This is a genomic window from Vibrio sp. 10N.261.55.A10, from assembly GCF_041470825.1.
Classification (GTDB): Bacteria; Pseudomonadota; Gammaproteobacteria; order Enterobacterales; family Vibrionaceae; genus Vibrio; species Vibrio crassostreae_C.
In genome coordinates this window covers 57,672-115,342 of sequence record NZ_JBFRNC010000007.1, presented here as the reverse complement: position 1 = coordinate 115,342, position 57,671 = coordinate 57,672, and the positions used below count along the sequence as shown (strand labels likewise).

Annotated in this window: 52 protein-coding genes, 4 tRNA genes and 1 other annotated feature (2 of these 57 cut by a window edge); of the genes, 30 read left to right on the top strand and 26 right to left on the bottom strand. The window is 44.8% G+C overall.

Annotated features, from left to right (window positions below):
• The 3 genes in view from AB4274_RS02140 to AB4274_RS02130 are tightly spaced (at most 11 nt apart) and all read left to right on the top strand, a layout consistent with a single transcriptional unit that may run on beyond the window.
• Positions 1-468, top strand: partial view of a DmsA/YnfE/YnfF family dimethyl sulfoxide reductase gene (locus AB4274_RS02140; RefSeq protein ID WP_372110769.1) — the 3' portion only. 1,971 nt of this gene lie to the left of the window's left edge; the window shows 468 of its 2,439 coding nt (coding positions 1,972-2,439); its start codon lies off the left edge, out of view; it ends in the stop codon at positions 466-468.
• A gap of 11 nt (positions 469-479) precedes the next feature.
• A complete protein-coding gene (locus AB4274_RS02135; RefSeq protein WP_004733360.1) occupies positions 480-1,100 on the top strand; it encodes a DMSO/selenate family reductase complex B subunit in 621 nt (206 codons plus the stop codon).
• 1 nt (position 1,101) lies between these two features.
• Positions 1,102-1,947, top strand: a complete 846-nt coding sequence (locus AB4274_RS02130; protein WP_017060997.1) for a DmsC/YnfH family molybdoenzyme membrane anchor subunit — start codon at positions 1,102-1,104, stop codon at positions 1,945-1,947.
• Between the two features lie 174 nt (positions 1,948-2,121).
• Here AB4274_RS02130 and AB4274_RS02125 read toward each other — a convergent pair whose 3' ends face one another.
• The gene (locus tag AB4274_RS02125; protein WP_017069172.1) at positions 2,122-3,360 is read right to left on the bottom strand and encodes a CinA family nicotinamide mononucleotide deamidase-related protein; all 1,239 of its coding nucleotides are present in this window, start codon (positions 3,358-3,360) and stop codon (positions 2,122-2,124) included.
• Between the two features lie 210 nt (positions 3,361-3,570).
• Between AB4274_RS02125 and AB4274_RS02120 the strand changes: the two genes are divergently transcribed.
• Together AB4274_RS02120 and AB4274_RS02115 are read left to right on the top strand one after the other, a co-directional pair.
• Positions 3,571-4,479 (top strand): DUF3943 domain-containing protein, encoded by a 909-nt coding sequence (locus AB4274_RS02120; protein ID WP_102393397.1) that lies wholly within the window; start codon positions 3,571-3,573, stop codon positions 4,477-4,479.
• 267 nt (positions 4,480-4,746) lie between these two features.
• Positions 4,747-5,259, top strand: a complete 513-nt coding sequence (locus AB4274_RS02115; RefSeq protein WP_017061000.1) for a glycine cleavage system protein R — start codon at positions 4,747-4,749, stop codon at positions 5,257-5,259.
• 84 nt (positions 5,260-5,343) lie between these two features.
• Here AB4274_RS02115 and nspC read toward each other — a convergent pair whose 3' ends face one another.
• The 10 genes from nspC to uvrY form a co-directional block, all read right to left on the bottom strand.
• Positions 5,344-6,483, bottom strand: coding sequence for a carboxynorspermidine decarboxylase (nspC, locus tag AB4274_RS02110; protein ID WP_102393396.1), 1,140 nt, complete (start codon positions 6,481-6,483; stop codon positions 5,344-5,346).
• 199 nt (positions 6,484-6,682) lie between these two features.
• Entirely contained in the window at positions 6,683-7,936 is a 1,254-nt protein-coding gene (locus AB4274_RS02105; protein WP_017069176.1) for a carboxynorspermidine synthase, read from the bottom strand.
• A gap of 8 nt (positions 7,937-7,944) precedes the next feature.
• On the bottom strand, positions 7,945-10,896 hold the full coding sequence (locus AB4274_RS02100; RefSeq protein WP_372110764.1) for a pyridoxal phosphate-dependent class III aminotransferase: 2,952 nt from the start codon (positions 10,894-10,896) through the stop codon (positions 7,945-7,947).
• Between the two features lie 1,287 nt (positions 10,897-12,183).
• A tRNA-Gly gene (locus tag AB4274_RS02095) sits at positions 12,184-12,259 on the bottom strand.
• Positions 12,260-12,291: 32 nt separating this feature from the next.
• A tRNA-Leu gene (locus AB4274_RS02090) sits at positions 12,292-12,378 on the bottom strand.
• Between the two features lie 80 nt (positions 12,379-12,458).
• Positions 12,459-12,534: transfer RNA gene (locus AB4274_RS02085), tRNA-Gly, on the bottom strand.
• Positions 12,535-12,570: 36 nt separating this feature from the next.
• Positions 12,571-12,644, bottom strand: a tRNA-Cys gene (locus AB4274_RS02080).
• 266 nt (positions 12,645-12,910) lie between these two features.
• Entirely contained in the window at positions 12,911-13,468 is a 558-nt protein-coding gene (pgsA, locus tag AB4274_RS02075) for a CDP-diacylglycerol--glycerol-3-phosphate 3-phosphatidyltransferase (protein ID WP_017061490.1), read from the bottom strand.
• A gap of 46 nt (positions 13,469-13,514) precedes the next feature.
• Positions 13,515-15,347, bottom strand: a complete 1,833-nt coding sequence (uvrC, locus tag AB4274_RS02070) for an excinuclease ABC subunit UvrC (RefSeq protein WP_372110762.1) — start codon at positions 15,345-15,347, stop codon at positions 13,515-13,517.
• A gap of 15 nt (positions 15,348-15,362) precedes the next feature.
• Positions 15,363-16,007: a UvrY/SirA/GacA family response regulator transcription factor gene (gene uvrY / locus AB4274_RS02065; RefSeq protein ID WP_004729778.1), complete on the bottom strand. Its 645-nt coding sequence runs from the start codon at positions 16,005-16,007 to the stop codon at positions 15,363-15,365.
• 426 nt (positions 16,008-16,433) lie between these two features.
• On the opposite strand from uvrY, the gene AB4274_RS02060 reads away from it, so the two are divergent.
• Positions 16,434-18,797, top strand: coding sequence for a DNA polymerase II (locus AB4274_RS02060; protein WP_372110760.1), 2,364 nt, complete (start codon positions 16,434-16,436; stop codon positions 18,795-18,797).
• 93 nt (positions 18,798-18,890) lie between these two features.
• Here the strand turns inward: AB4274_RS02060 and AB4274_RS02055 are convergent, their stop codons facing one another.
• A complete protein-coding gene (locus tag AB4274_RS02055) occupies positions 18,891-19,658 on the bottom strand; it encodes a hypothetical protein (RefSeq protein WP_017061494.1) in 768 nt (255 codons plus the stop codon).
• Positions 19,659-19,795: 137 nt separating this feature from the next.
• Between AB4274_RS02055 and yeiP the strand changes: the two genes are divergently transcribed.
• The 3 genes from yeiP to AB4274_RS02040 all read left to right on the top strand — a co-directional run bounded on the left by yeiP (position 19,796) and on the right by AB4274_RS02040 (position 21,335).
• Positions 19,796-20,365, top strand: coding sequence for an elongation factor P-like protein YeiP (yeiP, locus tag AB4274_RS02050; protein WP_017055115.1), 570 nt, complete (start codon positions 19,796-19,798; stop codon positions 20,363-20,365).
• 10 nt (positions 20,366-20,375) lie between these two features.
• Positions 20,376-20,705, top strand: a complete 330-nt coding sequence (locus AB4274_RS02045; RefSeq protein WP_004741258.1) for an HI1450 family dsDNA-mimic protein — start codon at positions 20,376-20,378, stop codon at positions 20,703-20,705.
• A gap of 147 nt (positions 20,706-20,852) precedes the next feature.
• Entirely contained in the window at positions 20,853-21,335 is a 483-nt protein-coding gene (locus AB4274_RS02040; protein WP_017061495.1) for an RNA methyltransferase, read from the top strand.
• 187 nt (positions 21,336-21,522) lie between these two features.
• Here AB4274_RS02040 and rluB read toward each other — a convergent pair whose 3' ends face one another.
• The 3 genes from rluB to rnm all read right to left on the bottom strand — a co-directional run bounded on the left by rluB (position 21,523) and on the right by rnm (position 24,254).
• A complete protein-coding gene (gene rluB, locus AB4274_RS02035) occupies positions 21,523-22,557 on the bottom strand; it encodes a 23S rRNA pseudouridine(2605) synthase RluB (protein WP_017055112.1) in 1,035 nt (344 codons plus the stop codon).
• A 159-nt stretch (positions 22,558-22,716) separates the two neighbouring features.
• Positions 22,717-23,337, bottom strand: coding sequence for an L-threonylcarbamoyladenylate synthase (locus tag AB4274_RS02030; RefSeq protein WP_009848751.1), 621 nt, complete (start codon positions 23,335-23,337; stop codon positions 22,717-22,719).
• 62 nt (positions 23,338-23,399) lie between these two features.
• Positions 23,400-24,254, bottom strand: coding sequence for an RNase RNM (rnm, locus tag AB4274_RS02025; protein WP_017061496.1), 855 nt, complete (start codon positions 24,252-24,254; stop codon positions 23,400-23,402).
• A 120-nt stretch (positions 24,255-24,374) separates the two neighbouring features.
• Between rnm and AB4274_RS02020 the strand changes: the two genes are divergently transcribed.
• The 8 genes from AB4274_RS02020 to AB4274_RS01985 all read left to right on the top strand — a co-directional run bounded on the left by AB4274_RS02020 (position 24,375) and on the right by AB4274_RS01985 (position 33,109).
• The gene (locus AB4274_RS02020; protein WP_009848753.1) at positions 24,375-24,500 is read left to right on the top strand and encodes a trp operon leader peptide; all 126 of its coding nucleotides are present in this window, start codon (positions 24,375-24,377) and stop codon (positions 24,498-24,500) included.
• Positions 24,447-24,561 (top strand) — a sequence feature (Trp leader region). (Overlaps the previous gene by 54 nt.)
• 125 nt (positions 24,562-24,686) lie before the next feature.
• Positions 24,687-26,276 (top strand): anthranilate synthase component 1, encoded by a 1,590-nt coding sequence (locus AB4274_RS02015; RefSeq protein ID WP_372110758.1) that lies wholly within the window; start codon positions 24,687-24,689, stop codon positions 26,274-26,276.
• Positions 26,277-26,278: 2 nt separating this feature from the next.
• A complete protein-coding gene (locus tag AB4274_RS02010; RefSeq protein WP_010438041.1) occupies positions 26,279-26,869 on the top strand; it encodes an aminodeoxychorismate/anthranilate synthase component II in 591 nt (196 codons plus the stop codon).
• Between the two features lie 9 nt (positions 26,870-26,878).
• Positions 26,879-27,874 (top strand): anthranilate phosphoribosyltransferase, encoded by a 996-nt coding sequence (gene trpD, locus AB4274_RS02005; protein ID WP_136977869.1) that lies wholly within the window; start codon positions 26,879-26,881, stop codon positions 27,872-27,874.
• Positions 27,875-27,899: 25 nt separating this feature from the next.
• On the top strand, positions 27,900-29,351 hold the full coding sequence (trpCF, locus tag AB4274_RS02000; protein ID WP_372110755.1) for a bifunctional indole-3-glycerol-phosphate synthase TrpC/phosphoribosylanthranilate isomerase TrpF: 1,452 nt from the start codon (positions 27,900-27,902) through the stop codon (positions 29,349-29,351).
• 131 nt (positions 29,352-29,482) lie between these two features.
• The gene (gene trpB / locus AB4274_RS01995) at positions 29,483-30,673 is read left to right on the top strand and encodes a tryptophan synthase subunit beta (protein WP_372110753.1); all 1,191 of its coding nucleotides are present in this window, start codon (positions 29,483-29,485) and stop codon (positions 30,671-30,673) included.
• Positions 30,673-31,479 (top strand): tryptophan synthase subunit alpha, encoded by an 807-nt coding sequence (trpA, locus tag AB4274_RS01990; RefSeq protein WP_017061501.1) that lies wholly within the window; start codon positions 30,673-30,675, stop codon positions 31,477-31,479. The genes trpB and trpA overlap by 1 nt, the downstream gene beginning before the upstream one ends.
• 310 nt (positions 31,480-31,789) lie before the next feature.
• Entirely contained in the window at positions 31,790-33,109 is a 1,320-nt protein-coding gene (locus AB4274_RS01985) for a dicarboxylate/amino acid:cation symporter (RefSeq protein ID WP_321163247.1), read from the top strand.
• A gap of 102 nt (positions 33,110-33,211) precedes the next feature.
• Here AB4274_RS01985 and AB4274_RS01980 read toward each other — a convergent pair whose 3' ends face one another.
• From AB4274_RS01980 to hisC, 5 genes are all read right to left on the bottom strand, one after another.
• Positions 33,212-34,519, bottom strand: coding sequence for a TRAP transporter large permease (locus tag AB4274_RS01980; RefSeq protein WP_010438025.1), 1,308 nt, complete (start codon positions 34,517-34,519; stop codon positions 33,212-33,214).
• A gap of 21 nt (positions 34,520-34,540) precedes the next feature.
• Positions 34,541-35,020, bottom strand: a complete 480-nt coding sequence (locus AB4274_RS01975; RefSeq protein ID WP_004736522.1) for a TRAP transporter small permease — start codon at positions 35,018-35,020, stop codon at positions 34,541-34,543.
• Between the two features lie 67 nt (positions 35,021-35,087).
• On the bottom strand, positions 35,088-36,047 hold the full coding sequence (locus AB4274_RS01970) for a TRAP transporter substrate-binding protein (protein WP_017061504.1): 960 nt from the start codon (positions 36,045-36,047) through the stop codon (positions 35,088-35,090).
• A gap of 581 nt (positions 36,048-36,628) precedes the next feature.
• On the bottom strand, positions 36,629-37,402 hold the full coding sequence (locus tag AB4274_RS01965) for an ABC transporter substrate-binding protein (RefSeq protein WP_102398228.1): 774 nt from the start codon (positions 37,400-37,402) through the stop codon (positions 36,629-36,631).
• A 10-nt stretch (positions 37,403-37,412) separates the two neighbouring features.
• Positions 37,413-38,555, bottom strand: a complete 1,143-nt coding sequence (hisC, locus tag AB4274_RS01960) for a histidinol-phosphate transaminase (RefSeq protein WP_372110751.1) — start codon at positions 38,553-38,555, stop codon at positions 37,413-37,415.
• A gap of 181 nt (positions 38,556-38,736) precedes the next feature.
• Here hisC and AB4274_RS01955 point away from each other — a divergent pair, with 181 nt between their 5' ends.
• From AB4274_RS01955 to AB4274_RS01930, 6 genes are all read left to right on the top strand, one after another.
• The gene (locus AB4274_RS01955) at positions 38,737-39,624 is read left to right on the top strand and encodes a LysR substrate-binding domain-containing protein (protein ID WP_017063534.1); all 888 of its coding nucleotides are present in this window, start codon (positions 38,737-38,739) and stop codon (positions 39,622-39,624) included.
• Between the two features lie 285 nt (positions 39,625-39,909).
• Entirely contained in the window at positions 39,910-40,158 is a 249-nt protein-coding gene (locus AB4274_RS01950; RefSeq protein ID WP_017069991.1) for a hypothetical protein, read from the top strand.
• Between the two features lie 133 nt (positions 40,159-40,291).
• A complete protein-coding gene (locus AB4274_RS01945; RefSeq protein WP_372110748.1) occupies positions 40,292-40,858 on the top strand; it encodes a septation protein A in 567 nt (188 codons plus the stop codon).
• Positions 40,859-41,046: 188 nt separating this feature from the next.
• Positions 41,047-41,445 carry an acyl-CoA thioester hydrolase YciA gene (gene yciA / locus AB4274_RS01940; RefSeq protein ID WP_010438001.1) on the top strand — a complete coding sequence of 133 codons (399 nt, stop codon included), beginning with the start codon at positions 41,047-41,049 and terminating at the stop codon, positions 41,443-41,445.
• 195 nt (positions 41,446-41,640) lie between these two features.
• A complete protein-coding gene (locus AB4274_RS01935; protein WP_004736512.1) occupies positions 41,641-41,937 on the top strand; it encodes a YciI family protein in 297 nt (98 codons plus the stop codon).
• Position 41,938: 1 nt separating this feature from the next.
• Positions 41,939-42,337 (top strand): GspS/AspS pilotin family protein, encoded by a 399-nt coding sequence (locus AB4274_RS01930; protein ID WP_004736511.1) that lies wholly within the window; start codon positions 41,939-41,941, stop codon positions 42,335-42,337.
• Positions 42,338-42,445: 108 nt separating this feature from the next.
• On the opposite strand, the gene metE is transcribed toward AB4274_RS01930, so the two are convergent.
• Complete coding sequence (gene metE / locus AB4274_RS01925) at positions 42,446-44,809, bottom strand: 5-methyltetrahydropteroyltriglutamate--homocysteine S-methyltransferase (RefSeq protein WP_372110744.1); 2,364 nt, start codon at positions 44,807-44,809, stop codon at positions 42,446-42,448.
• A 281-nt stretch (positions 44,810-45,090) separates the two neighbouring features.
• Here metE and AB4274_RS01920 point away from each other — a divergent pair, with 281 nt between their 5' ends.
• Positions 45,091-46,002, top strand: a complete 912-nt coding sequence (locus AB4274_RS01920) for a LysR substrate-binding domain-containing protein (protein WP_017063530.1) — start codon at positions 45,091-45,093, stop codon at positions 46,000-46,002.
• A gap of 139 nt (positions 46,003-46,141) precedes the next feature.
• Here AB4274_RS01920 and AB4274_RS01915 read toward each other — a convergent pair whose 3' ends face one another.
• On the bottom strand, positions 46,142-46,342 hold the full coding sequence (locus tag AB4274_RS01915; RefSeq protein WP_004736508.1) for a DUF4250 domain-containing protein: 201 nt from the start codon (positions 46,340-46,342) through the stop codon (positions 46,142-46,144).
• A 132-nt stretch (positions 46,343-46,474) separates the two neighbouring features.
• Positions 46,475-47,155 (bottom strand): hypothetical protein, encoded by a 681-nt coding sequence (locus AB4274_RS01910; RefSeq protein ID WP_017062029.1) that lies wholly within the window; start codon positions 47,153-47,155, stop codon positions 46,475-46,477.
• A gap of 237 nt (positions 47,156-47,392) precedes the next feature.
• Between AB4274_RS01910 and AB4274_RS01905 the strand changes: the two genes are divergently transcribed.
• Positions 47,393-49,783: a YgiQ family radical SAM protein gene (locus tag AB4274_RS01905; RefSeq protein ID WP_081324475.1), complete on the top strand. Its 2,391-nt coding sequence runs from the start codon at positions 47,393-47,395 to the stop codon at positions 49,781-49,783.
• Positions 49,784-49,868: 85 nt separating this feature from the next.
• On the opposite strand, the gene AB4274_RS01900 is transcribed toward AB4274_RS01905, so the two are convergent.
• The 3 genes from AB4274_RS01900 to AB4274_RS01890 are packed head-to-tail and all read right to left on the bottom strand — an operon-like array spanning position 49,869 to position 52,823.
• Positions 49,869-50,333 carry a GtrA family protein gene (locus tag AB4274_RS01900; RefSeq protein ID WP_017070766.1) on the bottom strand — a complete coding sequence of 155 codons (465 nt, stop codon included), beginning with the start codon at positions 50,331-50,333 and terminating at the stop codon, positions 49,869-49,871.
• A complete protein-coding gene (locus tag AB4274_RS01895; protein ID WP_372100500.1) occupies positions 50,320-51,807 on the bottom strand; it encodes an ArnT family glycosyltransferase in 1,488 nt (495 codons plus the stop codon). Before AB4274_RS01895 ends, AB4274_RS01900 begins: the two co-directional genes overlap by 14 nt.
• The gene (locus AB4274_RS01890) at positions 51,804-52,823 is read right to left on the bottom strand and encodes a glycosyltransferase family 2 protein (RefSeq protein WP_102398635.1); all 1,020 of its coding nucleotides are present in this window, start codon (positions 52,821-52,823) and stop codon (positions 51,804-51,806) included. The genes AB4274_RS01895 and AB4274_RS01890 overlap by 4 nt, the downstream gene beginning before the upstream one ends.
• Before the next feature lie 125 nt (positions 52,824-52,948).
• Here AB4274_RS01890 and AB4274_RS01885 point away from each other — a divergent pair, with 125 nt between their 5' ends.
• The 5 genes from AB4274_RS01885 to AB4274_RS01865 form a co-directional block, all read left to right on the top strand.
• Positions 52,949-53,626 carry a response regulator transcription factor gene (locus AB4274_RS01885; protein ID WP_372110741.1) on the top strand — a complete coding sequence of 226 codons (678 nt, stop codon included), beginning with the start codon at positions 52,949-52,951 and terminating at the stop codon, positions 53,624-53,626.
• Entirely contained in the window at positions 53,623-54,909 is a 1,287-nt protein-coding gene (locus AB4274_RS01880; protein WP_372110738.1) for a sensor histidine kinase, read from the top strand. The genes AB4274_RS01885 and AB4274_RS01880 overlap by 4 nt, the downstream gene beginning before the upstream one ends.
• 138 nt (positions 54,910-55,047) lie before the next feature.
• Positions 55,048-55,983, top strand: coding sequence for a 1-aminocyclopropane-1-carboxylate deaminase/D-cysteine desulfhydrase (locus AB4274_RS01875; protein ID WP_372110736.1), 936 nt, complete (start codon positions 55,048-55,050; stop codon positions 55,981-55,983).
• A gap of 222 nt (positions 55,984-56,205) precedes the next feature.
• Positions 56,206-56,943, top strand: a complete 738-nt coding sequence (locus AB4274_RS01870) for a dienelactone hydrolase family protein (protein ID WP_372110734.1) — start codon at positions 56,206-56,208, stop codon at positions 56,941-56,943.
• A 176-nt stretch (positions 56,944-57,119) separates the two neighbouring features.
• Positions 57,120-57,671: the 5' portion of a MalM family protein gene (locus tag AB4274_RS01865; protein ID WP_372110731.1), read on the top strand. It continues 354 nt past the right edge of the window; 552 of the gene's 906 nt are visible here — the first part of the coding sequence; the start codon lies at positions 57,120-57,122; the stop codon falls past the right edge of the window.

The following is a 57,671-nucleotide window of genomic DNA, read 5'->3' as shown; positions in this document are numbered from 1 at the left end:
ACTTGGAAACTGAAAGAAGACGAAGTGATTCACCCACTTCCGATTTACGCGGACTCTTTCGAAGGTCATAACGACCCACTAGCAGAGAAGTACCCACTTCAGCTAACCGGTTTCCACTACAAGGCTCGTACTCACTCGACTTACGGCAACGTTGCAGAAATCAAAGCAGCAGCACCGCAAGAGTTGTGGATCAACCCAATCGATGCAAAAGAACGTGGTATTGAAAGCGGCGACATGGTGAGTATTTTCAACGACCGTGGCGAAGTACATATTCCAGCGAAAGTGACACCTAGGATTCTTCCTCGAGTTGTCGCACTAGGCGAAGGTGCATGGTACGCACCAGATGGTCAGAAGATCGACCATGCAGGCTCTATCAACGTGCTGACGACTCAGCGCCCGAGCCCACTTGCTAAGGGTAACCCTCAGCATACAAACCTAGTTCAAATCAAAGCGCTAAACAAAGCATAAGGTAGGTTGGAATGAAACAATACGGCTTTTACATTGATTCAAGTAAATGCACGGGTTGTAAAACCTGTCAGCTTGCTTGTAAAGATTATAACGATCTAGACATCAAAACGAACTACCGTCGCGTATACGAATATGCCGGTGGTGGCTTCACTCAAGATGGTGATACCTGGGTTCAGAAAGATGTCTTTTCTTACTACCTATCTATCGCTTGTAACCACTGTACTAACCCAGCGTGTGTGAAAGTGTGTCCTTCGGGCGCAATGCACAAACGTGATGAAGACGGTTTGGTTGTGGTTGATGAGAGCGTATGTATTGGTTGTCAGCACTGTAGCAATGCGTGTCCTTACGGCGCACCACAATACAATGCTAAGAAAGGTCATATGACGAAATGCGATGGTTGTTACCAACGTGTTTCTGAAGGCAAACAGCCTATCTGTGTTGAGTCTTGCCCACTTCGTGCATTGGAGTTTGGTGAAATCAATACACTTCGTGAGAAGTACGGCTCTGGTGCGGATGTGGCTCCACTGCCATCTTCAACAGAAACGCTACCAAACATCGTGATTAAGCTGAACAAAAACGCGAAGCCGACTGGCGATACCAGCGGTCACCTAGCAAACCCGAAGGAGGTGTAAGATGATTTTTCATGAGTGGTCTTTAATCTTCTTTACGGTGCTGGCGCAAACTGCGGTTGGTGGTTACTTACTGATTGGCGCACGTGCACTGGTACTTGGTCATGACGAAGAGAAGCTGAACAGCTACAAGGTTCCAATGTTTATCCTATGGGTACTGATGGGTCTTGGCTTCATGTTCTCGACAACGCACCTTGGCTCTCCACTGCGCGCGTTTAACGCTTTTAATCAGCTAGGTTCGGCTTGGTTGTCTAACGAAGTGTTCTTCGGTGCGGCATTCTTCGCTGTCGGTGGCCTGCAATGGTTACTGTCGGTAGTCAAGAAAGGTGGCGTTGCTATCCAGAAAGCACTGATGGTTGGCGCGATGGTACTGGGTGTTATCTTCATGTACGCGATGATCAACGTATACATGATCAACACAGTACCGACGTGGGACAACATCTACACACCACTGAGCTTCATCATGACGATGGTTGTGGGTGGCTTGCTGTTATCTCAGTTCGTGATTGTATTCGCAAACGACAGCCGCTTTACGGTTGACCGTAACATCACCATGTTGGCTGTTATCGCTGTTGCTATCAGCTTGCTTGTGACAGTAGGAAAACTGAACCTAATCGGAGACATCCAAACTTCAGCGGCAAAAGCGTCTGAGTTAGTCGATGGTTTAGGTAGCTATGTGATTCTTCAAGTGGCACTGCTAATGGCAAGCTTGTTGATTTGGATTCTACCTATGCTGAACAAAGCAAAAGTGAACCCAGTTAACCTTGGCTTAGCACTAGTATTGTTCTTGGCTTCAGAGTTAATCGGCCGTGGTTTGTTCTACAGCCTACATATGACAAGCGGTTTGTAATCGAGTTCTTACAGACATGAGTTGCGTGTAAACATCGCTGCTTGTTTGGTTATCTAGAAGGCTAGATAAACAAAAGGCCCAACACCTATTTAGATGTTGGGCCTTTTTATTTCGTTTTTTCTAGCGTTTTTAATACAGACTTAGCGAGTTCGCTTACATCGTTAGCTTACATAGCTACTTAATGATAGCCGCTGGAATAAACATGTCTTTTAATCGCTTAACCGAAGAATAAGTACCAAACATCGGTTTGTTATCTAAATGCCTTCTCAGCATATCGGCGGCAACGGTCTTAATCACGTTGCGTTGGTCTTCACGCGAGTACTGACGATAAAACTCAAGTACCTGCCCCCACTCGCCTGCTTCAGTCGACAATGCAACGCTGAATGTGTTGCCTTCCAGCTTACCAGTCACCAAAGCCAATTCAGTTCCGCACTTATCTCTTGTTGCTCCAGCCAGCGCAAAGGTCGCGGCTAATGGATCGCTCTTTTCAAGTTCGCTCTCTTTTGGCTCAGCCATCACCCATGAGTGTCCGAAGCAATCTTCTATCTGCTCATTCAATTGCAGCCACGCTGACAGTGAACCTTTGGTCGACACTTCAGACACAGATAACGTCTTCTTTTTTTCCGCCATGATGTGTCCAATATGGTCAATCATCGGCTCATCAACACTAACGACATTACTCTCTAGCAGCTTGTAAACCATCTGCAGAAGCTTAACGCGAGTTTCTAAGTCTGCCTTAGGACCAAACAGTTTGACCTCAATGAACGGCAGATAAGAGCGATAACCAAGTTCATAACCTTCTGGCAGCTTTAGTTGATCCAAAACATCAGAGATACCGGACTCAGACAAACCAAACGTAAACAGTCGACTGCATTCAGAGGCAACCACTTGAGGGTAGGTACACGACAAGTCAGGAAGAATCTCAAACGTCACCATGCGCTTGAATTCACTTGGTACACCCGGCGTGAAATAGAAAGTCGCATCGTTAATTTTCAGTTTGAAGCCACAAGCCGTCCCCACAGGGTTATCGACAATCTCTGAACTCGCAGGTAACAAAGCTTGTTTAAGGTTGCTGTCTGGCATTGGCATGCCACGTCCAGAGAACATCTCTTCCATACGAGCAAGCCATTCAGGGAACATGACGAGTTTCTGCTCGGAAGCAGCTGCAGCGGCGGCAGCACTCATATCATCGGTTGTCGGGCCTAAACCACCATTAACGATAACCACATCATAGTTAAAGCTCAGCATCAGCAGTTCTTCAACAAGAGCATTCATTTGATCACCCACAGTTGAGCGCTTAGCAAGCGCAAAACCATGCTGATAAAACTCAGCAGACATCCAAGCTGCGTTTGTATCTACAATGTCTCCATGAAGAACTTCTTCACCTGTGCTTAACATTGCGATTTTCGTCATATTTCTATCCCTTGTTGTCATAAAAAGACACTGCATTATTTACAAACTGGTCTATGGTTGAATTTGGAGCAATTCGCCTTTTCACTAATATTAATAATGTTAAACCTAAGGTTTTCTTAGGAAAAGCTATAAATTATTAGTTCCCTAAATCAGGCATTTAATAGATAATTGTGATCCTGATCAATTCCAAACTTTCTCATGGAGACCCTTGTGGCCAAATCACCGTTACTAGCAAAGGTTACTGCCGCATTTTCAATGCTAATGTCAGTTAACTCGGTTGCAAGCCAATACGACTTCGACCAGCCAATCAACCTTTCTTACTCGGATGAATGTGCTCAAGATTACTGTTTTAATGACAACTTGTACACCTACAAGCCTAGTACCAATTACGCACTGAGCGAGTCGAGTGATGAGTACGACTTATCAATCCAACAACCAAAACACATGTTGGTGAGTCAGGAGAAAGATTGGGATTACCTAATGGGTCAAACCTACACCATTCTTGGCTTGAGTGTCGCGACAGTGGGTCTAATGACTCTGCTCCCTGAAAGTATTACTAAGTGGGATGATGACCAACGTGATATCAGCTCATTAGGTAAAAAGTGGAAAGATAACGTTTCTGCTGGTCCAACATGGGACCGTGACGAACACTTCCTAAACTACGTAATGCACCCATATTTCGGTGGTGTTTACTACACTGCAGCTCGACACGCAGGTTACGACGAGTTTGAGTCATTCTTATACTCTTGGACTATGTCGACGTTCTTCTGGGAATACGGCGTAGAAGCGTTTGCAGAAGTACCTTCATGGCAAGATCTCTTCATCACACCTTTCTTCGGTGCGGTTGTCGGTGAAATGATGCTAGAAGCAGAGCAGGATATCATTGCTTCAGGTGGCGAAGTGATGGGCTCTCAAACCATGGGTGATGTGTCGCTATTCTTCCTTAACCCTGTTGGACACATTCACTACTGGGTAAGTGACGCATGGGGCGGTGATGCAGAAGTTAACCTGAATACTAACCCTTGGTGGGATAACCAAGACGCTGCACGTTTTGCTTACGATGCTGGCGCACCATACGACTCTCAGTTTGTTGGTATGAACTTCAAAGTAACGTTCTAATTCGTCTCTAGTACTACTCAATATAAGTTATTGAATATAAGTTGCTGAATCATCAATCACAGTGACAACTCTTCTAAAAAGCGGCTCTCTAGCCGCTTTTTTTGTGCCCTACTCTTCATTCTCTTTTTTTGCATCGAAGCTTAGTTTCAAAAATTGACCTAGGTCAAACATTGTTCGATGTAACCTTCTACACTGAAATTAAAGAACTTTATCGCGTGATATCAAACATTTAATTAGCAAAGAATAATTGAAACCTTGGGGGCTGATATGAACAGTACATTTATCGTAAACTTTATCGGAAAAGCATCACCAGCAACAATCAAACAGCTTGCTGCGGTTACTCACGAAAACGACGGCAAATGGCTCATCAGTAAAGTGAACTTTATTGAAGACCAAGTCGCAGGCGTACTAAAGGTTCAACTTCCAGCCATCAACGAATCGATTGTAAAAGAAGCGTTCAGCGCCAATCCAGATCTCATCGTGCAGTTTGTCGATTCCGATCATACACACAATGTTCAAGACACGGTCCATCACTTGAGACTCGACTCTAACGACCGAGCAGGTATCGTCAACGAAGTGACTCATGTATTGGATAGACAAGGAATCAGTATTCTCGATATGGATTGTCACCGCGTCTTTATCGCTGGTGGCGGCGGTGTTAGCTCAAGTCTATTCACATCAAAAATCGCCGTTAAGCTGCCAATCGAAGTACAGATCGACGACGTAGTTAATGAACTCGAAACGCTCAGTGAAGATACTCGTGTGATGATTGAAAGCTAAATAAACAAAATTAAAGAACAAAAAAGAGCAGCTCATTAGCAGCTCATTAGCTGCTCTTTGTATTGCTCTGAACTTGTGATTCAGTTACTTAACTGACCATTGTGATAATGAGCGTTTGAAGTCTTCATAGCCGAATTCATTTAGCTTCTGAACTTCACCACTGCTACGTTCACAGTAGATTGAAGGCATTTTAAGGCCATTGAACCAGTTCAATTTCACCATTGTGTAACCCGCGCTGTCTAACAGATGCAGCTTTTGACCAATCTTAAGTGGCTCATCAAAGCTCGCTTCGCAGAACTGATCGCCCGCAAGACATGAACACGAACCAATCACGTAGTCATGGCTGCCTGTTTCTGATGCTTCTAATACTGATGCGGGCTCATTGTAGATAAGCGTGTCAAGGCGGTGCGCCTCAGTCGCTGAATCCACAATCGCTGTTTTCTTCACGTTCTCAACAATATCGACCACTGTCACAACTAGGTCGGTTGTTTTAGTGATGATCGCTTCACCCGGCTCAAGATACATCTGCACACCGTGCTTTTCAGAGAAGGCTTTCAGCGCAAGACCGAGTTTTTCGATGTCATAGCCAGGCCATGTGAAGAACACACCTCCGCCCATGCTCACCCAGTCCAACTTATCTAAGTGCTCACCAAACTGTTCTGAGATTGAATCAAGCAGGCCGATAAACGCATCGACGTCTTTGTTCTCACAGTTCATGTGGAACATCACACCATTAATCTCATCGAAAATTTCTGGTTTGATGTGGTCAGCTTGCACGCCCAAACGCGAGAATTGACGTGCAGGGTTTGCTAAGTCTTGTCCTGCGTAGCTTACGCCCGGATTTAGACGTAAACCCAGCGAGGCTTTACCTTCAACAATATGACGGTAAGCTTCGAATTGGCTTTGCGAGTTGAAGATCATCTTGTCGCAAATATCCGCAACTTCTCTCACGTCATCTTCACTGTAGCCCACACTGTAAGCATGAGTTTCACCGCCAAAAGTTTCGTGACCTAATTTCACTTCATAAGGGCCAGAACTAGTAGTACCGTCTAGGTACGGTTTGATGATGTCAAACACGCCCCAAGTCGAGAAGCACTTAAGCGCAAGTACCAATTTCACACCTGAAATCTCTTTCAGTTGCTTGGCTTTTTCTAAGTTCGCAATCAACTTGTCTTCGTTGATCATGAAATATGGGGTTTTTAGTTCTTCTTTCTTAAACGTCATTTTTGTAAACACTCAAGCAGCATCTATAGATGGAAAGGTAAATTAACAATTTTGGTGTGATTTATTTTGATTTTGTCCTGTCCGAGCGCAGTGAGTTACAAAATCAAAATAAATGATACCAAAGCTTCAAGGCTATCATCATCGAAAAGGGAACAATCCATGTCCCCTTTAATTAGCAATCAAAACAAGAAATCAGTTCTTATTTTTTCAGCTCATGAATCACTGGAAGACCTTGGCCTGCTTCAAGCTCTTGAACATGCCAATCTAGACCAATTTCCGGCATAGTTGCTAGGAACGGATCTGGATTTAGCTGTTCCATGTTGAACACGCCTTTATCAGCCCATTCGCCACGGAAGAACTGAAGTGCAGCGGTAATCGCTGGAACACCAGTTGTGTAAGAGATCGCTTGGTGCTCTACGTCTTCGTAAGCCACTTCGTGGTCTGCGTTATTGTAGATGAATACGCTACGCTCTTTACCATCTTTCTTACCTTGAACCCAAGTACCGATACACGTTAAACCCGTGTAACCCGGAGCTAGAGATGTTGGATCCGGTAGTAGTGCTTTAAGAACATGCAGAGGCTGAACCACAGTACCATCGTGCAGTGTTAGCGGATCTGGGCTAAGAAGACCGATATCACGCATGCAGTTGAAGTAGTTCAAGTATGCATCACCAAAGCCCATCCAAAATTCGATACGCTTAGCTGGGATGAACTCTTTCATTGAACGAACTTCATCGTGCGCCATTGAGTAAACTTTATGAGAACCACAGTTCGGGAATTCAAACTCAAGCATACGAGAGTGACAAGGTACTTGTTTCCACTCTTCATTTTCCCAGTAGAAAGAATCGCCTTGAATCTCAAGCATGTTGGTTTCTGGATCAAAGTTTGTCGCAAACTTCTTACCGTGGTCGCCAGCATTCACGTCCATTACGTCAATCGAGTCAATCTCATCAAACAAGTGCTTAACCGCGTACGCAGCAAAGATTGATACCACACCTGGATCGAAACCAGCACCAAGAATACCTGTGATGCCCGCTTCAGCGAACTTCTCACGGTAGCCCCACTGCCAATCGTAAGCTTGTGGTACTTGTTGGCCTTCAGAACATAGGTCAACCGCTACCGATGTATCTAAGTAAGAGACTTTAGTTTGGTAACACGCTTCCATGATTGCCATGTTTACCCAAGGAGGACCAGCGTTGATCACTAGATCCGGCTGAACTTCTTTAATCAAAGCAACAAGCGCATCAACATCATCAGCGTCCACTGAACGTGCTTCTAGTTTCTTAGTTGAATCTTTAAGGTTGTTTTTGCCCTTGATAGATTCGATGATTTTTTCACACTTCGCGATTGTGCGAGAAGCGATTGTGATATCACCCAGTACTTCGTTATTTTGTGCTGCTTTGTGTGCAACAACCCAACCAACGCCGCCTGCACCAATTTGTAGAATAGCCATAGTTTTAATTACCCTTGTTGTTCTGCTAGCTCAATAGCTAAAGTTTGAATTTTGTTAATTAGAGATTTGAAATCTGATGTCGTTAAGCACGGATTCAAGATTGTAAATTTCAGCGCGCTTTTACCGTCGACGACCGTTTCGCCAAGCACGGCAACACCACGAGTCAGAGCTTCCAGTCTTAACGTTTGATTCAGTTTGTCTAAATCTAGCTCACCGTTTGCTGATTGCCCATTGCGAGGCACCGATCGGAACAGCACAGTAGACAGTGACGGCTCAGCAAGCAGTTCAAAATCGTCATGCTTCTGAATCAGGTCTGCAACTTGAAGCGTCTGCTCTAGGAGATGATCGTACATATCACCCAACTGCTTTGGCCCAACGCTTTGCATGGTCATGAACACTTTCAATGCATCGAAACGCTTGGTAGTCGCGATAGACTTGTCGACTAAGTTCGGCAGCTCATCGTGTTCACGGTTTAGGTAATCTGCGTGATGCAGAAGGTACTTAAAGTTCGCTTTGTCTTTGAGCAACACCGCACCACAGCTGATTGTTTGATAGAACAATTTGTGGAAATCGACGCTCACTGAGTCTGCTTTTTCGATGCCTTGTAGACGAGCTTTATGGCTACTTAAAATAAGTGCGCCACCGTATGCACTGTCGACATGGAACCAAAGATCTTGCTGACTTGCGATTTCTGCAATCGCATCAAGGTCATCGATAGCACCATGATCGGTTGTGCCCGCAGTACCAACCACAGCAAAAGGAATCAGACCTTGTGCTTTCAGTGCTTTCACTTCTGCGTCTAGCAAGTCAGGCTTGATAGTGCCGTTTGCATTGGTATCAACACAGCACACTGCCGCTTCGCCTAGCCCTAGTAGAGAGGCTGACTTTTGAACCGTGAAGTGAGATTTCTTTGAACATAAGATACGCAGCTTGCTCGCGTATTCTGGTAAGCCAAGCTTTTGGATAGAATGACCATTGTGCTTATCCGCAACCCAGTCTCTCGCAAGCAGTAAACCCATTAGGTTACTTTGCGTGCCTCCGCTAGTGAAAACACCGTCAGCTTGTGCGCCAAGTTGGTACTTGTCACACATCCAATCAACCACGCGCTGCTCAACATAAGTTGCAGCCGATGCTTGGTCCCATGAATCCATTGATTGATTCAACGCCGCGATAATCGATTCCGCTGCTACCGAAGCCATAAGAGGAGGAGTGTGAAGGTGTGCAATGCAATCTGGGTGTTGCACGAAGATGGAGTTTGCAGCGACAAGGTCTGCAGTACTATCTACAACATCAACCAAAGCGTGTTGATTGTTATCAAGGTCGACAGCATTGATAGCTGCTTCTAGCACTTTTGGATCTAAACCCGAATAAGGGGTTTCAACCTGTTCAAAAACCGCTTTCATCGCTTGAGTGGTTTGGTTCATCACGTTAGCAAATTCGTCGCTACCGCCTAAACCTGTATGGATGAAATGCTTGTTCCATTCTTGGTTTGCTTGTTCGCTTGAAGTTGGGTCTTGTTGTAAGCCACCACCAGCTGCGATGATCGCTTCTTCCATTACGCGGAGTGCAAAGTCAATCTGCTCAAAAGAGATAATCATTGGCGGAAGGAAACGAATTACCGAGCCATCACGACCACCCTTTTCAACCATCAAGCCACGCTCTAACGCTGCTCGTTGAATCGCTAGGGTTAGTTCGCCGTCTGATTGTGGTTCGCCAAACTTGTTAAGCTCACCATTTGGTTGTTTGATCTCAGCACCGAGCATCAGGCCTTTACCACGAACTTCAGCAATACAGCTAACGCGTGATTGAATCTTCTCAAGCCCGTGACGTAAATATTGGCCTGCGATGTTCGCGTGCTCAACTAAGCCATCTCGTTCGATGATCTCCAACGCCTTAGCGCCAGAGACCATTGCTAATTGGTTACCACGGAATGTACCGGTGTGCTCACCCGCTTTCCATGTATCAATGCTCTTATCGAACACAAGCAGCGACATAGGCAGTCCGCCACCAATCGCTTTAGATAAACATAAGATATCTGGATTAACACCAGACTCTTCAAACGCAAATCGATGGCCAGTTTTGCCCACACCACACTGAATCTCATCAAAAATCAGTAGGATGCCGTGCTCATCACAGATGCGACGTAGGCCTTGTAACCAAGATGCTGGAGCAGGAATCACACCGCCCTCACCTTGCACAGGCTCAACGATCATCGCCGCCGGTTTCATGATGCCAGACTCGTCATCATTCAACATACGTTCGATGTAACGAATGCTCGCGTTAGCACCCGCTTCACCACCAATACCAAACGGGCAGCGTAGGTTGTATGGGAAAGGCATGAAGTGCACATCAGACATCAAGCCGCTACGACGCTCTTTAGTGCCGAGGTTACCCATCATACCCATGGTGCCGTTCGTCATACCATGGTAAGCACCACGGAAAGCAAACATGGTGTTGCGACCTGTGGTTTGCTTGGCGAGCTTGATCGCCGCTTCCACAGCGTCAGCGCCAGATGGGCCACAGAATTGAAGAACCGAGTTATTTGAAAAGTCTTGAGGAAGAAAAGCTTTAACTCGCTTGATAAACGTCTCTTTTGCTTGAGTCGTGATATCAAGTGTTTGGTATGGCAAACCAGAATCGAGTTGGTCTTTAAGTGCTTGGTTAATCTCAGGGTGGTTGTAACCCAGAGAAAGTGTACCTGCACCGGCTAAGCAATCGAGAAAGAGTTGGCCACGAGTATCTTCAACTAAAGCGCCACATGCTCGTTTAATAGCAATAGGCAGGCGTCTTGGGTAAGAGCGAACATCCGACTCATGCTGTTCTTGCTCTAGCAAAATAGCGTCAGGTGTTAGGTCGTACGTTCCCTCTAAGATAGGAACCATAGTTGAAAATGAATTTGCGATAGTATTGATATCGACTTCAAAGGCGGTAGTCATAAAAGTCCCCTTGAATGTGTTCATACTCACCTCCATCAGACGCAATTACCCACCAACTCTCGTTAAATTTGGAGAGAGTTCATAGTGAAGTACACGTATTGTCTAGAAATGAGATATAGCTGTACGCTCGCATAAGTCAAATGACGAATACGAAATTAAGCCGTCTTAAGACAGCGATAAATTGTTAGCGTGAGCTCAAGGTTCAGTAATGCTACTGTTTTGAAGAATTGGACATTTTTGCAGGATCGGGCAGCTATGAGGAGCTGGTCCCTTTGGAAATGCAGAGCTGATTAGCAATGTTGTAATTAGTGTGTTCAATGTTGGGTTTCCCATTAACATGACGAACTGCGCCATAAGTATCCCGTCTATCAGCTAAAGGACTAGCCAATACCTACCCTACGTAATGTCCCAATCAGCAAGAATGGTCACTACGCGTATCCCCCAGAAGCAATCGTTGCTTTTCTTGAACATTTTCATTCCGAGATTGCGCGGGAAAGTAACATAAAGTGAAATGAACGATCAATAGTTTTTAGTAATAGCTTGATAAATAGCAGCGGTGGCTAAGCAATTGCTGTAAATATCGTCACACTATCGTTTGGGAAAGAGATCCCCGGTTCATTCGTTCCTCATACCCGAGGATGACGACGTGGGGTTATAAACGTTGCTAGAGAAGCTTTTAGGTCATGGCGTCACTCCCTAGAGCGAGGTATGAATTCATAGAGAACCCCTTACAACATGTCATTGTATTGCTTTATTCAAGAAACTATCTGATGCAATAGATTAAACTGAAGTTAATCAGCAAGCGGCAAGAGATCCCCGGTTCATTCGTTCCTCACACCCGAGGATGACGACGTGGGTGTACAGGCGGTGTTAGTGATGGCTTTGAGGCTGTGGCGCCTTTCCGTCATTCCTTAGCCTGAAGAATGAGTTCATTGGGAGTCCCTTACAACATGTCGATGTATTGTTTTATTCAGAAACTATCTGATGCAATAGATTTAACTGAAGTTAATCAGCAAGCGGCAAGAGCTCCCCGGTTCGCTCGTTCCTCACGCCCGAGGATGACGACGTGGATTTATAAACGTTACTAGAGAGACTTTGAGGTCATACCGTCTTTCCGTCATTCCGTCATTCCCTAGCACGAGGAACAAGTTCATAAGGAATCTCGCTTTTAAAAACTAACTTGATTGCAAAATTTGAAACAGAGATAGAAATGAATGTTGAGTGCGGATTCGAACAAGAAGAGTTCTTAAACGTAAAAGCTAAACGTCAGAAACCAAAAAGCCCGAACATTTCTGTTCGGGCTTCTTAATTTGGAGCGATACATCGGGTTCGAACCGATGACCTCAACCTTGGCAAGGTTGCGCTCTACCAACTGAGCTAGTATCGCATTTGCTTTATCGAGATAAAGACTTTAATAGATGGTGCCCCGGGCCGGACTTGAACCGGCACAGCGCGAACGCCGAGGGATTTTAAATCCCTTGTGTCTACCAATTCCACCACCAGGGCACGCAATTCTTTATTGCGATGCCGATTACTGAAAAGTAAAACACCATCTTAATGCTGACGCCAATCAACATTACAAAATTTGGAGCGATACATCGGGTTCGAACCGATGACCTCAACCTTGGCAAGGTTGCGCTCTACCAACTGAGCTAGTATCGCATTTTCATTCAAATTCTTTCTAGAAGAAAGAGAGAATGGAGGCGCCTCCCGGAGTCGAACCGAGGTCCACGGATTTGCAATCCGCTGCATAGCCACTCTGCCAAGGCGCCTTAGTAACTCCAATCGAATCGCTCATTGCTATCCTCTTGGGTACGGGATGCATTCTACGGATTCAGACGATTGAGTCAATATTATTTTTGTATTTTTAATTCGTTTGAATAGATTTCATACGAAACAGGCCAAATAGCTGACTTTATGTTCAAAACACACTGTGAGCGGGTTATTCAAAGGAGATCTATATCACATTAGATATCCACTATTGATAACTTAACCTTAGGTTAAAGATCAAAAAAGCGAGCCTCAGCTCGCTTCTTCATCAATGATGTTTTTCGTCTAACAAATCGTCTTTGGCAGCCATCAAGTATTGTGCCATTGACCAGTAAGTAAGAACGGTGGCGACATACAGTGCAATGTAACCTACCCACACCATCCAGTCGTCGTATCTCCAGATAAGTACCCAAAGAGCGAACATCTGAGAAACCGTTTTGACTTTACCAACCCAAGATACCGCAACACTTGCGCGTTTACCGATTTCAGCCATCCATTCACGAAGCGCTGAAATGATGATCTCACGAGCAATCATGGTCACGGCTGGAATAGTTATCCAAATAGAGTGGTAATGCTCTGTAATCAGGATAAGAGCCGTAGCGACCAACACTTTGTCAGCCACAGGGTCAATGAAGGCACCGAAGCGAGACGTTTGCCCTAACTTACGAGCTAGCATGCCATCTAGCCAATCAGTGAAACCGGCTACCCAAAACACCATCGCAGCAGCGAAAGGAGCCCATTGATAAGGTAGATAGAAAACGACAACGAATACTGGGATCAAAAATAGTCTCAGTAAGGACAAAATGTTAGGTATATTCAAACGCATATTATTGGGCTCTTATTAATTGCGCTTTAATGGTGCGGGATTTTTACTATTGTTTCAATGCTTGATAAATGTTTTCTGCCAAAGAATGACTAATGCCCGGCACTTTGGCTATTTCTTCGACAGTTGCACGCTTAAGTTCTTGTAAGCCACCCATATATTTCAGCAAAGCTTGACGACGTTTAGGTCCTACCCCTTCAATTCCTTCCAAAGCACTGGTTCTGCGCGTTTTACCACGTTTCGCCCTGTGCCCTGCAATCGCATGATTATGGCTCTCATCACGAATGTGCTGGATAAGATGCAGCGCTGGTGCATCGCTAGGTAAATTAAACTCTTCACCTTCAAGGGTTACCAAAGTTTCTAAACCCGGTTTACGCGTCACGCCTTTCGCAATACCCATCATTCTTGGTCTAAACGGCCAATCACCCCAATATTGAGAAATGATCTCATGAGCGCGGTTTAGCTGACCTTTACCACCATCGATAAAGATGATGTCTGGGATCTTGTCGACATCGAGTTGCTTCGAATAACGTCTCTCAAGCGCCTGAGCCATCGCTGCATAATCATCGCCACCTGTAATGCCGGTGATGTTGTAACGACGGTACTCTGGTTTAACCGGGCCTTCTTGATTGAACACCACACACGACGCAATCGTGCTTTCACCCATGGTATGACTGATATCGAAACATTCCATGCGCTTGATAGCATCCATCGACAACACTTCTTGAAGCTCTTTGAAGCGCTGATTAATCGTCATCTTGTGATTAATCTTGGTGGTAATAGCCGTCAATGCATTGGTATTCGACAATTTAAGGTAACGACATCGGGTACCAGAAGGGTTGGTATTGAAGTGAATCTTACGACCCGCCACTTCACACAAGGCTTCTTGAATAGGTGTGACATCTTCCATCAAATCGGCATTGAGAATCAAACGAGTTGGGATGGTTCTTGCTTCATTATGCGCAAGATAGTATTGGCTTAAAAAGCTCGAAAAGACCTCTTCTCGCACCGTATTGTTTGGAATTTTAGGGAAATGACTTCTGCTGCCTAAAACCTTGCCTTGGCGAATCATCAAGATATGAATACACGCTACGCCATTCTCTTGAGCAAAGCCCAACACATCCATATCTTCCATGGAGTCGTCAGATACATACTGTTGTTCTTGCACGCGTCGAATCGCTTGGATTTGGTCACGGAAAGCGGCAGCTTGCTCAAAGCGAAGCTCACGGCTTGCCTTGTCCATTTTGTCGATGAGCGTCTCAAGGACTAATTTGTCTTTCCCTTGCAGGAACAGACGAACGTAGTCGATAAGTTCACTGTACTCTTCATCAGAGATGATTGAGCTAACACATGGCGCAGCACAACGACCAATCTGATACATCAAACACGGGCGCGTTCTATTGGCATAAACCGTATCTTCACACTGGCGGGCAGGGAAAATCTTTTGGATTAGGTGTAGCGTCTCACGCACAGCGCCGGAATCAGGGTAAGGACCAAAGTATTCGCCCTTTTTCTTCTTAGCACCACGGTGCATCGACAAACGAGGATGCTTGTGACCGCTAATAAAAATATAAGGGTACGACTTATCATCACGCAAAAGTACGTTGTATTTAGGCAAGTACTGCTTGATGTAGTTGTGCTCAAGAATGAGCGCTTCTGTTTCCGTGTGCGTTACAGTGACATCGATCTTGTCAATATTACTAACTAGAGCGCGTGTTTTTTCACTGTCGACTTTTTTACGGAAATAACTGGAAAGGCGTTTTTTGAGGTTCTTAGCTTTACCGACGTAAATAACGGCAGCCTCGGCGTTATACATTCGATAAACGCCGGGCTGCTCTGTTACTGTCTTGAGGAATGAGACTGAGTCAAACAAGTTGGTCACTATACGATCTCAGTGTTAAAGGGTCTCAGTGTCTAACATTCCATGTCTAATCGCTAAATGCGTCAGCTCTACATCGCCACTGATATCCAGCTTACTGAACAAGCGGTAGCGGTAACTGTTGACTGTTTTAGGACTTAGATTGAGTTGTTCTGAAATATCCGTCACTTTCTGACCTTTGGTAATCATCATCATGATTTGAAGTTCACGTTCAGATAAGTCTGCGAATGGATTTTCAGACGCAGGCGAGAATTGGCTCAAAGCCATCTGCTGCGCAATTTCTGGTGAAATGTATCGTTGGCCACTATTAACCACTCGAATTGCATTTACCATTTCATCCGGACCTGCCCCTTTAGTAAGGTAACCAGCAGCTCCAGCTTGCATCACTTTAGTTGGAAACGGATTTTCCGTATGAACAGTTAAAACGATGATTTTAACATCAGGGTTGAAACGCAAGATCTTCTTGGTTGCTTCTAAGCCACCAATACCAGGCATATTCATATCCATCAAAATAACGTCAGTATTGTTAGTACGACACCATTTTGCAGCATCTTCACCGCTTTCAGCTTCCCCTGCTACGTTCATTCCACGGACGTCTTCAATAATACGTCGTATCCCTGTGCGAACCAGCTCGTGATCATCTACAAGGAAAACATTTATCAAACTTGTATCTCCACACTATTAATTGGCTCTGCAACCACTGTGTCATTTCATCTGTTTGAAACAATTGAACAAAGGAACAGTGGATCGCAGCATTGAGTACATCTTAACTTAATTACTAAAAAAAAGCTCTGTTGAATATGTGCTGAAACACGAACTTTAGCAAGTACTTATTAACAAATAAGCTAACTAAAACAACAAGCTTTTTCTAAAAATCAACCAGTTAAAACAACACCCAATAAAATTACATAAGATAAAGATATTTTCAATACCATTGAATAACCATTCGCGACAATTTCACTTATTTGCTTATAGAGTCCCGTTATTTGCCTCTACTAACTAGAATTTAGTTAGTATTTTTACTGCCTTTTGTGCGCAGAGGGTCGCTAGATGGTAGTATTCGATTCCCCATTTCAATAGGTTACTACATTGGATATTCAGCAAGGCTTTGTACTCACAAGACAAGCAAGAGATTTTTCAGGGCGCACGCAAATCGACTTGTGGTTAAGCACCCCTCAAGGCCCTACTCTGCTGACCATTCCAAATGAAAAACCTGTATTTTTTGTCGCTCAATCTGATTTAGAAGCATGTCAGACAATCGCAGCCAAAGAGTCGATTGATTGCCAATTTAAGCCTCTAGAACTAGCCACATTCGAGCAAACACCTCTCGCCGCGTGTTATACCTCGCTGTCGAGAAGTAGCTTTGGTTTAGCGCAAGCCTTCCATAACGAAGAAATCCAAACCTTTGAAAGCGATATTCGACTCGCTGACCGATTCTTGATGGAACGCTTTATCAAAGGAAGTATTGAGTTCACGGGTACCGCGGTACAAAAGAACCAGCATCGCAGAGTCTCAAATGCGAAATGCCGAGCGGGCGACTACTTACCCAATCTATCTGTCGTCTCGCTTGATATTGAATGTTCAGAAAAAGGCGTGCTTTATTCGATTGGTCTAGACAGCTCGATGGATAGCCGAGTGATCATGGTCGGCGCCCCTCAAGAAGCCGGCACCAACATCCAATGGGTTGCCAACGAAAAAGCTCTTCTTGAAGCCATGATTATGTGGTTCTCTGAATTTGACCCTGACATCATCATTGGTTGGAATGTTATCGACTTCGACTTTAGGCTGCTGCACAAACGTTCAGAATGGAACGAAGTAAAGCTAAATATCGGTAGAGACAATCAACCAAGCTTTTTCCGTAGCTCTGCACAGAATCAGCAGGGGTTTATCACCATCCCAGGGCGCGTTGTCTTGGATGGTATCGATATGCTTAAAACGGCAACCTACCACTTCCGGTCTTGGTCACTGGAGTCCGTATCGCAAGAGTTACTTGGTGAAGGCAAAGACATCCACAACGTTCATGACCGCATGGATGAGATTAACCGGATGTTTAAGTTCGATAAGCCTTCACTCGCTAAGTACAACCTTCAAGACTGTGTGTTGGTAAACCGAATCTTCGAACATACCCACCTACTCGATTTTGCGATTGAGCGTTCGCGACTGACTGGTGTCGAGCTTGATCGTGTTGGCGGTTCTGTTGCTGCTTTTACTAATTTGTACCTACCACAGATACACAGAGCGGGTTATGTCGCGCCTAACTTAGAGCCTGAGAACTGGATTGCTAGCCCCGGTGGTTATGTGATGGATTCAATTCCCAATCTGTACGACTCGGTTTTGGTACTCGATTTTAAGAGCCTGTATCCATCGATCATTCGCTCGTTTCTGATTGACCCTATGGGACTAATTGAAGGGTTGAAGCTTGAACTAGGCCCAGCAGAAAACCAAGCCGTTGATGGCTTTCGAGGTGGGCAATTCCACCGCTCTAAACACTTCTTGCCCGAGATGATCGAAAACCTTTGGGCTGCACGTGATGTGGCGAAGAAGAACAACGAGAAAGCGTTCTCTCAGGCGATTAAGATCATCATGAACTCATTCTATGGTGTGTTAGGTTCGTCTGGTTGTCGTTTCTTCGATACCCGGTTAGCGTCTTCAATTACCATGCGTGGACATGAGATCATGAAGCAAACCAAGGTTCTGATCGAAGACAAAGGCTATCAAGTGATTTACGGCGATACCGATTCAACCTTCGTGTCTCTGAACGGCAGTTATGATCAGCAAAAAGCAGACGAGATCGGGAACACGCTGGTCGCTTACATCAACGATTGGTGGACGAATCACTTAAAAGAGACCCACAACCTAACCTCAATACTCGAATTGGAATACGAGACTCACTATCGCAAGTTTCTAATGCCGACCATTAGAGGTTCAGAAACCGGCTCGAAGAAACGTTATGCCGGATTAATCACTCAAGGCGATAAAGAAAAGATCATATTTAAAGGGCTTGAGAGTGCACGCACCGATTGGACACCTCTCGCACAGCAATTCCAACAAACCTTGTATGAGATGGTGTTTCACGATCAAGATCCAACCGACTACGTCAGACAGTTTGTTGATGAAACCTCTGCTGGCAAACATGATGATTTATTGGTGTATCAAAAGCGCTTACGCCGCAAATTACATGAATACCAAAAGAACATTCCGCCGCAGGTTCGCGCAGCTCGTATGGCCGATGAGATCAATGCTCAGTTAGGGCGCCCTCTTCAATACCAAAATAAAGGACGCATTGAGTATTTGATTACTCTGAGTGGCCCTGAGCCCAAGGAGTATTTAAAGAGTGGTATCGATTATCAGCACTATATCGACAAGCAGATTAAACCGGTCGCAGAGGCAATACTGCCCTTCATCGGTTTAGACTTTGAAAGAGTTAGTGGGCAGCAGTTGGGTTTGTTCTAGCACTATATTCAATATGCTCTTAAAACGAAAAAAGCAGAGATATGTTCTTCAGCACACTCTGCTTTTTAGTATCAATGGATCGGTTATAAATCTCTATCCGATTCTGAACTCGGTTTTCTGATACTGCTTAATCAACCACTCACCAAAGCCATCAAGAATACCGATCACCGAACGTTTAGGGATTGGTCGACCAGAAAGTAAAATGCCCAACCTTTGGATTTCGACTTCTCGATCTGGGTGATACTTCAAGAACTGTTGGCCACATTCAACAGGATCATCGTACCAATATTTATCGCGGTACATCACCAGTGAGTAACTCGCCCGTAGAAGCTTCTTGGCAATAATCACCTGCGCAGCGACTTGTTGTTCTGGCGTTGTCGCTCGTGCGATCTTGTTGCGATACACCGCCAACCAGTTTTCCGCATCCATATTCCAGTGCTTAGCAATTTCCCAACTTGTTTCAAAATCACCATAGCAGTCTGATAAGTCTTCACCATGCACACACACGGCTAAATGCTTGAGCATAAAACCCCAAGTGAAGATATTGTCGAAATCGACTATCTCACTCACTAAGGTAGTTTTTATCGCCACTTGAGTTACCTGCGGGAAGCTCTTTTGGAAACGCCATTTGATGGTGTTCAACAAAGTGGTTCGTTGGTCAGGAAACGGTCGATGGGTCACCACAACCACATCTAGATTGGAGCGACCGAAGACGGCTTGCTTACGAGCCACACTGCCATAAATATAAATACTGTGCAGATTAGATCCTAACCCACCTTTTAGAAAGGTAATCAGATCGTTAACCACAGGTTGAAATTCAGGTTGAAAAGGCTGTGTTGGGTCAATAACGGGTAGCTGCATAGGTCGTTTCGGTAAATAAAATAATGATTTAACTATAACTCTATGATCGCCTAGGTGACTTTATGATTCAAGCTATTCCTATTTATAGCATCTCCGAGATATAATCAGCGGATAGACCCACTAAGGACAAACACAAAATGCCTAGAGCAAGTGAAATTAAAAAAGGTTTTGCTATCACAGTAGAAAGCAAAACAGTGATCGTTAAAGATATCGAAGTAACAACACCAGGCGGCCGTGGCGGCCAAAAGATTTACCGCTTCCGTGGTAACGATGTAGCAACTGGCGTTAAAACTGAAGTTCGCCACAAGGCTGACGAAATTGTTGAAACTATTGACGTAACTAAGCGTGCAGTAATGTTCTCTTACGTTGATGGCAACGAGTACATCTTCATGGACAACGAAGATTACACACAATTCATCTTCAACGGTGAGACTATCGAAGACGAACTACTGTTCATCAACGAAGAAACTCAAGGCATGTACGCGATCCTTATCGACGGCAACGCTGCAACGCTTGAGCTACCAACATCTGTTGAACTAGTTATCGAAGAGACTGATCCTTCAATCAAAGGTGCATCAGCGTCTGCTCGTACTAAGCCTGCTCGTCTTTCTACAGGTCTTACTATTCAAGTACCTGAATACATCGCGACTGGCGACAAAGTAGTAGTAAACACTGCTGAACGTAAATACATGAACCGCGCAAGCTAAGATACTTATTATGACCGAAGCTAACGACCTAATGTCTTATGACGACGCAATTGACACTGCATACGACATCTTCCTAGAGATGGCACCTGACAACCTAGAGCCTGCAGACGTGATTCTTTTCACTGCTCAGTTTGAAGATCGTGGCGCAGCAGAGCTTGTTGAAACTGGCGATGATTGGGTTGAACATGTTGGCTTTGAAGTCGACAAAGAGATCTACGCTGAAGTGCGCATTGGTCTTGTGAATGAAGCTGATGACGTTCTAGACGACGTATTTGCTCGCATGTTAATCAGCCGTGATCCAGAACATAAGTTCTGTCACATGCTGTGGAAACGCGACTAATACCGCTGTTGACGCTCATCTGCATGAGTAAACAAGTATTCATGTAAGCGAGTTAAAAGTTAGCCGAGCCCATTGCTCGGCTATTTTTATCACGCTATTTTCCATCGTGATTCATCACTTTCATCATCAACGTTAGATTCACTGATTATGACCAAAGCAAAAACAGACACACAATCAAAAGGCTATGCCTGCATTGGCCTAGTTAACCCAAAGACGCCAGAAAACGTAGGCTCAGTGATGCGAGCAGCTGGCTGCTACGGCGCCAACTCTGTGTTTTACACTGGCACACGCTACGACCATGCGCGAAAATTCCATACCGATACCAAAGAAAAGCACTTAGCCCTGCCTTTGATTGGTGTTGAAGAGCTGAAAGATATTATTCCAGTAGGCTGCGTGCCGGTTGCTGTTGATCTGATTGAAGGTGCTAAGCCTCTACCTGATTACAAGCACCCACCACGTGCGTTTTACATTTTTGGCCCAGAAGATGGCACGCTAAAGAAAGAAATCACAGATTTCTGTCGTGAGACGATTTACGTTCCGACCAACGGCTGTATGAATCTAGCGGCATCAGTGAATGTTGTGCTTTACGACCGATTAGCGAAAGGCGATAACTTCTCGAATCATAAGTAAATAGAACGAGATACGAGATGCGAAGAGCATGCTTACTGCCGATTATGGCAGTATGTTTTCGATACTCGATTACTCGCATCCCGAATCTTTTATTTCTTCTAGACGTAAAAAAACCTGCTCAATGAGCAGGTTTTTTAGTATTCAGTGCTTTTAGCTAATGAAGCTTTACGCGCAATAAATTACGTAATTACTGACGTGTTCTTGGCTTAGCTGGTTTAGCCGGACGACCGTTGTTCAGTTTAGGCTTACTTTTGTTAGCCTGAGGTTTGCCTTTGTTTGCAGCTGGAGCGCTACGACCTGAATCAGGTGTTGTAGTACCGCGAGTTGCAGGCTTCTTACGCTTAGTTTGGTTGCTACGGCCTTTTGGTGCGTTTGCACGCTCTTCGTGACGTTTAACAGCACGACGAATTTTTTGGCTACGAGAACGCTCACGCTTACGAGAAGTGTTTGAAGGATCAAGATCCAACAGTGTCTCTTTCTCAGGCTTAAGCTCAACAAGCTCACGCAGGTAGTTAACTTCTTGAAGATCTAGCTCTTTCCAACCGCCACGAGGCAGTTTCTTATCAAGGTAGATATCACCGTAACGTACACGTTTCAGGCGGCTTACTGTCGTTTCTTGAGATTCCCAAAGACGACGAACTTCACGGTTACGACCTTCGTTAATCGCTACGTAGAAAGTATGGTTCATACCTTCACCACCAGCGTAAACCACATCTTCAAAACGAGCCATGCCGTCTTCTAGTTGTACGCCACGAGTAACGTTTTTAACTTTCTGCTCAGTCACTTCACCGAATACACGTACTAGGTACTCACGTTCAACCTGACGGCTTGGGTGCATTAGACGGTTTGCAAGCTCACCATCAGTAGTGAAAAGCAAAAGGCCTGATGTGTTTGCATCAAGACGACCAACTGAAATCCAACGAGAACCACGGATCTTAGGTAGACGATCGAAAACAGTACGGCGGCCTTCAGGATCGTGACGAGTACAAAGCTCACCTTCAGGTTTGTAGTAAGCAAGTACACGACAAACCACTTCTTCAGAAGCCTTGCCTGAAACAGTATGGCCATCGATACGGATCACTGAGTTCTCGTCTTCAAGACGCTCGCCCAGTTTCGCAACTTGACCGTTAACACTTACACGACCAGATTTGATTAAACCTTCTAGTTCACGACGAGAACCGTGACCAGCTCGCGCTAAAACCTTCTGTAATTTTTCGCTCATTTACTCTTTTCTACCTAATTGTCGTCTTCACAGACGTCGAATGAATTTTTCGCGACCAAATCGCGGTCGCGTATTATCGCAAATAACCTGCCAAAAAGCACTTGTTATTTACTGTGGCAGGTTTGCTGTATCGTTACAGACTGTTAATCAGTAAAGCGATTATTCAAACGGCGCAGGATCGCCAGCACCACGACGTAGAACCACGGCATCATCGTCACTGAAGTCAATAACCGTCGTCGGTTGCTCACCTAAGTAACCGCCATTCAAAATGACATCAACCGCATGTTCTAGGCTGTCACGAATTTCTTCTGGATCCGACTCCGTAGTCTCGTTACCCGGCAGAATCAGAGACGTCGACATTAATGGTTCACCCATCGCTTCCAAAAGGTCGAGTGCAATCTTGTTGTCTGGGACACGAATACCAATCGTTTTACGCTTGGCGTTCATCAAACGCTTTGGCACTTCTTTGGTTGCTTTAAAGATAAACGTGTAAGCACCTGGCGTGTGTGCTTTCAGCAGACGGAAAGCCACGTTATCAACGCGTGCATACAGTGATAACTCAGAAAGATCACGGCATAACAAGGTGAAATTGTGCTTGTCATCGATGCGACGAATTTTACAGATACGTTCAAGTGCTTGTTTGTTTTCAAGCTGACAGCCCAGCGCATAACCGGAATCTGTTGGATAAACCACAACGCCGCCATTGCGAATAATCGCAACCGCTTGAGTAATTAAGCGTGCTTGTGGGTTATCTGGGTGTACATAAAAAAACTGGCTCATTGTTGATCCTCGTTATCGAATCTCTCGACTCTATCATCAGAAGGAGCTGGCTCACCTAAAGACTATTCAGATGGTGAAACCGTTTGAAACTCCCAATCTTTCCATACTTCTTCGACCCCAGAAGGTAGCCAGAGATTGCGTCCAAGTTCCATCCACGGAGATGGGTAATGGAAATCACTGCCTTGGGAGGCTAATAGTTTGTATTGTATAGCATAATCCGCGAGTGTGCGTCTTTCTTGTTGCGCTTGCTGAGGTTGAGCTACTTCCATCGCATCCCCTTTCGCTTCAACAAATGCCGCTAGCAGGCGCTTAACCCACTTGGCTGTAAGTCCATATCGCCCAGGGTGAGCGAGTACGGCTTGTCCACCAGCAGCATGAATAGCCGTGACAGCATCACTCATTGAACACCAAGTTGGCGGCACATAACCTGGGTTATTACGAGTAAGAAACTTTTTAAACACCTGCTGCATAGTTTTCGCATAGCCATTGTCGACTAGCCACTTAGCAAAGTGAGCGCGAGTGATTGGTGCATCACCCGCAATCAATTTAACTTCTTCTAACACCCCTTCACGAGTCGCTTTCTCAAGACGGTGAGCGATCATCTCAGCACGCCCAATACGGTGTTGCTTCTGTTGTTCAATGAGCGCTTTGAGTTCTGGTGACTCAGGATCAACGTTTAACCCAACAATATGGATATCTTTGTTTTGCCAAACAGTCGAAATCTCAATGCCGTTTATCAACTGAATAGGAAGGTTGTTATCCGCAATGTAGCTGCGTGCTTCAGCAAGCCCATCAGTCGTGTCATGATCTGTAATCGCTAGCGCTTCGATGTTAAAGCCAAGCGCTCGGTCAATTAGCTCAGGTGGAGTAAGTCGGCCATCTGAGGCTGTTGTATGACTATGTAGATCAATTCTCATATATTCTTTTTCATTGTTTTCAATTTTTATCGTTATATTTGTGTCAACACACTTGACCCGCAAGCAGAAAACTAGTTAACTAGTACACAAATACGAAGTATCACATTTGATAGGTTCACCATGTTACAAGAATTTAACCAAAACCATAAAGATAAAGTTTTAGAACTTTCTTCAGTAGAAGCAAGTTCAGAGCTTAATTGGTGGCGCACTTGGACAAGTTCTTGGTGGGCTAACGTGTACTTCTAATTAAACAGTTTGTTTATAAAAAAGTTATCACTAAGCCCGCTTTAATAGCGGGCTTTTTAATTTGTCGAACATCTCACATTCAACTGACTAACAAATCATCGAATTGACCATATTCTAGATTGGGTGAAAGGTATCTTTATGCGACTATGTACGGCAGGAAATTTAAAGAATCATAAAGGAGGTCTTGTGAACAAGGCCATTGAAATCAAAAAGCTGGGAACCATTGAGGTCATCAATTCCTCAGTTCCTTACTCGCAAGATCCAACCAGCGTTTTTCATACTTTGTGTGAAAACAAAACTGATAGTCTTTTGTTGGAATCTGCCGAGATTGAATCTAAACAGAACCTGACAAGCCTACTCCTTATCGACTCTGCTGTTCGCATCGTATGTCGCGGACATGAAGTAACCTTTCAAGCATTGACTGAAAACGGTCAAGCGCTTATCGAACATCTCACTCAAAACGTGAAAGCAGAAATTAAATCTGACCTTACTGATAACGTTTTGACGCTGACTTTTATCGAACCAAGCAACGAATTAGACGAAGACTCACGTTTAAGAGAAGCCTCTTCATTCGATGCACTGCGTTTGGTTCAGCACAGCTTTGAGCAAGACGCGGATAACAAACACGCATTATTCATGGCGGGCTTATTCGCTTACGACATCGTGGCAAACTTTGAGCCACTAGGTGATGCTGAAGCAACCAACAATTGTCCTGACTTTGTATTCTACGTAGCTGAAACACTATTGCGTTTCGATCACCAAGAGAACGAAGGCCTACTTCACGCGAGCTTATTTGCTCAAGATGACAGCATCAAAGCGCAATTGACTGACCGTCTAGCCGACATTCAAACTCAGTGTCAGTCCCTGAAAGCCATCACTGAAGTAACGCCGTTAGACAACGTTGAAGCTGTACCTAGCGTTTCAGATGAAGACTTCTGCCAAACGGTTCGTGATTTAAAAGAGTACGTAGTTAAAGGCGATGTATTCCAAGTGGTACCTTCACGCCGCTTCACTCTACCTTGCCCTGCCCCACTGGCGGCTTATAAAGAACTCAAACAAAGCAACCCAAGCCCTTACATGTTCTACATGCAAGACGAGCTGTTTACTCTGTTCGGTGCATCTCCAGAAAGCGCGCTGAAATACGAGACAGAAACCAACCAAATTGAGATCTACCCTATTGCTGGTACTCGTCGTCGTGGTAAGCGCCCTGACGGTCAAATCGATTTCGACCTAGACAGCCGTATCGAGCTTGAACTGCGTACCGACAAGAAAGAAAACGCCGAGCACATGATGCTAGTCGACCTAGCACGTAACGATGTTGCGCGTATTGCCGAAGCTGGCACTCGCCACGTAGCAGACTTGCTAAAAGTTGACCGCTACAGCCATGTAATGCACTTAGTTTCTCGTGTTGTTGGTCAGCTCCGTGAAGACTTAGATGCTCTACACGCTTACCAAGCTTGTATGAACATGGGTACGCTAACGGGCGCACCAAAAATCCGCGCAATGCAGCTTATTCGTGACGTAGAAAAAACGCGTCGTGGTAGCTACGGTGGTGCAGTCGGTTATCTAACCGGTGAAGGGACTCTAGATACTTGTATCGTAATTCGCTCTGCTTACGTTGAAGATGGCGTAGCACAAGTACAAGCTGGCGCTGGTGTGGTATTCGATTCAGACCCACAAGCAGAAGCCGATGAAACTCGCGGCAAAGCACAAGCGGTTATCTCAGCGATTCAAACAGCTCATACTAAGAACCTAACAAATAAGAAGGAGTCGTAATCATGGCTGATATTGTATTCATCGATAACTTCGACTCGTTCACTTACAACCTTGTAGACCAATTTCGTTCATTAGGTCACAGCGTAAAAATTTACCGTAACAACATTCCTGCAAAAGTAGTTGAAGCGGCGATCAACGAACTAGACAACCCTGTTGCACTGCTTTCACCAGGCCCTGGCGCTCCAGCAGATGCGGGCTGTATGCCAGAGCTGATTCAGCTTCTAAAAGGTAAAGTGCCAATGATTGGTATTTGCTTAGGCCACCAAGCGATTGTTGAAGCCTATGGCGGCACCGTTGCAGGCGCTGGCGAAATCATTCATGGTAAGGTGTCGATGATGGAACACCAAAACCATGCGACTTACCAAGGCTTACCTTCGCCATTGGCTATCGCTCGCTACCACTCTTTAGTGGCAACGCATGTATCTGATAGCCTAACAGTGACCGCTGAAGTAGATGATTTGGTGATGTCTGTGGTTCAAGAACAAGACAAGGTGTGTGGATTCCAATTCCACCCTGAATCAATTATGACGACCTACGGTGCAACGCTTCTAGCAAACGCTATCGAATGGGCTCTTGAGAAAAAGACGATATAGGAAACGATCATGGAACAGATTAATAAACTTTACGAACAGCAGTCTCTTACTCAAGAAGAAAGCCAACAGTTATTTGATGTGATCATCAAGGGTGAACTAGACCCAATCTTGATGGCTTCTGCGCTAACTGCACTGAAAATCAAAGGCGAAACGCCCGATGAAATTGCAGGCGCAGCAAAAGCACTACTTGCGAATGCAAACCCGTTCCCGCGCCCTGATTACGATTTCGCAGACATCGTAGGTACAGGTGGCGACGGTCACAACACCATCAATATCTCGACGACTTCTGCATTTGTTGCCGCAGCGTGTGGCTTAAAAGTCGCGAAGCACGGTAACCGCAGCGTATCGAGCAAATCAGGCTCTTCTGACTTACTGGATTCGTTCGGTATCAACCTAGCGATGACAGCTGAAGACACACGTACGGCTGTTGATGAACTTGGCGTAGCATTCCTATTTGCTCCGCAATATCACGTTGGTGTACGTCACGCGATGCCGGTTCGTCAAACAATGAAAACGCGCACTATCTTCAATATTCTTGGCCCACTGATTAACCCTGCTCGCCCTAACATCGAGCTAATGGGTGTTTACAGCAAAGAGCTGGTACGCCCTATCGCAGAAACCATGCTGCAAATGGGCATGAAGCGTGCAGCTGTTGTGCACGGTAGCGGCCTAGATGAAGTAGCGATTCACGGCGAGACTATCGTTGCTGAGATTAAAGATGGCAAGATTCACGAGTACACAGTGACTCCGGCTGACTTTGGTTTGAACACTCACCCTCTTGAAGCGATTAAGGGCGGCGAGCCAGAAGAGAACAAAGCCATCACAACTGATATCCTGACGGGTAAAGGCACTGATGCTCAAGTTGGCGCAGTGGCAGTCAACGTAGCTCTGCTGATGCGTCTATTTGGTCACGAAGACCTAAAAGCCAACGCTCAGCAAGCGATTGACGCGATGAACTCTGGCAAAGCGTACGAGCTTGTACATAAGCTTGCTGCACACGCCTAACGAACGACGAATTGAGACAAAGAACATGACACAGACTACCGATAAACTGTCGACCCACGTTTCAGTCAAAGAAGCTGAAATGGCGGAAGTATTAGCAAAAATCGTTCGTGATAAATACCAATGGGTTGAAGCACGTAAGCAGACTCAACCATTAGACGAGTTTAAAGCGTCACTAACTGCAACAGACCGCAGCTTTTATGACGCTCTGAGCGGAGAACAAACGGTTTTCATCACTGAATGTAAAAAGGCCTCTCCGTCAAAAGGTTTAATCCGTGACGAGTTTGACCTCGACTACATTGCTTCTGTTTACAACAACCACGCAAACGCGATTTCTGTGCTGACAGACGAGAAGTACTTCCAAGGTGACTTTGAGTTTTTACCTAAAGTTCGCAGCATTGCTAAGCAGCCTATCCTGTGTAAAGACTTCATGGTTGATACCTACCAAGTGTATCTAGCTCGTCATTACTCAGCTGATGCTATCTTGCTAATGCTATCGGTATTAGATGACGAAGAGTACAAAGCGCTGGCGGAAGTCGCTCACTCACTCAACATGGGTGTATTGACCGAAGTCAGCAACGAAGAAGAGCTTCACCGTGCAGTCGCTCTAAACGCTAAGGTGATCGGCATTAACAACCGTAATCTTCGTGACCTTTCGACTGATTTGAACCGTACTAAAGAGTTGGCGCCGCTGATTCGCGAACTGGCTCCAAACGCAGTTTTGATTTCAGAGTCTGGCATCTACACACATCAACAAGTTCGTGACCTTTCAACGTTTGCAGATGGCTTCCTAATCGGTAGCTCTCTAATGGCAGAGAAGAACCTCGAGCTTGCGGTACGCAAAGTAACACTGGGTGAAAACAAGGTGTGTGGTTTAACTCACTCTGACGATGCAGCAAAGGCTTATCAAGCTGGTGCGGTATTCGGTGGTCTGATATTCGTTGAAGCATCTAAGCGTCATGTGGATATCGAAGCGGCTCGTTTGACTATGAGCGGCGCACCTTTGAACTACGTGGGTGTGTTCCAAAACCACAGCGTTACTGACGTTGCGAAAACGGTTTCTGAGCTAGGCCTGTTCGCTGTGCAATTGCACGGTGATGAGTCTCAAGCGTTTGTCGATGAGCTAAAACAGTCACTACCTGAAAGCGTTGAGATTTGGAAAGCTTACGGTGTTGCTTCTGGTGCTGCTTCCGGTGCTAAAAGCTCGCTACCAGAATTACTGGAAAGCAACGTGACTCGTCACCTGCTAGATACTAAAGTGGGTTCTCAAACTGGTGGCACAGGCCAAGTGTTCGATTGGAACCTAATCAACAACCAAAGCGCAATCATGTTGGCGGGTGGTCTAACCCCAGAAAATGCTAACCAAGCGGCTAAGTTGGGTTGCTTAGGATTAGACCTAAACTCTGGTGTTGAATCTGCTCCAGGCAAAAAAGACGCAGACAAACTGCAACGTGCTTTTGCTGCGATTCGTAATTACTAGTCCAAGCTCGGCGCTAGAAATTAGAAAGCAGAAACTAAAAACATATTTGTGAGCTTTGCCTTTTGCGAAGCTCAAACAAGATTAAATGACTTGGTGTGAATACACATCAGTAGAATTGAAGGAATAACACAATGGCTAAACTCGATGCCTACTTTGGTGAATACGGTGGTCAATACGTACCGCAGATCCTAGTGCCAGCACTAGACCAACTTGAACAAGCATTTATCGATGCACAAGCCGATCCTGAGTTCCGCAGCGAATTCATGACGCTTCTTCAAGAGTACGCTGGTCGTCCAACGGCACTAACGCTAGCACGTAACCTAACAAAAGGTACAAAAACAAAACTGTACCTAAAGCGTGAAGATCTACTTCACGGCGGTGCTCACAAGACAAACCAAGTTCTTGGTCAAGCATTGCTAGCAAAACGTATGGGTAAGCAGGAAATCATCGCTGAAACTGGCGCAGGCCAACACGGTGTGGCAACGGCTCTAGCGTGTGCTCTACTAGGTCTTAGGTGTCGTGTTTACATGGGTGCAAAAGACGTTGAACGTCAAAGCCCGAACGTGTTCCGTATGAAGCTAATGGGCGCAGAGGTTATCCCTGTTCATTCTGGCTCTTCAACGCTAAAAGATGCGTGTAACGAAGCACTACGTGACTGGTCTGCAACTTATGAAGACGCGCATTACCTATTGGGTACTGCAGCGGGTCCTCACCCATTCCCAACGATTGTTCGTGATTTCCAACGCATGATTGGTGAAGAAACGAAGAACCAAATTCTAGCTCGTGAAGGTCGCCTTCCTGATGCGGTTATCGCTTGTGTCGGCGGTGGTTCGAACGCTATCGGTATGTTTGCGGATTTCATTGAAGAAGAAACTGTTCGCCTAATCGGTGTAGAGCCGGCTGGTAAAGGTATTGATACCGACCAACACGGCGCGCCGCTTAAGCACGGTAAAACCGGTATCTTCTTCGGCATGAAAGCGCCACTGATGCAAGATGAGAACGGCCAAGTAGAAGAGTCTTACTCTGTATCTGCGGGTCTAGACTTCCCATCAGTTGGTCCTCAACACGCGCACCTAAATGCTATTGGCCGTGCTGAATACGACAACGTGACCGACGACGAAGCGCTAGAAGCGTTCCAATTGATTGCACGTAAAGAAGGTATTATCGCAGCGCTAGAGTCATCTCATGCTTTGGCTCATGCTGTTAAAATGGCTCACGATGACCCAGAGAAAGAACAGCTATTAGTGGTTAATCTATCTGGTCGTGGTGATAAAGACATCTTCTCTGTACACGACATTCTTAAAGAGAAAGGAGCATTATAATGGATCGCTATCAATCACTCTTCACTCGCTTAGCTGAAAAGAATCAGGGCGCATTTGTACCATTCGTAACGGTTGGCGATCCTAACCCTCAGCAGTCTCTTAAGATCATGGAAACACTCGTTGAAGCGGGTGCTGATGCACTTGAACTTGGTATTCCATTCTCAGATCCGCTTGCAGATGGCCCGACAATCCAAGGTGCAAACATTCGTGCGTTAGATTCTAAAGTCACGCCAGATGTGTGTTTTGATCTTATTGGTCAAATTCGTGCTAAATACCCAGAGCTACCAATCGGCCTACTGATGTACGCAAACTTGGTGTACGCACGTGGTATCGAGAACTTCTACGAGCGTTGTGCTAATGCAGGTATCGATTCAGTATTGATTGCTGATGTACCAACCAACGAGAGTGGCGAGTTTGTTGCTGCAGCTAAGAAGTTTGGTATTCACCCAATCTTTATTGCTCCACCAACAGCAAGTGATGAGACGCTTCAATCGGTTTCTGAGCTAGGTGGTGGTTACACTTACCTACTTTCTCGTGCTGGCGTAACGGGTGCAGAAACCAAAGCAAACATGCCTGTGACAGCCCTACTTGACCGTTTGAACAAGTTTGATGCGCCACCAGCACTGCTTGGTTTCGGTATCTCTGCTCCTGAGCAAGTAAAAGAAGCCATCGAAGCTGGCGCTGCTGGTGCTATCTCTGGCTCTGCGGTTGTGAAAATCATTGAAAACAACGTTGAACAACCAGAAGCAATGCTTAAAGCACTTGCTGAGTTTGTTACGCCAATGAAAGCGGCAACGCAAAAATAATAAATAGGCTCCCACTAGTGCGATAATTTGCGCTGTGGGAGTTTTTCTCCGAGAACACGTCCAAACCCTCTCAATTGTTAAATTTCTGATAAAAACAACACCTCATACAAACCTGTAGCACACCTATAATACCCCACCAAAACATCACCACCATTTATAAAAATAATGACAAACCAAAAAGCAAACGTTTGCTTTAGTGTGAAAAATCATCAAATGACATTTGATTACTGCTTTTTGGTGTTCTTTCATCTCTGCTCATATTGATAAATGTAAAAGATACGTGTAAAACTTCTCGCGAAATATTAATCCAATGGTACATCGTACATTGGTGAGTAGTTCTGGGATTTTTATATTTAGTAGCACAGAGGTTATGGAAGTGTTAAAAGAAAAGAGTTTACTAAGCAACATCGGCGTTCAAGTCGTTATTGCAATGATCATCGGTACCCTAGTCGGTGCGATGATGGGTGACAGCGCAACTATGTTCGCTCCACTGGGTGCTATCTTCATCAATTTGATCAAGATGCTGGTTATCCCTCTAGTCGCGGTTGCCCTAATTTCAGGTGCTGCTGGTCTAGGCAACAGCTCATCAGCAGGTAAAGTGGGCGTGACCACTCTAGGTTACTTTGCACTAACGTCTGCACTTGCTGTAGCACTAGCGCTAGTAATGGGTGAAATATTCGAACCGGGTCGTGGTATCGATGTTTCTGGCGTTGAAGGCATGTTCTCTTCTGAATACGCTGCGAAAGGCGAACTTCCAACGTTCTGGGCAACCATCACGGGTATGATCCCGACCAACGTTTTCCAATCACTGAATGAAGCAAACATTCTGCAAATTCTAGTCTTCTGCTTATTCTTCGGTATTGCGATTTCTAAACAAGCGAAAGAGAAACGTGACCCTATCATCAATGGCGTAAACGCGATTGTTGACGCTATGGTTTGGATGATCAACAAGGTTATGATCATTGCACCACTTGGCGTATTCGGCCTAATGGCAGAAGCTGTGGGTACATTCGGTTTTGGCGCACTTATGGTTGTGTTCAAACTGTTCGTTGTTTACATCGCTGCGATTCTAATCTTCGGCTTTGTTGCTTACCCGCTAATGATTCAAATCTTCACTAAGACTTCTGCGAAGAAGTTCCTAGTGGCGATGAAGAAGCCTCAAGCGGTTGCACTATCAACAGCATCTTCAATGGCGACACTGCCAGTAACAATGGAAACGGTAGAGAAAGAACTTGGCGTTCGTAACTCTACGGCTTCATTCGTTCTGCCTCTTGGTGCGACGATCAACATGTCTGGTAACGCAATTTACTACGGCCTAGTTGCTATCTTCTTCGCACAGCTGTTCAACATCGACCTTTCTATGGGTGCTTACGTTGCTATCATCGTAACGTCGACTCTAGGCGCAGTTGGTCAAGCAGGTGTTCCAGGTCCTTCTTTCCTAGTGGTTGCGGTTCTTCTAGCAGCTGGTATCCCTATTGAAGGTCTACCTCTGTTGTTCGCTCTAGACCGTATCTTCGACATGATCCGTACTGCTCTAAACATCACTGGTGATGCAGCATGTGCAGTCATCGTTGATTCTCTAATCGAAGACGAAGCGAAAGAAGCTGAGCTACAAAAACAGCAAGCGTAATATTAAGCTTCAGTTTGATTGATAAATAAAACCGCCTTCATGAGGCGGTTTTTTTATTAGGTAATGATCGATATTGATTCGGTAAATCTTACCCTTGTCAGGCTAATTGATGAGTCCAAACGCACGAGGCAGAGCCAAACTAATTTCAGGAATAAAAGTAATGGCCAACAGTGTGACGATCAATACGGCACAAAACGGCATGATACTTCTTATAACGTTTTCAATCTTAGAGCCACTGACACTACAACCTACAAATAGCGCCGTGCCAACGGGTGGCGTTGCAATGCCAATACATAAGTTGAAGATAATCATCATCGCGAAGTGAATTGGATGCATGCCTAAATGCTCAGCAATCGGCATAAAGATAGGGGTAAAGATCAATACGGCTGGCGTAAGGTCCATAAACATACCCACAATCAGTAGAATCAGGTTCATCAGAATAAAGATGATAATTGGATTGTCTGAAATAGAGAGCATCCAATCACTGATCATGGTTGGTAGACCGGTAAACGCCATTGCCCATGACATAATGGTAGAAGCACCAATCAAGAACAGCATAATGCCAGTAACCTGAACCGTTTCTCTACAAATTATCGGAAAGTGTGCCCATTTGAGGGTTCGGTAACAGAGTGACAGTATAAAAGAGTATAGAACCGCTATACATGCCCCTTCTGTTGCAGTGAATATACCACCAATAATACCGCCAATAACAACAACAATAAGCCCTAAGCTGGGCGTTGCTTGCCAAACAATATTCAGCACATCTTTCGTTGTGAAGCCGTCATTCGCACTTGTTTTGTAGCCCTTCTTTTTAGCGATGAAATAGGCGACGACCATACAACTTAAGCCCATTAGAATACCTGGGACATACCCTGCGATAAACAACGCCGCAACGGATGTTCCACCCGATACCACTGAAAATACGATCAGTGAATTACTCGGCGGTATTAATAAGCCTGCCGGGCAAGATGCAACGTTTACTGCTGTTGCTAAGTTTTTATCATAACCATCTTTTTCTAATTCTGGGCCTAAGGTTTTACCAACCGCAGCTGCTGCTGCAACGGCTGATCCTGAAACGGCGCCAAACATCATATTGGCGAAGATGTTCACGTGAAAAAGTGAGCCCGGGATCCAACCAACCAAGAGCTTTGCAAGGTTGATGAGTCGACTCGCGATGCCACCTACATTCATTATATTCCCCGCGAGGATAAAGAAAGGGATGGCTAATAAACTGAAACTATCAATACCGGTAATGATTTTTTGACCCGCAGTAATACTGGCGACTTCAAACGGTAAGATGAAATACATGATGGTTAAAGATGACATGGCAATTGCAATCGCAATCGGCATGCTTATCGCGATCATGAATAAGAATAGGCCTAGCAGCCAAACACCAATGGACAAATCCATAATATAGAGTCCTTTTAAAACTTATTTTTTGTTGGGTTCACAAAAAAGATCAAACGTATTCATGACCAAATAAATGAGGATAATAACGGCTGAAATCGGCAATATTGAATACACCGTCGACATCGGTAATTGCAGTGCTGGAGAGAGTTGTTGTGTGGTTCTTCCCATTAGGGCGATGCCACCTTGAAGCATTGCTAGAAATACAAATGCGCCAGAAATGATATTGATGAGTACATGTAATGCGATATGTGCTTTACCCTTAAGATAACCATCCAATAACGTTATTGCTAAGTGTCCTTTGATACCGAATAAGTAGCTTGCTCCTAATAAGCCAAGCCATACCATCGCATAACGAGCAAGTTCATCAGTCCAGTTACTTGGATCATTCAAAACATAACGACTAAAGACCTGCCAAGTGACAGTAACGACAAGTAACATTAGTGCAAAAGAAGAGACAAAAAGAATCAGCCTATCAAGTAGGTTTCTGAAAGTTGCTAACATGTTGTGATACCTCAAAAAATTTTGCCTTAGCAAAGCCAAGGCAAAATTATATTTTCACTAAGACTGATTACAGAACTTCAATTTTTTCAATGAATGAAGCTAATTTAGGGTCTTTTTTGGCTTCATCAATCATAGGTTTAACAGCGGCACGGAACGGGGCTTTATCAACATCAACAAACGTTACGCCTGCTTTCATTCCTTTCTCTTTGTTCATTTCATCTGTTGCGTCCCAGATTTTGATCTGCTCTTCAAGAGACTCAGCTGCAGCTTCTTTTAAGATTTTTTGCTCGTTAGCCGTTAAAGTACCCCATTTGTATTCAGAAATGATGATCACGTCAGGCGTCATCATGTGCTGGTCCATAGAGTAAAATTTGGCAACTTCACTGTGTTTCATTTCAACTAAGCTAGAAATATTATTCTCAGCACCATCAATTACACCTTGTTGCAGAGCCGTGTATACCTCATTGAAAGGTACAGGCGTTGCTTTACCACCAAGTAAGTTAACCATTTCCATCATGGTTGGAGAACCCGGAACTCGAACTTTCATACCAGCGAGATCAGCCGGTGAGTTAATGGCTTTTTTAGCGTAGAAGCTACGTGTGCCTGAGTCATAGAATGTAAGACCGATGAAGCCTTTACCTTCACTTGAAAGCAACATCTCTTGTGCAGCTTCACTTCGCATGAACGTTCTCATATGTGGAACGTCACGGAATAAGAAAGGCAGTGCATTAACCTTAAACGTTGGTTCAAAAGATTCGGCTAACCCACCATTGATTTTGGCCATATCAATCGCGCCAGTAACAACTTGCTCCGCTTGGTCACGTTCAGAGCCTAATTGACCGTTTGGAAAGATCTTAATCGTAAGTTCACCATTCGATTTTTCTTTAACTTTATCAGCCATGATCACCATGCCTTGGTGAGCTGCGCTTTCTAATGACATTGCATGCCCTAACGTCAAAGTTTTTGCTTGAGCGCCAAATGCCATAAGAATTGAAGCCGCTGCAATCGTCAGTAGGTGTTTTTTCATGTTCTTCTCCAGAATCCATTTTGTAAGAGGTACAGTTTTTATATGCAACGCTATAGCTAAGTTTGAAATCTAACGTTCTATTGCACATCGCTCATAGCAGTAACGTTTCATTACAATATTCTTACCTCTATGAATTTTGTATTACAATACTATATGTATATTTTGTGAACTAAGGTTTATCTATTGGCCTGAGAACCTAATTGATTGTGATACCAATCATATTTGGGACTAATTAGACCATTAAGCAGTCTAACTTCGGATTTTTTGGGAATTTCGATTACTTTCAACTGCTTTTAGAACAATCTCTTAGCAAAAAATTACCGATATATTTATGTTATTTTAAGACATTAAATTCAGTTATGGAGCACGACAAAGAAGGTCTCCTCGTTCTAAAACGCGAGTCGTGAACAGTGCTTTGTGAGGTGATGAAGGCAAGGTTTTCGGCTGAATTTAGGTAACAAGAATAGATAAAGGCAATAGAGAGAAGCTTGATAGGATGAATTATTTGTAACAAAAATCCGAGAGCCTCACAGCCCTCGGATTTTTGTTTTTGGTGTTCTAGTTTTTAGGCGTTAAACGAATTACAAATCAGCGCCATAGATATCAAACGTGAAGTACTTAGCGGCGATCTTGTCGTAAGTACCGTTCGCTCTGATCTCTTCAATCGCGGCATTGAATTGTTTCGCCAGTTTTGAATCCTGCTTTCTTAGTGCTAACGCCGTACCCTCGCCAATGTAGGCTTTGTCGGTTACTGCTTTACCTTTAAATTCAAAGCCCTCACCTTCTTTTTTATCTAAGAAAGCTAATGACAGTTGATCCGAGTTGCCAAAGGTTAGATCTAGACGACCATTTTGCAGATCCAGATAAACTTCATCTTGCCCTGTGTAACGCTTAATGTTGGCAACATTGCCAAACTTGTCGGTTACGTAGCGATCGTGAATCGTACCTTGCTGAACACCTATGGTTTTGCCCGCTAAGCCTGCCTGATCGACGCTGAACTCAGCGCTTTTAGCAGCAACAAATACGGCTGGTGTTTGGTAGTACTTATCAGTAAACAAGATCTTACGCTTACGCTCTTCGGTGATACGCATTGACGCCATGATCACATCTGACTTTCTTGCCAACAAACTTGGAATTAGCGAGTCCCAGCTTTGTGAAACCCAAGTACAATCGAGTTTAGCTTGCTCACACAAAGCATCAGCTATCTCAATATCAAACCCGACAGGCACACCGTCGCTGTTTTTATAGTTGAATGGCGGATACGTAAAGTCCGACGCCAAACGGATTTCTTTCGCCTGTACCGTTGTACCAAGTAAAGCGACCGCACAAGCGAGTCCTAGTATTATCTTTTTCATCATTGCCATCCTAGATATGATCTTTATCGAGTTGAGATTGAGTTTCTTTATGTTGAGCTTGTTGAATGTGTTTGCCTTGTTGACTCCGTTCTAATTCGGTTTGGTAACGTGTTAGTGACGTTATCACTTCTAGCATGCTCTCTTGGCTACCAATACTGATTCGAACACAGTTACGCAAAGCCGGTTCATGGTTTTGGTTCCTTGTCACAATGCCGTCCTTCGCCAAGACACTGAACACTTGATGCCCAGCTTTTTGACGCAGCAAAATGAAGTTTGTCGATGAAGGGTAAACAGACTCGATGAAATCAAACTGCGTTAACTCACAAGCAAACCAGTTACGCAGCTCAACCAGATTCTGCGTCGCATCTTGCATCACTGAGACTCGTTCATCAGACAACGCGTCTAATACAATTTGAGATGAGCAATCTGGCATCGGATAAGGTGGAATCAGCTTCGCGACATACTGCATCACATTTTGACTCGCTAAGATAAAACCACAACGAACTGCAGCCAGTCCAAATGCCTTAGACAAAGTGCGAATCACAACCAAGTGCGGATAACGCTCAATAAGGCTAACGGCTGACGTTTGTGGTTCAAATTCGATATACGCTTCATCGACGACCACTAGAGATTTTCCAGTCGTGCCTTCCAGTACCTGAATCAAATCCGATTTAGGAATCACATTGCCCGTTGGATTGTTTGGTGAGCAAAGAAACACGATATTCGCCAGTTTTGCCTTATTCACAATATCAGCGACGTTCAGGCTAAAGTCTTCCTGCAATGGAGAGTCCAAGGTATTAATCGCCAATGCATCAGCGCAAAACTCATACATCGCATACGTTGGAGAGCAGATAAGTATGTTGTCGCACGCCGGTTTACAGAATGTTCTGATCAGCAAATCAATCGCTTCATCTGCACCACGAACAGCCACAGTCGCGGCATCGGTACTACAGTAATCTTGATAAGCCTTAGCAATATCTTGTGGTAAGAAGTCTGGGTATCGGTTGTGACTTGCTTCTCCTTGAAACAGCGAGCTTTCCAATTCATTGGCGTTTAGCCAGACACGTCCATCACCACCAATTCTTCTTGCCGATTGATAAGGTATTAATTTTTTTACAGCCTGAGGCACTAAGCTATCAATAAAAGATGTCAAGAAGCTATCCCTTTCACAAAATCACAATGTCTTCATCATTGCCTTCATATTCAAAAAATGTGACTTATACACATATTGAATCACAAATGATGATTAAGTATTTACATTCAAACAGAACACTATTGATAAATGAATCGAAATAATCACATAATAGCCATGATAAAAAGTCATAGGTAAAGATATGAATCGCACACTTCCTTCAACCAAAACCTTGCTCGCGTTTTTGTCTACGGCAAGGCACCTCAACTTTACACGCGCGGCACATGAGCTCAATGTTACGCAAGGTGCAGTGAGTCGTCAGGTATTGTCGTTTGAAGAAAGCCTTGGCTGTGATCTCTTCTATCGCCATGCTCGCGGATTGTCTTTAACGCCGAAAGGAGAAGAACTGGTTCCCCTGATACAAGGAACGATTCATCAGCTGCAATCGGCTCTAAATCAAGTGGCTAGCTCTCCGTCTAAGATCAAACTCAACGCACCGAGCTGTATTACCTCTTGGCTACTACCTAAGTTGATGTCTTTTCAGCAAGCCTATCCTGAAATTGATGTCGAACTGACGTCGACCATCAAGCACGTCTTCGAACCAAGCTTTGATCCGTTTGACGCCGTAATTACCTATGGTAAGAAGCCAAACCAACAATCGATTATCAGCCAATTATTGTTTAACGAGCAGCTAGCGCCCGTTTGCCAAGCACAAAGCATTACACAGAGCCATCTTGTCGACGACGCATCGACCATCATCAAGCCACACAAGCTTGCCCAATACACTTGGCTACACGCCAATAATGAGCAAAGTGATTGGCGACTTTGGTTAGAGCACATAGGCAGCCACGACCTTTCAAGCAAGAACAACCAACAATTCGCGACACTCGATCAAGCTATGAACGCCGCCATTCAAGGGTTTGGCATTGCCATAGGCGACATCACACTGGCCAAGCAAGATATTGATTTAGGTAGATTGGTAAAAGTGAGTGAAGGCAGTGTTTTCTCTGGAAATGGTTACTTCTTGCTGCAACCCAAGAATCGACAAAATACATCCTTATCTACGCTGGTTGATTGGCTCGTCGATTAGCGGCATCACCGTTGAAAGGCTCACACTATAAGCGGCAGTAGAGCGTCATAATGAGAATTTCATCGTTCTCAAAATGAAACTATTTGAGGTCTGTTTCGTATTGATTGTCAGAGAATAGAACGTACCTTCCTTTAACTATTTGAAAAGAAGTTCAATTCTATTTAGCCGGGAATTTATTCTGTTCCGTTGGAGAAAATGGCATTCGAGTTGCTTTGTCATAGATAACCCAACCAATATACAGCAGGTTGCACCAGTTTCACTGCAGCTTGTCACGGAGGATAGGCTATGACCTTACAAAGACATACGTATTACGGCTTGATTCACCATGGAATTAAAACCCTATTAATGGACAGAATTGGCCACTTCACAGAGCGTGAATATCACGAGTATCTCGACTTAACGACCGGTAAATCGACATGTTTTGCCATGAGTGAGCAAGAGCTCGAAAACACCTTAGACAGCTTAAAGAGCGAAGGTTACCTTGAAGATATCAAAAAGCTGATACCTCGCTATCAAACCTCGTCAATGCGATAACCTGCTTCAACTCTTTAAACACGATGAGTGGTTAGATTGAATTAATTGGCACCCAATTGTCTCGAGCTATTTAGCATCGAGACAGTTTTCGTTAGACTGTCAGCAACTCAACTAACTGGATAGTCAGTGTCTCATGAAACAAATTCTTGATTTCATTCCTCTCATTATTTTCTTTGCGCTTTATAAGATGTACGACATCTATACCGCGACCGGCGCTTTGATCGTTGCCTCTGCAGTTCAAATTATTTTGACTTATCTCATCTACAAGAAAGTCGAAAAAATGCAGGTCATCACCTTTCTAATGGTTGCCGTATTTGGTGGCATGACCATCTTCTTGCACGACGACAACTTCATTAAATGGAAAGTCACCATCGTTTACGCACTGTTTGCGATTGGCCTGACGGTCAGTCACATCATGGGCAAATCAGCGATTAAAGGTATGTTAGGCAAAGAGATCACACTGCCTGATTCGGTATGGGGCAAGATCAACTGGGCATGGACGCTGTTCTTTACCCTATGTGCCGTTCTCAACGTTTACGTTGCTTTCAGCCTACCGTTGGATGTTTGGGTCAACTTCAAAGTGTTTGGTCTACTCATCGCGACCTTGCTCTTCACCTTGCTCACTGGTGTTTATATCTATAAGCATCTACCAAAAGACCAGCAGAAAGAGTTAACGGATAAAAATACCGACGAGAAATAGCCCTTAGGGATGAGTCCTCATACCCTATTTGATACAATTATGATCAATATGCGATTGGCCAATGATACTCGTGATCATTGGCCGCTGATTATTTGTGTTCGGTGAAGACGTTAAAAATTAGACCACCACGAGTCTCGTAAACACATCTATTTTTATATAAAACAATCAATACCATTAAGAGTACGACAATGACTATTCAATCAACTTTGAACCCGATTGGTTCTTTACTTCTTCGCACATTAGCGATGCCTTCTGATACAAATGCAGCAGGCCAGATTTTCGGTGGTTGGATAATGTCTCAGCTTGACCTTGCTGGCGGCATACTGGCGAAGGAGATCTCTAACGGCAAGATTGTCACTGTTTCAGTATCGAGTATTGAGTTCAAACAGCCGGTTTCAGTGGGTGATGTTGTGTGTGTTTATGGTGACTGCACCAAGATTGGCCGTAGCTCGATGAATATCGACCTAGAAGTATGGGTTAAGCCTGTACTTGATCACGGCATCGGCGACCGATATAAGGTTTGTGGAGCAACGTTCAACTACGTTGCTGTCGATGAGGGTGGTAAGCCTCGCCCAATTAATAAATAGTACTTTCGACAGCCCTATCGCACTTTAAGGTCTTTAGTCGTTTCGATTAAAAATGCTAAAGACCTTCTCACTCTCCCGCACCATTTCACAATTTCTTATCATTAGCTCTTCCAATACCAATTAGTTCGCGTAAATTAGCAAGATAGCGAATTTAAACGCCCTCAATTTAGTGAAGTAAAATAAGGATATCTCAATATGTGGTACGTGATTTTTTCTCAAGACGTCGAAAATTCATTAGAAAAACGCCTAAGTGTTCGCCCACAACATCTAGAACGCCTACAAACACTTCACGATGAAGGCCGCCTTTTGACAGCAGGTCCAATGCCAGCGATTGATTCAGATAACCCTGGTGAAGCGGGCTTCACAGGTTCTACTGTGATTGCTGAGTTTAATTCTTTAGACGATGCACAGGCATGGGCAGACGCAGACCCGTACATTGCTGCAGGTGTCTACCAAAATGTGATTGTTAAACCATTCAAGAAAGTATTTTAACGTGAAAAAATGGATTATCGGTTCACTGGCCGCTGTTCTGCTTGCAGGCTGCAGCTCATCAAGTGAACAAGACAAACAAAGACAGCTAGAAATGATGGCGCAGCATCGCGCTGGCGTTTTATCCGCAGGCCTTCCGATTGAGTATGGCCCGCTGTCGGTCATGCGCGTGCTGGCAAAGAACACGGTTATCGAAATCATGATGATCTACAACCAAGATGCAAAAGGTGCTAAACCTTTAAACCAAGTTGTAGACATGAGTGTGAATAGCTACTGTACCAACTCTGAAGTAAGAGCAAACCTCGACATGGGCTTGGCCTACAACATCAAGATTCGCAACACTCGCGGACAACTGATCGTTGAGAAGCTGATCAGTAAAGATACGTGTCAAAGTAGCAGCTAGTTTCTAGCTCGAGATTCGAACAAGTATAAAACCAGAAGGCCTCGCAAATGCGAGGCCTTTGTTGTGGTTCATCGTGGATTAACGGATCAATCAAAATCTTAGACTGAATTATACCTCAGCTGATTCCCACTCTTTACGCAGTGTCTTCGTCGCCGATACAAGGTTGGCCAAGGCGGCTTCTGTCTCAGCCCAGTTACGCGTCTTCAGTCCGCAGTCAGGGTTTGCCCATAAACGTTCAACCGGAATTCTCTTTGCCGCTTTCTTAAGTAAATCAATAATCCACTCTTCTGAAGGGATGTTTGGCGAGTGAATATCGTAAACACCCGGGCCTACCGCATTCGGATAGTTAAACTCTTCAAACGCTTTCAATAGTTCCATATTTGAACGAGAGGTTTCAATGGTAATCACATCGGCGTCTAATGCGGCCACTGAATCAATGATTTCGTTGAACTCGCTGTAGCACATGTGAGTATGAATTTGCGTCTCTGGTTTAGCACTCGCGGCCGAGATCTTAAAGGCATCGACGGCCCATTCTAAATATTCTGCGTGGTCACGTTTTTTCAATGGTAAACCTTCACGAATCGCTGGTTCATCAATCTGAATAATATTGATTCCTGCATCTTGTAGGTCAGACACTTCATCACGCAGCGCAAATGCCAATTGATTAGTGATCTCTTTGCGTGAGATGTCTTCACGTGGGAACGTCCAGCACAAGATAGTGACAGGGCCAGTTAACATCCCTTTCATTTGTTTAGAAGTTAGAGATTGGGCATAGGTAGACCACTCCACCGTCATCGGTTTCTCACGCTCGATATCCGCGACTACAATAGCTGGTTTCACGCAGCGAGAACCGTAGCTTTGCACCCAACCAAATTTAGTGGTTTGAAAGCCTGCTAGATTTTCTGCAAAGTACTCCACCATATCATTACGTTCCGCTTCACCATGAACCAACACATCCAAATCTAGCGCTTCTTGGCGTTTCACCGCATCCGCAATATGGCCTTTCAATGCGGTTGTGTATTCCGCTTCACTCAGTTTGCCGGTTCGGTAAGCACTACGCTGAATTCGGATCTCCCCTGTTTGTGGGAACGAACCAATGGTTGTGGTTGGCAATAGTGGTAAACCCAGCACCTCAGACTGATGAACCGCACGTTCTGCATAAGGAGCACTACGCTCTGCTAATGCTTTGGTAATCGTGCTAAGACGAGCCTGTACTTGAGGCTTGTTCACATGAGTCGAGCTCTTACGTGCAACAATAGGTTGGCTATACGTCTCACACGCTAATATGGCATTTTGATCGCCGTCAAGCGCAGCACCCAATAAGCTAACTTCCGTGACTTTCTGTTTCGCGAAAGCAAACCAGCTTTTCACTTCATCGCTAAGTGAATCTTCTAACTCTAAGTCAACTGGGCTGTGCAGCAGCGAACATGAACTTGCGACCCAAAGCTTATCGTCTAACTTCTCTTTCACTGGTTGCAGTTTCGCTAGCTGAGTAGCCAAGTCTGCTCGCCAAACATTGCGCCCGTTGATGACACCTGCAGACAGCACCCACTCTTCAGGTAGTTTACTCACGACTTCATCGAGTTGTTGTGGCGCTGCAGCTAGATCGATATGCAGCCCGTTAACCGGTAGTTTGACGATTTTGTCTAAGGTATCTGTCACCGAATCGAAGTACGTGGTTAATAGCAGTTTCACTTCCCCTTGAATAACTTGGTATGCCAACTTGAATGAATCAGCCCAACGTTTTTCAAGTTCCAGAGAAAGGATAGGCTCATCGATTTGCACCCACTCAACACCTAACTTGGAAAGTTTAGCCAAAATCGCTTGGTAGGCAGTAAGCAGGCGTGGAAGCAAGCTTAGGCGATCAAAGCCCTCTTCCACTTCTTTGCCTAGGTACAAGTAAGACAGCGGGCCAAGAAGGACTGGCTTAACCTTATGCCCAGCTTGAATAGCTTCATTCACTTCATCAAACAGTTGCGGCCAGCTCACGTCAAACGAATCATCTTTACTGAATTCGGGCACAATGTAGTGGTAGTTAGTGTTGAACCACTTGGTCATGTCAGATGCAGCTGCACCGTCTTGAACACTTTCTGAACCATGTTTCCCGCCACAACAAGTTGGCTGCTTTTGAGATTGTATTTGAGTTTGAGATTGACCGCGACCAACACGGAACAAGGTATCTAAGTCTGGGAAGGCTTTCTCTTCTTCAGAGCCACCAGCGTGACGCTTTGGCACATGACCCAAAAGCAAAGTCGTTGTTAACACATGGTCGTACCATGCGAAGTCACCCGCAGTTGCAAAGCTAAGATTCGCGTCAGCTTGTACATTCCAGTTACGATTTCTTAGTTCGCTACCGAGTTGCTTTAAATCTGATTGGTTAATCTCACCGCGCCAGTATTTTTCTAAAGTGAATTTGAGTTCGCGTTTTTCGCCGATACGTGGGTAGCCTAAAATATGCGTTGTCGTAGTCATGAACCTGTTCCTTATTCAATAATTTTTAGTGTTCGATCAAACTGCCTAGCTTATGGTTTAAGTTCTTTACAAGGCGTCTAGATGGCTAAACTATCTCCCTAATCTGAACGATGAACAACGTCCAAATATTCATCTTGTTTATTAAAAATATTCATCTTGAATAAACCAAAGATGAGGAACTCAAAACCATCTAGACATCTAGACGTTTACAAATGATAAAAAACCCCGTAGGGTGATTATTAAGAAATATTGAATTGGCTTAGGGAATATGAGGAATACTCATGATAGAGCTTAAACACCTTCGAACATTGACCACCTTAAGAGACAGCGGCTCACTAACTGCCACTGCAACCTCTCTTCATTTGACGCAGTCGGCGCTTTCTCACCAACTGAAAGACCTTGAGGCGCGTATCGGTGGTCAGCTTTTCCTACGTAAAACTAGACCAGTTAAGTTCACCTCTGAAGGTGAGATTTTGCTTAGGCTTGCCGATGAGATACAGCCAAGAATAGCTAAAGCGGAGAACGAACTCGCGAGCCTAAAAGAGGATGTGAATGGTCGTTTGCACATGGCGATTGAATGTCACTCATGCTTCCAATGGTTAATGCCTGCTTTGAAGGAATATCAAGTGGCTTGGCCAAGCGTAACGCTAGATTTCTCGTCAGGCTTTGGGTTTGAGCCGCTACCCGCGCTAATGGCAGGCGAGCTAGATTTGGTGATCACCTCTGATATACAGCCTCGCTCTGAGGTTCACTACGAACCACTCTTTGATTTTGAGATGCGTTTGATCACCGCAATCAACTCACCTTTGGCAGAAAAGGCGAGCATTGAACCGCAAGATCTTAGCGATCTCACTATGCTCTCCTACCCAGTTCAAAAGCAGCGTTTAGACGTAGTGAAGCACTTTTTGCAACCAGCAGGTGTAGAACCTAAGAAGTGGAAACAAGCAGACAACACCTTAATGTTGGTGCAAATGGTATCGGCAGGATTAGGTGTCGCGGCATTACCAAATTGGGCGATCAGTGAGTTCTCAAGACAAGGTTTGATAGCCAGCAAACCGTTAGGTAAAGGGCTTTCAAGAAGACTGTTTGCCGCAGTAAGAAACTCAGAAAAAGACAAACGTTACCTACAGGCTTTCTTTAGCACAGCAAGACAGCAGAGTAAGAGTCACTTAGATGGTATTGAGGTCGTTTAAGAGGTTCATTATTGAGCTAGCTTAAGCCTGTATTAAATCGGAAAGGCAAACGCCAGAAACAAAAAAAGTCACAGATAATCTGTGACTTTTTAGTTTCAGTATCGATGATTTTCGATATCTGTTGATTCGCGAAAATAGACTATCTTGGATAAGACTTAAACTGGTTAGTCAATGGGTCGTATTGATAGCCAAGCATATCGAGCTTGCCCACGACACTTTCTATATCCATTTCATACATACTGATCAGCTCTTCAAAGCTATCGCACTCTAGGCGAAGTTTCTCATTCACGATTCCCAGCAAGATAATGCTATCGAAACCTTTGACGTTGCTTAAATCCATCTCGTACTCCTTACGAACACACCGACTAAAATTAAGTTTAGAACGCTTACCAAGGCCATGCTAAAAAACTGATCACACTTCTTAAAGAGAATGCGTGATTAATGAGCGCACGTAATTAATGAAAGTGCGCGATTAAAGTGCCCACACTGGCGTTAAACCCACAGCCGCAGCCAATAACATCAGTAACGAAACCGTCAGTTGAAGTTTTTCCGGGGTTTTAACGAACAGTAGATGCCAACACCACACCACGATAGCTGAGATTAGCAAAGCAAAGCTGAACAGTAGCGTTGAAATCACTGGTTCTAGTTGAGCTTCAGACAAAGAATAGACACTCACGACTGTTGCCAAAACCACCAACATGCCCGTCAAAACACCAACAACAGGCAGAACACGGTGAAATGCCTGTAAGCGTGTTCTTGCAATCGTCAGCAGTAAATGGCCAAACGCTGAGCCTAACAGTGCCACTAGCAATACAGTAGTGATGATACCAACGGTAGTTGCTTGTTCCGTCGCTTGGATAGCAACGTAAGACAATGCCAAACCACAAGCTAAGTACATCACCCAAATAGGGCCAGAATCGCGTGTCTTCTTAGTTTGAACTTGAGAATAGAAATAAAAGATCGCAAACACGACCAGAAAGGCTTCAATTTTTACTGAGGCAACGGCAAGCCACAGCACGCCAATCGCAGGTAACATCTTGTGGATACGACCACGCTGCCCCGGACAAATATCCCCTTTCACCAAGATGAGGGTTAAGATCAGTTGGGCTCCTAAAAGCATCGGAGCAAATTGTACTAATAACGTTTCGACCATTGTGGATCTACTTCTTCAGACTTATTTTCGCGAATAATATCAAAAACTGCTGCGAACACTAATCAAAATCACAAATTAGCGACGTTATTCAAGGCTTCAACTATGCTGTTGTATGGTTCTTTTGTCGCCATTTACCGTAAAAAGACGAAAGACACCAGAACTAACAGGGGCATGTTCTACTGGCTAGTCTAGGCTCATGCCGCTATAATTCCCGCCTCAAAAATCAGAGGTTGAAATATGTACAGCGATATCACTCCTATTCACGAACACAAAAAATACTGGGCCGAGTGCTACGGAACTGCACCCTTTTTGCCTACCAGTAGAAAGGAGATGGATGCTCTTGGATGGGATAGCTGTGACATTATTATTGTAACTGGTGACGCTTATGTCGATCACCCGAGCTTTGGTATGGCTATCATCGGCCGTCTGCTTGAAGCTCAAGGTTTCCGCGTGGGCATTATTGCTCAACCAAAGTGGGACAATAAAGATGCCTTCATGAAGCTAGGTAAACCTAACCTATTCTTCGGCATCACAGCGGGTAACATGGACTCCATGATCAACCGCTACACCTCTGATCGCAAATTACGTCACGATGATGCTTATACTCCGAACAATGAAGGTGGCAAGCGTCCTGATCGTGCAACTCTGGTTTATTCTCAACGTTGTCGTGAAGCTTACAAAGGCACGCCAATCGTGCTTGGTGGTATTGAAGCGAGCTTACGTCGTGTAGCTCACTACGACTACTGGTCAGATAAAGTTCGCCGCTCTGTATTGTTTGATGCAAAAGCTGACATTCTTCTTTTTGGTAACGCTGAGCGTGCACTGGTTGAAGTAGCACACCGCATTGCCGATGGTGAAGACATGTCTACGCTGACCAATATCCGCGGTACTGCTATCAATCTTCCTGCGGCCCCTGAAGGCTTCAAGATCATTGACTCTTCTCGTATCGAAAAGCCGAACAAAGCGTATGTTCCGGTTAACCCGTACGAAGTTGAAACTCAGTGTGATACCAAGAAAGACGAAAAAGAAGAAGTAAAAGCGCAACCTATTACTATTCGCCCTTCTCGTCACGATGCAAAAACTACAGCGGTTCGTATCCCAGGTTACGAAAAGCTAAACAATGACCGTATTCTTTACGCTCACGCTAGTCGTATTCTGCACCTTGAGACAAACCCGTACTCAGGTCGTGCTCTGATTCAACGTCACGGTGATCGCGAGCTTTGGATTAACCAAGCGCCTATTCCATTGACCACAGAAGAGATGGACTACGTGTTTGGCCTTGCGTACAAGCGTGTTCCGCACCCGATGTACAGCAAAGCGAAAATCCCAGCATACGACATGATCAAAACCTCGGTTAACATCATGCGTGGTTGTTTTGGTGGTTGTTCTTTCTGTTCAATCACAGAGCACGAAGGTCGCATCATTCAGAACCGTTCGAAAGAATCTATCTTGGATGAGATCGAAGACATTAAAGATAAAGTACCGGGCTTCACAGGTACTATTTCTGACTTGGGCGGCCCAACGGCGAACATGTACCGTTTAGGTTGTTCAGATCCAAAAGCTGAAATTAACTGTCGTCGTCCATCATGTGTGTTCCCGAAAATCTGTGAAAAGCTAAACACAGACCATCAACACACTATCGACCTGTACCGCTCTGCGAGAAAAGTACCGGGTGTTAAGAAGATCATGATCGCTTCTGGTGTACGTTACGACTTAGCGATTGAATCTCCAGAATACGTTCGTGAGCTTGTGACTCACCACGTTGGTGGTTACTTGAAGATTGCTCCAGAGCATACTGAAAAAGGCCCACTGGATCTGATGATGAAGCCGGGCATGGGCACTTACGATCGTTTCAAAGAGATGTTCGAGAAGTACAGCGCTGAAGCCGGTAAGAAACAGTACTTAATTCCTTACTTTATATCTGCTCACCCGGGCACAGAAGATGAAGACATGCTTAACCTTGCAATGTGGCTGAAAAAGCACAACTACGAGTGTGACCAAGTACAGAACTTCTACCCATCGCCAATGTGTAATGCAACGTCGATGTACTACTCAGAGACTAACCCTCTGAAGCGCGTGAAATATAAGAAGCGTGAAGATGTGCCAGTGCCTAAAGGTGATCGTCAACGTCGTCTGCATAAAGCACTGCTTCGTTACCACGATCCTGAAAACTGGAAGATCATCCGTGAAGCGCTGATCAGCATGGGTAAACAGCACTTGATCGGTGATAAAGCAAACTGCCTAGTACCAGCAGAAGACTTTGATGCACAAACACCAGCACAACGTCGTAAGTCTGGTCGTCACGGTTCACAGCGCTTTGCGACTAAGCACAGCAAGTCTCAGCCAGGTCTTGGTGGCGAAAGCCCACGTAACCACTCTGGTAAGAAACCGGGTGGCAAGAAGCCGACTGGTAACGGCAACGGTAGCCAAGGCAATGCTAACCAAGGTGGCGGTAATGGCAATGGTCGTAAACCAGCGACTGGCTTTATTAAGAAAGGCCCTGGAGGTCAGCAATCGCAAGGTAATGGCGGCGGAAATGGCAAACCAAACAGTAACAAAACGGGCAATGGTCAAGGTGGCAAACCTGCGGGTAACGGCAAGAACCGCCAGCGCGCAGCACAACGCTAATATCGCGAGCCAATTTACTTCGCTATCGTAAAAACACAAAGCGCAGCTATTTAGCTGCGCTTTTTTGTGTCTGCTACTAGGGAGCTTAACGTGTGAACACCCAATACTGACTAAGCAAATAGTTACTGACCATGCCCACCAAGATGCCAACCGCCATTGCGATAAACACTGCCCCAGTAAATGCAGGGAGTAACTCCGTCATCAACTTAAAGCACAGCAAATTAGGTATCGCCGATATCGATGCTGACAGCATGAACTTTTGCCACTGAATCAGCTTTTCGGACCAACTCCCCTGCCCTTTGAGCTCAAAGGTCAACACTCGATTTCCAAACCAAGTTGTCGTTGCAGCTACGATGAAAGAACCAATTCGAGCACTCATCAAAGGCAGTCCAATAACGTAATGCAGCAATGCAAACACGGCACAATCGACAACAAAGCCACCCGCCCCCACCATAGCGAATTTAATCATCTTATGGTGAGGTTGTAGTTTTTTGTTTAGCGCGTCGAACTTGTGGCTAAACAGTCTCGATGACGAGTTAAAATTGAACATCGCCATCACTTCGAATATGGCTCAACGATAGATTTGGTTTGATATTTTGGCTATGACAACTAAATAGAGCGCGCTTGATCTTCACCGTCGGTTCTAAAATACAGGTTAACGCGTTGTCTTTAATCTTGGTTTCTACTTCCGCTCTTTTACCAATCAGATAGAACTTGTCGATACCATCTAACTGTTCAACATCGAGTAACTTTTTCGCTTGTCCATGACTGTAAAACTGCCCGGAGAACGGTCGTTTACCGACATAAAAGCTCGGCGCTTCATCCGTAATCTGTTCGAAGATAATACGGTCACTTTTCTCATTCGCTTTGCCTAAGTTGAGGTAGACCATTGCAATCATTAGCAACACAGGTAGCACTAAAGCCACACTCGAGAACCACTTCTTATCTTTTTCTACTACAAGCATTGCCACCAACAAGCCAAGGGCAGGAATGCCTGGCAACACATAGGCAGGAAGAATATTACCCGCCATGGTAAAAAGAATCAGAGGAGAGACCAACCAACACACGAGGAATGAAAACAATCCACTATGTTCAGCGTTAACTTCTGCGATTTTCTTACGACGGGCGAAAGTCAAAATAGGCAACACAATCGACCACGGTGCAGCCGCTTGAAGCCAAAACAACCAGATCATGCCTCTTGCTTGGTCATGGGCAGAACCGTATAAATCGCCCTCCCAACCACTCACAACAAAACGCTTAAAGTGCTCGCCAACAATAAAGTAATCAATAAAACCCGGTGTTGCCATTTCAGCCATGATGTACCAAGGCAAGGCAATCGCCAGCATCACACCTAAGCCAGACAACAGTGGAAAGCGTTGCCATAACACTTTGAAAGCGCCAAAGAAGCCATGTTGCAATACTAACCAAGGGAAAACAGCGATACCCATGATCACAATCGCTACCGGCCCTTTTGCAAGCAAGCCTAGTGCTAAACCAATGAAACCAACATAACCCCAAGACCGATTAGTCTCAGCATTGCCCTCTCCCTTACAACTCTCTCCTCCTAACCAACATAGGTAAAAACCTAACATGGCAATGGTCATCGCTAACGTTAACGCCATGTCGGTCATCACAGCACCCGCCGCAATAGAGAAAATCCCACATGTCGCCAATACCACAGCCGCCACCAAGGCACTTTGTCCGGTACGCTTAGCCATGTATGCAACCAACAGAATCGTCGCAAAACCTGCTAGCCAGTGTGGTGCACGCACAGCAAACTCACTCAAACCAAACAGCTCAATCCCAGCCGCACTCATCCATGTGAACAACGGTGGTTTACCCCAGAAAGGGATGCCGTAATCAAATTGAGGGGTTAACCAATTGCCGGTTTCTACCATCAAGCGAGCCATTTCTCCATAGCGCGCTTCCGTAGTGTCCATTAAAGGGTATGTCGCCAGAGATAAGAGCCTTAGAACCAATGCAAAAGCCAACAAATACCATAGGTGCGTTCGGTTCAGGCTCATGCTGACTCCTCTAATTTAAAATGCGTTTTTAATGCAGGGGTATCGACCACCGATTGGATCAGATACAAAGGGCGGTTCTTGGTTTCGATGAAAATACGACCTATGTATTCCCCCATTAAACCAATACTCAGAAGTTGAATGCCGCCAAGGGCAAGTTGAACCACCATCATTGACGGGTAGCCCGTAATAGGCTCACCAAACATCATGGTTTTGAACACGATGAAGACGCCATACACGAAAGCAGTAAGCGCCACTAATCCACCAACGGCCGTCGCAATACGCAGTGGGCGGATAGAAAATGATGTGATGCCATCCATCGCCAATCCGATGAGTTTCAGGTAGTTCCACTTGGTCTCGCCACAGAAGCGAGCGTCGCGCTTAAACTGAATCGTTGCTTGTCTAAAACCTGGCCATGAAAAGATGCCTTTCATGTAACGGTTACGTTCGGGCAGTTGGTTGATATGGTCGACAACCTCTCGGCTTAACAGTCGGAAATCACCGACATTTTCTGGAACATCGATCTTCGCTGCCACGTTCATGACTTTGTAAAAGCTTGCTGCTGAAAACTTCTTAAACCACGTTTCACCATCACGTTGGCTACGCTGCATATTCACAACGTCATAGCCTTCGCGCCACTTGGCAACCATTTGTGGGATCAGCTCCGGCGGATCTTGCAGGTCTGCGTCTAACAAGATCACCGCTTGTCCTCGGCAATGCTCAAGACCAGCACTCATGGCTGACTCTTTACCAAAGTTACGGCTTAAACCAATCACAGAAATTGAGCTATTGATTGAAGTGAATGAACTCACCAAGTCCAAGCTGTTGTCTTTGCTGCCATCGTCGACATAAACAATCTCACTCGTGATCGGTAAGCTATCCAGTACCTTGGTTAAGCGAGAATGAAACTCTTCTAACACCTCTTGTTCATCGTAAAACGGCACAATGATCGATAGTGAAACGGCGGGATTGATCCGTGATGTGGAGACTTTAGGTCGGCTAATATGAAGTTCAGACATAATACGTTCTTCTATTTTTTAATCTGAATCCAATCTACCCCCTCATAAGTGAAAGTTATGTTATTGACATATTTTTCACGCTCACTCAGGATAATGTTACCGTCTATTTCTGTATGAGAATCAAAATGAAACGAGTTCTATTAGTCGAAGATAACCGTGAAATCGCAGGTGTCTTGTTTGATTATTTTGAGTGTATTGGCATGGAACTCGATTATGCGGACAACGGCGAACTCGGCCTGCAACTCGCGTTGGAAAACTCATTTGATATCATCATATTGGATCTGATGTTGCCAAGAATGGACGGCCTCACGGTTTGTAATAAACTGCGAGACCAAGGCAACGCGACACCTATTTTGATGTTGACTGCGTTAGATAGCCGCGATGATATGTTAAAAGGGTTTGAGCATGGTGCCGATGATTACCTAACCAAGCCTTTCGATTTGGATATTTTAGAAGCGAGAATGAACGCACTGGTTCGTCGTTACCGCGGAAAAGTCGCCTCTTCAAAACTTCAGTTCGATGAACTCACCATCGACCAAAAAACCCGTAAAGCTTACCGCCAAGATAAACTACTAGCGCTCAACCCAACCACTTACACCATACTTGAGATGCTGTGCCAAAGCGCACCTGAAGTAGTCACTCGTGAAGCTATTTCCTACAAGTTATGGGAAGAAAACGAGCCCAACAATGATGTGTTGCGCAGTCACATTTATCAGTTACGTAATCAACTCGACAAGCCTTTCGACACTCAGATGTTAATTACGGTGCCTAAAGTTGGCTTCCGATTGGAGCCATCGAATTGATTTCAAATGTTCTTACAAGCACAAAAACCCTAACGGGCCGCTTAGCGGTTTTCTTTGGGTTAATGGCCGTAATTGTGTCGGCATTTGTCTATGTGGTATTTATCACAGCCCTGTACTTGTCGGAAGACCGCGTGGGTGAAAGACGCATCCTAATTGACCGCAACTATGCAGTCGGGTTATTCCAGTCAGGTGAAAGTGGAGAGCTTCGTATTGATGACCTGACTATCGCTTACAACGATCTTTCCTATCTACCGAAAAAGTATTTAAAGTATATTGAAGGCAAAGAAAATTTCATTGGTGAGGTCGGTGAAGATCCAGAATCTCGCATGGTCTATGTAGGCGAGTATACTCATGAAGGTAGAACTCACCCTATTGTTCTGCTTTCTGAAATAGACCGTGTCGAGCTTAGTGTCTTTGAGCTCGTTTATGCCACCACATTTGTATTAGCCCTTCTCTCTATTCTAATATTCAGCTTCGGAGCTCTGCTCTATCGGTTGTCTAAACGGCTGATTGAGCCCTTCAACTCCCTGTCTGAACAGCTTGAATCCAATAAGCTCAATCTAAACGAAGAATTTGGAGTGAATGACGATGCGGCGGTGGAGTTTCGTCAGTTGACGGATCAACTCAATCAATACAGAAGAGAAATCAATTCTCTAGTAAAACGCGAGCAAGCTTTCGCACGCTACTCAAGTCATGAACTAAGAACTCCGTTGACTGTTGCTCGTGGTGCCAACAAACTGTTACTGAGAAGCGAAACAACCGAATTTCAATCTCGTCAGGTTGAACGTATTGATGAAGCCATTGTTCAAATGTCTGAAATGGTCGATGCACTGCTTGGTCTCGTTCGCTATGAAAGAAACAGTGACGATGCGCCACTGCGACTGTTTAGCCAACAAGAGTTAGAGGCTATCGTCTCAAAAAACTCAGCACAGGCGGATGAGAAAGACGTCGACATCTCCATGCATGTTCAATCCGAACCCACCATTCAAGCCACCAGCGCGATAATGAACATGTTGGTCGGAAACTTGTTGAGAAATGCCATTGCAGCGACCAATAGTGGCACCGTAACGGTCACTCTGTCCCACGAGAGTGTTGTGATTGAAGACCAAGGAGAAGGCCTCCAAGAACAATACAATCCAAATGGGCATGGGTTAGGTTTATTGATTGTCGAGGACTTATGTCAACGCTTCCAATGGGGCTTTGAATTGGTCAATCGCAGCTGTGGTGGATGTACCGCTAAGATCACCTTTCAAACCGATCTATCCGCATCCACCCCAGAGTAAATGAGTTCATAGTTCGAAGCTCAATATCGAACGAAAACTTGATTTAGTTGGTTTACAGCGGTCCCTAGCTACTAGATACTCGTCAGTCCTATTTGAACTATAAATGCTGGCTCTGAGTCAGCATTTTGTCTAAGTGCGATGAAACTAAATAATAGCCCTGTAACTCAACATCAATACAACGAGCACACCTTTTTCTTAAAGCGTGACGATCAGCTTCACTCCCACTTTTGCGGCAACAAAGCCAGAAAGTTCATGAAGCTACTGGAAGACGATAGCCCAAACACCACCACTCTAATAAGCTATGGTTCCGCTCAGGCTAACTCCTTGTTCTCACTCGCCGCACTTGCGAAAATCAAAGGCTGGACGCTTGAGTTTTACGTCGACCACCTGCCTCAATGGCTACAAGAACGCCCACTCGGCAACTACCGTGGCGCTATCGATCTCGGGGCTAAGGTTATTTCAGTCAAAGAAACAGGCTCTGAGCTTCATCCACAAGAGTATATTGAGCAAGTAAGACAACCTGACTCACACTGCATTGTGTTACCCGAGGGTGGCCGCTCTCAGCTTGCTGAGTATGGTGTTAAGCAATTGGCAATGGAAATACTGAGCTGGACTCGCTTCGAAAACCAACACGATTTTGTGATCGCACTCCCCGCAGGGACTGGCAGTACTGCGCTGTACCTTCATAAGCATTTAAAAATGCACAACATCCCAGTGTTAACCTGTGCTTGTGTTGGTGGCAGTGACTATTTAACGCAGCAATTCAATGAGCTTGGCGAAAGTGAACATCCGCAGATATTACCGCTTAAAGCCAAACACCACTTTGGAAAATTGTATCAACAGGATTATCAAACTTGGTTGGCTCTACAAGAACAAACTGATATTGAATTCGACCTGCTCTACGACCCATTAATGTGGCAATGCTTAGAACAATGGCAAGAAGATAACCCAACCAAAACTGTCATCTATATCCATCAAGGTGGTATCTTAGGTAATGAGTCGATGTTGCCGCGCTATCAACGTAAGTACCCAGAACTTCGAAGTAGTCACACCGCTGATAACGCTACTTGGTAGTAATCCGTTCTTTTCTACTCTAATGCCCCGCGTTTCTGCGAACTGAGAATTTCTCAGCGCATCATGAACAGCCATCGCACTCCCTTTCGATGGCTGTTTATCAGTAATAGCCACCTGCTATCCCTGCCAGACATTTCAAGTTAGAGACAGAAATCTGGCGAGAATCATCGCGTTATCTATACTTTCGATTGGAACGTCAATTGTCATCGAAAGGAATTACGCATGCGAAAACTCACTACACTCGGCCTGTTTTCAGTTTTACTGCCCTTCTCTGCGATATCAGGAGAAAACGTCACTTACCAAGTCGATGGGATGGATTACGAAGGTTATTGGAGTGAGGCCAGTGACCAAGCACCTTTAGTACTGCTAATACACGATTGGGATGGCTTAACCGATTACGAAAAGAAACGTTCTGAGATGCTCAACGAACTCGGTTACAACGTGTTCGCCATCGACCTATTTGGTAAAGGCATTCGCCCAACCGAAGTGAAAGACAAAAAACAACACACAGGTGAACTGTACAAAGACAGAGAGAAAATGCGTGCGCTACTCAACGCAGGAGCCATGGAAGCGAAAAGACTTGGCGGCAACTTAGATAACAACGTAATAATGGGATACTGCTTTGGTGGAGCTGCTGTATTGGAAGCTGCTCGTGCGGGAATTCCTTCGAAGGCTTACGTAACCTTCCATGGCGGTTTATCAACACCAAAAGGCCAAGACTACTCGCAGACTAAAGCTCCCGTAGTCGTGTTCCACGGCACGGCTGATGCCATGATTTCAATGCACGACTTTGGAAGCCTCGCCGCTCAACTTGAATCAACCAAAGTTCCGCATGAGATGATCACTTATAGTGGTGCGCCACACGCCTTCACAGTATTCGGATCGAATAACTATCAACATGAAGCTGACCAAAAATCATGGCAACGCTTTACACAGTTGTTAAGTTCGGTATCTCGTTAACTTTCAATCTAGGTAACAGCCCAACGGCAGCCTGTTACCTAATTCGTACTAATTATTAGCGAGTATTTCTTTAAATTTGGTGTTCGTCACTCAAAAAGAAAGCGCTTTCTTGTAGTGTATCTCTATTATCAATCAGGCACTCTGAATCAGATATGCTTTTTTAACTGTGAGAAATTATGAAATATTTAGCAATTCTACCAGCGGTATTCGCACTAAGCGCCTGTTCAACAGTGACAGAGTCACCGGTTAGCTACCACAAAACTTCTCCGGGGCTAGAGTCACTACAGAACAACGAAAACTGCTGTGAAAACCTGAGTACAATTCAATATCAAAGCGTTACGAACCCAGAAGAAACATCTGTTTCGATCACCACAGCAAGCCCTAAGATCGAGTTCAAATCGGGCCGATCCTTTGCTGGAGGGATAAAGCTTCCTGCAACACTAGATGCTATTCGTTTTTCAGTGACTTCAAATGCTAGTTATTCAGCATTCGTTCCGTCACTTTTAGTCTTAGACAAAAATTACCAGCCGCTAGATGTCATTGGCAATGAAAGTATTAAGTACCAACCACTTAGCCTGCTTGATGGTGCACAATATGGCGCGCAAATCGAACTGCAAGAACGTTACTTAAACGGCGAGGCTCCTGCTTACTTGGTCGTATTCACAACCAGCGAAGCACTCGCGGAAACAACTCCTGTCGAAAAACCAAGTGATATGGCGATACGTTCT

Bases quoted from the DNA above. Each gene is read 5' to 3' on its own strand.
- trpD (WP_136977869.1), top strand. From the start codon at position 26,879: ATGGAACAGATTAATAAACTTTACGAACAGCAGTCTCTTACTCAAGAA.
- AB4274_RS02010 (WP_010438041.1), top strand. From the start codon at position 26,279: ATGGCTGATATTGTATTCATCGATAACTTCGACTCGTTCACTTACAAC.
- AB4274_RS02130 (WP_017060997.1), top strand. From the start codon at position 1,102: ATGATTTTTCATGAGTGGTCTTTAATCTTCTTTACGGTGCTGGCGCAA.
- AB4274_RS02045 (WP_004741258.1), top strand. From the start codon at position 20,376: ATGACCGAAGCTAACGACCTAATGTCTTATGACGACGCAATTGACACT.
- trpCF (WP_372110755.1), top strand. From the start codon at position 27,900: ATGACACAGACTACCGATAAACTGTCGACCCACGTTTCAGTCAAAGAA.
- AB4274_RS01885 (WP_372110741.1), top strand. From the start codon at position 52,949: ATGAAACGAGTTCTATTAGTCGAAGATAACCGTGAAATCGCAGGTGTC.
- pgsA (WP_017061490.1), bottom strand. From the start codon at position 13,468: ATGCGTTTGAATATACCTAACATTTTGTCCTTACTGAGACTATTTTTG.
- AB4274_RS01890 (WP_102398635.1), bottom strand. From the start codon at position 52,823: ATGTCTGAACTTCATATTAGCCGACCTAAAGTCTCCACATCACGGATC.
- AB4274_RS01870 (WP_372110734.1), top strand. From the start codon at position 56,206: ATGCGAAAACTCACTACACTCGGCCTGTTTTCAGTTTTACTGCCCTTC.
- yciA (WP_010438001.1), top strand. From the start codon at position 41,047: ATGACTATTCAATCAACTTTGAACCCGATTGGTTCTTTACTTCTTCGC.
- AB4274_RS01935 (WP_004736512.1), top strand. From the start codon at position 41,641: ATGTGGTACGTGATTTTTTCTCAAGACGTCGAAAATTCATTAGAAAAA.
- AB4274_RS01915 (WP_004736508.1), bottom strand. From the start codon at position 46,342: ATGGATTTAAGCAACGTCAAAGGTTTCGATAGCATTATCTTGCTGGGA.
- AB4274_RS02115 (WP_017061000.1), top strand. From the start codon at position 4,747: ATGAACAGTACATTTATCGTAAACTTTATCGGAAAAGCATCACCAGCA.
- AB4274_RS01985 (WP_321163247.1), top strand. From the start codon at position 31,790: ATGGTACATCGTACATTGGTGAGTAGTTCTGGGATTTTTATATTTAGT.
- trpA (WP_017061501.1), top strand. From the start codon at position 30,673: ATGGATCGCTATCAATCACTCTTCACTCGCTTAGCTGAAAAGAATCAG.
- trpB (WP_372110753.1), top strand. From the start codon at position 29,483: ATGGCTAAACTCGATGCCTACTTTGGTGAATACGGTGGTCAATACGTA.
- AB4274_RS02135 (WP_004733360.1), top strand. From the start codon at position 480: ATGAAACAATACGGCTTTTACATTGATTCAAGTAAATGCACGGGTTGT.
- AB4274_RS01945 (WP_372110748.1), top strand. From the start codon at position 40,292: ATGAAACAAATTCTTGATTTCATTCCTCTCATTATTTTCTTTGCGCTT.
- AB4274_RS01875 (WP_372110736.1), top strand. From the start codon at position 55,048: ATGAAACTAAATAATAGCCCTGTAACTCAACATCAATACAACGAGCAC.
- yeiP (WP_017055115.1), top strand. From the start codon at position 19,796: ATGCCTAGAGCAAGTGAAATTAAAAAAGGTTTTGCTATCACAGTAGAA.
- rnm (WP_017061496.1), bottom strand. From the start codon at position 24,254: ATGAGAATTGATCTACATAGTCATACAACAGCCTCAGATGGCCGACTT.
- AB4274_RS01975 (WP_004736522.1), bottom strand. From the start codon at position 35,020: ATGTTAGCAACTTTCAGAAACCTACTTGATAGGCTGATTCTTTTTGTC.
- AB4274_RS01900 (WP_017070766.1), bottom strand. From the start codon at position 50,333: ATGTTCAATTTTAACTCGTCATCGAGACTGTTTAGCCACAAGTTCGAC.
- AB4274_RS02030 (WP_009848751.1), bottom strand. From the start codon at position 23,337: ATGAGCCAGTTTTTTTATGTACACCCAGATAACCCACAAGCACGCTTA.
- AB4274_RS01955 (WP_017063534.1), top strand. From the start codon at position 38,737: ATGAATCGCACACTTCCTTCAACCAAAACCTTGCTCGCGTTTTTGTCT.
- AB4274_RS01965 (WP_102398228.1), bottom strand. From the start codon at position 37,402: ATGAAAAAGATAATACTAGGACTCGCTTGTGCGGTCGCTTTACTTGGT.
- AB4274_RS01920 (WP_017063530.1), top strand. From the start codon at position 45,091: ATGATAGAGCTTAAACACCTTCGAACATTGACCACCTTAAGAGACAGC.
- AB4274_RS02105 (WP_017069176.1), bottom strand. From the start codon at position 7,936: ATGGCTATTCTACAAATTGGTGCAGGCGGCGTTGGTTGGGTTGTTGCA.
- AB4274_RS02055 (WP_017061494.1), bottom strand. From the start codon at position 19,658: ATGCAGCTACCCGTTATTGACCCAACACAGCCTTTTCAACCTGAATTT.
- AB4274_RS01895 (WP_372100500.1), bottom strand. From the start codon at position 51,807: ATGAGCCTGAACCGAACGCACCTATGGTATTTGTTGGCTTTTGCATTG.
- AB4274_RS02100 (WP_372110764.1), bottom strand. From the start codon at position 10,896: ATGAACACATTCAAGGGGACTTTTATGACTACCGCCTTTGAAGTCGAT.
- nspC (WP_102393396.1), bottom strand. From the start codon at position 6,483: ATGACGTTTAAGAAAGAAGAACTAAAAACCCCATATTTCATGATCAAC.
- AB4274_RS02040 (WP_017061495.1), top strand. From the start codon at position 20,853: ATGACCAAAGCAAAAACAGACACACAATCAAAAGGCTATGCCTGCATT.
- AB4274_RS01970 (WP_017061504.1), bottom strand. From the start codon at position 36,047: ATGAAAAAACACCTACTGACGATTGCAGCGGCTTCAATTCTTATGGCA.
- AB4274_RS01910 (WP_017062029.1), bottom strand. From the start codon at position 47,155: ATGGTCGAAACGTTATTAGTACAATTTGCTCCGATGCTTTTAGGAGCC.
- AB4274_RS01905 (WP_081324475.1), top strand. From the start codon at position 47,393: ATGTACAGCGATATCACTCCTATTCACGAACACAAAAAATACTGGGCC.
- AB4274_RS02125 (WP_017069172.1), bottom strand. From the start codon at position 3,360: ATGACGAAAATCGCAATGTTAAGCACAGGTGAAGAAGTTCTTCATGGA.
- AB4274_RS01980 (WP_010438025.1), bottom strand. From the start codon at position 34,519: ATGGATTTGTCCATTGGTGTTTGGCTGCTAGGCCTATTCTTATTCATG.
- rluB (WP_017055112.1), bottom strand. From the start codon at position 22,557: ATGAGCGAAAAATTACAGAAGGTTTTAGCGCGAGCTGGTCACGGTTCT.
- AB4274_RS01950 (WP_017069991.1), top strand. From the start codon at position 39,910: ATGACCTTACAAAGACATACGTATTACGGCTTGATTCACCATGGAATT.
- metE (WP_372110744.1), bottom strand. From the start codon at position 44,809: ATGACTACGACAACGCATATTTTAGGCTACCCACGTATCGGCGAAAAA.
- AB4274_RS02020 (WP_009848753.1), top strand. From the start codon at position 24,375: ATGTTACAAGAATTTAACCAAAACCATAAAGATAAAGTTTTAGAACTT.